Genomic DNA, 57671 nt, shown 5'->3' with positions numbered 1-57671 from the left:
TACACTATATTTGGCACGAAACTTGCAATACATTAAATGGATGCTCTTCGTTAAAAAGGGAGTGCATTTAGATTTTTAAGATAGACAAAAACGGAATCACACATTAAATCTGCCTAGACATTTGACTGTCTATTTTAAACAAAATATTTCACTTAGGAGGTAAAAGAATGGTAGGAATTATCCTTGCAACCCATGGAGAGTTTGCTTCTGGCGTCTTGCAATCTGGTACGATGATTTTTGGAGAGCAAGAAAATGTTCAAGCGATTACGCTGATGCCAAATGAAGGCCCTGACGATGTAAGAGCAAAGATGGAAGCTGCGATTGCAACGTTTGATAACCAAGATCAAGTATTGATTTTAGTTGATCTTTGGGGAGGCACTCCGTTTAATCAAGCGAACAACTTGTTTGAAGCGCATGCTGATTCGTGGGCAATTGTAGCCGGTCTTAACTTACCAATGCTCATCGAAGCCTTTGCATCACGCTTCACTATGGAATCTGCGCAAGAAATTGCGGCGCATATTATTGGGAGCGGCAAAGAAGGAATTCGAGTGAAACCGGAAGAACTAGAACCAGCAGAAGCTGCACCTGTAGCAGCGGAACAAGCAGCAGGCCCGATGGCACCGGGAACTGTTGTTGGAGATGGGAAAATAAAATTTGTTTTAGCACGTGTTGACTCTCGTTTGTTACACGGACAAGTGGCAACAGCTTGGACAAAATCAACGCAACCGAATCGCATCATTGTTGTATCGGATGCTGTTTCGAAAGATGATTTGCGTAAGAAGTTAATTGAACAAGCAGCACCACCAGGCGTTAAAGCAAATGTTATTCCAGTTGACAAAATGATTGAAATCTCAAAAGATACACGTTTTGGGAATACAAAAGCACTTTTATTATTTGAAAATCCAGAAGATGTGTTAAGAGCTGTTGAAGGTGGCGTAGACATTAAGGAAGTAAATGTTGGCTCTATGGCACATTCTGTCGGCAAAGTGGTAGTAAGCAAAGTACTTTCAATGGGACCAGAAGATGTGGCAGCTTTCGATAAGCTAAAAGAAAAAGGTATTAAATTCGATGTTCGTAAAGTTCCAAACGATTCTAGCGCGAACATGGAGGACATCATCAAAAAAGCAAAAGCAGAATTAAAAGGGTAAGCGAATAAATTCAAAAATAGGAGGTACATTATGACTATTATATCAATGATTTTAGTAATAATCGTTGCATTTATAGCGGGTATTGAAGGGATTCTGGATGAATTTCAATTCCATCAACCTTTAGTAGCATGTACATTAATTGGTTTAGTAACAGGGAACTTAACTGCCTGTATCATCCTCGGTGGTACGCTTCAAATGATCGCACTTGGATGGGCAAATATCGGAGCAGCGGTTGCACCGGATGCGGCACTGGCGTCAGTAGCATCAGCAATTATTTTAGTTTTAGGTGGACAAGGTGTAGCAGGTATTCCGTCCGCAATCGCAATTGCAATTCCACTTGCAGTAGCAGGTCTTTTCTTAACAATGATCGTTCGTACTTTAGCCGTTCCAATCGTTCATATGATGGATAGAGCAGCTGAAAAAGGGCATATGCGAGAAGTTGAATGGTTACACATTTCAGCAATCTGTATGCAAGGTTTACGTATCGCAATTCCAGCAGCGGCGCTATTATTTATCCCAGCAGCCACTGTACAAAATTTCCTAGAATCAATGCCAGCATGGTTAACAGATGGTATGGCAATCGGTGGGGGAATGGTAGTAGCCGTTGGTTATGCACTTGTAATCAACATGATGGCGACAAAAGAAGTATGGCCTTTCTTCGTTATTGGTTTTGTTGTAGCAGCAATTTCCGAGTTAACATTAATCGCACTAGGTGCATTAGGTGTTGCATTAGCGCTTATTTACTTACAACTTTCTAAAATGAGCGGTGGAAACTCTAACGGCGGTGGAAAAGGTAACTCAAGTGATCCGCTCGGGGATATATTAAACGACTATTAAGCCTAAAAAAGGAGGAGAATAAAAATGGCAGAAAAAGTTGAATTAACGAAACGAGACCGCCTGAAAGTAGCATGGCGCTCTACGTTTATTCAAGGTTCTTGGAACTATGAACGTATGCAAAATGGTGGCTGGGTATTCTCAATGCTTCCAGCGATTAAAAAATTATATAAATCTAAAGATGACCGTTCTGAAGCGATGAAACGTCACTTGGAATTCTTTAACACGCACCCCTACATTGCCTCACCAATTCTCGGTGTAACGCTTGCGCTAGAAGAAGAACGCGCAAACGGAGCAGAAGTTGATGATGTTGCAATTCAAGGGGTAAAAGTTGGTATGATGGGACCGCTTGCTGGCGTTGGGGATCCGGTATTCTGGTTCACACTACGTCCAATGTTAGGCGCTTTAGGTGCTTCTCTTGCTCTTAGCGGAAACATTCTTGGCCCAATTATCTTTTTCGTTGCTTGGAATATTATTCGTTGGGGCTTCATGTGGTACACACAAGAGTTTGCTTACAAAGCAGGTTCTAAAATTACTGATGACCTTTCTGGTGGACTTCTTCAAGACATTACAAAAGGTGCTTCGATACTCGGTATGTTCGTGCTCGCCGCCCTGGTACAAAGGTGGGTAAACATTCAGTTCGCGCCAATCATCTCTAAAGTTAAACTTGATGAAGGAGCTTATATTGATTGGAACCACTTGCCAGCAGGCGCTCAAGGGATTAAAACAGCTCTTGAACAACAAAATGCCGGCTTAGCACTTTCTGAAATAAAAGTTACGACGTTACAAAATAACTTAGATAGTTTAATTCCAGGACTTGCTGCCTTAGCACTTACATTCTTATGTATGTGGTTGCTTAAGAAAAAAATCAGTCCAATTATTATCATTCTTGGCTTATTCGTAGTAGGTGTAGTTGGACACGTTATCGGACTCTTCTAAAAAGGAAACAGTTAAAGTGGTTGGTTCCCGCCAACCACTTTCTGCTTAATTTTTTGGTATAATGAATGTCAAAGTAAAAAGAAATGGAGCGGATATATTTGGTTCAGTCGATAAATACGAAGGTAGATTTAACAATAGATGCTACTGCTTTTACGGGGCTCACGGATTACGGAAAAATCATGATAGGCGATAAGGGTTTTGAATTTTTTAATTCAAGAGACGTGCGCAAGTTTATTCAAATTCCGTGGGAAGAAGTCGACCAAGTCATTGTTTCAGTTATGCTAAAAGGGAAGTGGATTCCCCGCTATGCTATTAAAACGAAGCAAAATGGCACGTACACTTTTTCTTCTAAAAAGCCAAAAGACGCCTTACGAGCAATACGCGTATACGTCGATCCGGCCAATATGACGCCCTCTATCAGCTTCTTTGATGTTGTAAAAAGTGCTTCTAAAAACATATTTCGTAAGTTTAAGAAAAAGTAATTTGAAAAAGGAGCTTGGATACCCAAGCTCCTTTTTCATGTATCAAACTGACGTTTAATTTCTGCAATCAATTGATTCGCCCCGTCTTTACTTAACGTTAGCTTGCCGTCCAAAAAATGCTTATTCTCCGAAGAAATCGTCCCCGTTACATCGCATTCAAGTCCAGCAATATACTTTTTGAAAATGATGGCATTATCATCAATAAAAATCTCCATCGGATCATGGACATTTATATTAAGTGTGCGCCTAATTTCAATTGGAATAACAACACGCCCTAAATCATCAATTTTTCGAACAATTCCAGTGGACTTCATTGGATTACACCTTCCTTTTATTCCAAATATTCTTCTAGACTTTACCCCTCTTTAAGTAAAAGTATACCTAGTGGGGCAATTTGAATAAAAATACTTGACTTTCCAAAACGACAAATGTATTATAAAGAAAAACGACAATTGTAGAAAGAGGTGCACACATGAAAAAATTGCCAGATTCTGAATTTGAAGTTATGCAAGCTGTATGGAAACTAGCAGGGGCGGTTTCAACGAACGAAATCATCGCTGAACTAGCCGACGACAAGGACTGGAAGCCACAAACCGTGTTAACTTTATTAACGCGTTTAGTGGAAAAGGAGTTTTTAGAAAGCAGCAAAAATGGGCGTGAACGTCGCTTTTCGCCGATCGTTTCGGAAGAAGAATATTTGCAAGTCGAAACGAAAAATTTTATGAAGAAACACTACAATAACTCTATCACACAGTTAGTTAATACATTATATGATGGAAAAGATTTGACACATGATGATATTAATGAATTAAAAGACTGGCTAAACAAGGAAGGATAAACAGCATGGAAAAATTTTTATCACAGCTTTTTGAGATTTCACTTGCCATGTCCCTTATAATTCTCGCTTTTATTGCCTTTAATTATTTTTTCGCAAAAAAATATGCAGCAAAGTGGCGTTATGTTATTTGGATAATCATTTTAATAGGACTTCTCATCCCTTTTCGACCAACATTCGATTTTTCACTGACGAATAATAATCCGCCGCTTGAACGTATTGAAACTGCTCAAGAAGCTTCTGTGTTAGAATCAGAAACTTCCGCGGATAATACGGTTGTAGTTCAAAGCGATGCGGAACGAAATAGCGTACTGGATATTTCAATGATTTTATTTGTTATCTGGTTAACTGGTGCGCTGCTATTTCTAGCCTACACACTCTGGAGCCACATTAAATTTTCCAGATTGGTTAAAAGATGGAGCAGTCCCGTAAGAGATGCAGCAATACTTACTGTTTTAGAACAAGAAAAAGAACGTTTGAATCTGTTACATAAAAAAGTCGCAGTTTATACGTGCAAAATGGAAATTAGTCCCATGTTCATTCATTTGCTGCGCCCAACGATTTTAATACCAAATAAAACAATTTCGGAAGATGAACTCGCTTTTATTTTCCGACATGAGCTCGTCCATTTTAAACGAAAAGATCTTTGGGTGAGATACGCGATGCTTATGATAAATGCGATTTATTGGTTTAATCCGGTGATTTATTTTATGGCGAAAGCACTTCAAAATGATTGCGAAGAATCGTGTGATGAAAAAGTAGTCCGCGGGCTTGATCGCTCCGGCAGAATAGAATATGGTGAAACGATTATTGGCGTCATTGGAAGAGGAAAAACACTGAATACTAAACTATCAACGAACTTTTATGGAGGAAAAAAAACAATGAAAAAAAGACTAACAACGATTATGGATACGAGTAAGAAAAAAGTAGGAGTAGCACTATTAGTATCGGTTCTTACCATTAGTGGAATTGCAGTTTCAGGAAGCATTTGGTTAAACGGAAGTGATTCACATGCGGAAGCAGCCGCGGATATTACGGCGAGTCAAGCTAAAAAAATTGCGCTTAAGGAAACTGGCGGCGGTAAAGTCGTGAAGTATAACCTTGATACTGAAAATGGTAGAAAAGTTTATGAAATTGAAATTGTTAAAGGAAATACGAAATATAGTATAGACATCGGTGCAGCCGATTCACGCATTTATAGTTATGAAGAAAAACAAATCAATTCTGGAACGACTTCAACAAATAAAAAAGAAATTACAGCAGCAGAGGCTGAACAAATTGCCCTCAAGAAAGCTGGTGGCGGCAAAGTTACATCTTCTAAAGTAGCTGATGAAAACAATAAAAAAGTTTATGAAATTGAGATTTTAAATGGCAATGTCAAACATGATGTTGAAGTTGGCGCGCTTGATTCTAAAATTTACAAGTATGAAAAAGAAACGGTTAACACGTCTGGACAAGCAAGTCCCAAAACAGGTTCAGAAAACAATACGACAAATAAATCTACATCAGGAACAACTGGCATTTCGCTTGCACAAGCCCAACAAATCGCGCTTGCTAAAACGGGCGGTGGCCGAGTAGTTAACGCTTATACGGATTACGATGATGGACGTAAAGAGTACGATTTTAAAATTGTTAATGGCAACACGGAATATGAAGTTGAAATCGGTGCAGCTGATTCGAAAGTTTACAAGTTCGAAAAAGAAACTATCCGCACTTCAGGCAGTGGCAGTCAGGCGCAAACGAAGTCAAATGGAACGCCAAGCCAAACGGCAGAAATTTCTCTTTCTAAAGCCCAACAAATCGCGCTCGGCAGAACGGGCGGCGGGCGTGTAATCACGAGTGAGGTAGACTACGAGAATGGCCGTAAAGAATATGAATTTGAAATTGTTAAAGGAAACATGGAATATGATGTAACAGTTGGTGCGGCAGACTCTAAAATTTATAACTTTGATCAAGAGACCGTAGACGGCGACGATGACTAATCGTTAAATAGGACAGAAACCAGAAATTCTTCCGAGAAGAATCTCTGGTTTTTTTGTTGCGTGCTATCATTCGAAATAAGTATCCGTTATAATAAGAAGAAGTACAAAATTCGGGTTAAAAGGGGGAGCAAAAGTTTGAACATTTTGATTGCATTAATTCCAGCGGTTTTATGGGGGATTATGCCGCTTGTCATTACGAAGGTCGGGGGAACAGCACGCCAACAAACAATGGGAGTCACACTCGGTGCGTTCGTCTTTGCGTTAATTGTATTTGTATTCAGACAACCTGACTACACCGCTCAAACGCTTGTCGTAAGTTTTTTTACAGGGTGTTTATGGTCTGTTGGTCAAATGTTTCAGTTGCAGTCTTTTAAAGTTATCGGTGTTTCAAAGGCGATGCCGATCTCAACAGGCATGCAACTTGTAGGTACAACGCTTTGCGGCGTACTTTTATTTCATGAGTGGGACACGACGCTACGTCTCGTTCTAGGTTTTTCGGCGCTCGTTCTAATTGTTGGCGGAATTTATCTGACTTCTTATGCCGAGCATCAAACGGACGCGGATAAATCGGTTAGTCGCGGTTTAATGCTTCTAACAATTTCATCGCTTGGCTACATCGGTTATGTGGTTATCATTCAAGGGTTCCATATTAATGGTTTTGATGCAATTTTACCGCAGGCTGCTGGTATGGTGGTGTCTGCTTTTGTGATGACATACAATGGGAAAGAAAAGCGCTTCACGAAGCGGACGTGGCTTATTATGATTCCGGGCATGATTTGGGCGGGCGGAAATCTCGCAATGCTCTATGCAAACGGGCTTGTTGGCGTCGCAACTGGATTCTCTCTATCACAACTTGGCGTCGTAATCTCGACACTAGGCGGCATTTTACTTTTAGGAGAAAAGAAAACGAAAAAAGAAATGGCGTTCGTCATTGTCGGCGTAATACTCGTTGTAATCGGCGGCGTTCTAATTGGTGTCACAAAAGGTATCTAAAAATCTGCATCTGAATGTGCTATAATATAACGGAATCGTTTAGAATTTTAGGAGGGGAAAGGGTTGCCGAAAGAAAAAAATACATTTTATATTACAACGCCCATTTATTATCCAAGTGGAAAAGCGCACATCGGGCATGCGTACACAACCGTTGCAGGAGATGCGATGGCGCGTTATAAACGCTTAAAAGGATTTGACGTTTTTTACTTAACAGGCACAGACGAACACGGGCAAAAAATCCAAGCGAAAGCCGAAGAACAAGGGATTTCAGAACAAGCCTATGTGGATGAAATCGCCAGCGGTTTTAAAGGGCTGTGGGAAAAACTAGAAATTACCAATACGGATTTTATTCGCACCACTGAATCGCGCCACAAAATGGGCGTGGAGAAAATCTTCCAAAAATTAGTAGATCAAGGCGACATCTATTTAGGCGAATATGAAGGTTGGTATTCCGTATCTGATGAAGAATATTTCACAGAAACCCAGCTTGAAGAAGTTTACCGTGATGAAAACGGAAAAGTCATTGGCGGAAAAGCCCCAAGCGGGAATGAAGTGGAGCTCGTTAAAGAAGAATCCTATTTCTTCCGCATGAGCAAATACGCGGACCGTTTAGTGGACTACTACAATTCGCATCCTGAATTCATTTTGCCAGAATCACGTAAAAATGAAATGCTTAAAAATTTTATCGAACCAGGCCTTGAAGACTTAGCTGTTTCTCGCACGACGTTCGATTGGGGAATTAAAGTACCAGGGAATCCGAAACACGTGGTATACGTTTGGATTGACGCGCTTTCCAATTATATTACGGCACTCGGGTACGGCTCGAATGATGACGCGAAATTCCAGAAATACTGGCCAGCTGACGTACATATTGTCGGAAAAGAAATCGTGCGTTTCCATACAATTTACTGGCCAATCATTTTGATGGCGCTCGATTTACCGCTTCCAAAAATGATTTTCGGGCATGGCTGGATTTTGATGAAAGACGGCAAAATGTCCAAATCAAAAGGAAATGTCGTGGATCCATATATGCTCATTGACCGCTACGGACTAGATGCCGTGCGCTATTATTTGCTCCGTGAAGTCCCGTTCGGCTCAGACGGTTTATTCACCCCGGAAGATTTTGTCGACCGCATCAATTACGACCTCGCGAACGACTTGGGGAACCTTTTAAACCGCACGATTGCTATGATTAACAAATATTTTGATGGCGAAATTCCTAGCTATTCTGGGAAAATTACCGAGTTTGATGAACCGCTTCTTGCATTCAAGGACGCGGTCGTCAAAGAATATGAGGCAAACATGGACCACATGCAGTTTTCAGTTGCGCTGCGCGAACTTTGGTCTTATGTGTCACGAACGAATAAATATATCGATGAAACCGCGCCTTGGGTTTTAGCGAAAGACGAATCAAAACGGGCGGAACTAGGCAGCGTCATGGTGCATCTTGCGGAAAGCTTGCGCATCATTGCCGTATTATTAAAACCATTTTTAACAAAAGCGCCTGAATCCATCTTAGAACAACTCGGCTTAGACAAAAACCAGGATTTCGACTCACTTGTTGGCTTTGGCCACATTCCAGCCGGCACAAAAGTAGTCGCAAAAGGCACGCCAATCTTCCCACGCCTAGATGCAGCGGAAGAAGTAACATATATCCAAGAACAAATGAAAGCGACGCAACCAGTCACCGCCGCTGAAGAAAGAGAAGCCGAAATCACACCGTTTGAAACCCCAGAAATCGGCATCGAAGACTTCGACAAACTCGATTTACGCGTGGCTGAAGTGAAACAAGTGGAAAAAGTAAAAAAAGCCGACAAATTGTTGTGCTTTAAGCTTGATTTAGGCGAAGGCGAACTCCGCCAAGTACTATCCGGCATTGCCCAGTTTTATGCACCAGAAGACTTAATCGGTAAAAAAGTCATTGTCGTAGCCAACCTTAAGCCAGTTAAACTCCGCGGCCTAATGAGCGAAGGCATGATCTTATCCGGCGAGTCAGGCGGCAAACTAAGCGTCATTGAAGCCCCAAGCGGCCTACCAAACGGCGCGAAAGTGAAGTAAACAGTAAAACCCCCGAGTTCAAACTGAACTCGGGGTTTTTTTTATCATTTATTCGGCGGCGCAATCCCTTTCACAAGAAGCTCCGTCCATTCCTCCGTATAAGGCAAAATACGCTCATAAATTGCTGGGCTCGAAATGCCTTCGACGAGTGCCTGAAAATAAAGAATTAAGAACTCATCTGAATATTTCAAGTCCACTTTTCCCTCTTTCCGCCCACGGTGAAATAAATCCAGCATCATATTAAAACTTTGCTTCGTGTACTCCTCCATAATGCGCGTCATGCCGTCGTCCTCTTTTTCAGTGAAATACACCATTAAATCCAAATAAAATTGCTTATTTACTTTGTCTAAAAAACGGATTTTATTTTGACTCATTGCAATGATGGTTTCTTCGAATGGTTTATTCTCCGCCATAATCGCCTTTGCCGATTCGCCCATTTCGTTTAAAAACTTATAGAACACCTCGTGGATGATATTTTCCTTGCTACCAAAATATTTAAAAATGGTCGTTTTGCCGACGTTTGCTGATTTTACGATGTCATCGACAGTTAAGTTTTTAACGCCAGCTTCTGTATTCATTAATTTGAAAGCCGCTTCCAAAACGCTTTTTTTCTTTTCTTCCGTGCGTTTTTCGAAACCATTCATGATAATCCCTACTTTCTCAAAAGTCTAAAGTCTATTTTAAAGTTCATAATTATTTTCTCTTCTATTATATATAAACCTTGTAGAAACTTCAATAAAAAAATAGTTCATAAAATTATTGACTTATCCATGAAATGGGTCTATTATAGGACTCATAAATCTTATTTAGTTTTAAATGAAGTTAAATATCTTTAGTTAAGAACGATATTATAATTTATAGTTCTTAATTAAAAAGTTTTAAACTCTAGTTTAAAAGGGAATGAGAACATTAATAAAACGCGTCAAAAAAGGAGTCTAGTGTTATGACTGAAATTATGAAAGTGCGAGGATTGCAAAAAAAATTCGGAAAATTCCAAGCGTTAGAAGATGTTACATTTACTGTTGGCGCTGGTGAGGTCGTTGGTTTTATCGGACCAAATGGTGCTGGGAAGTCGACAACAATTCGCACAATACTTGGAATCATTAAACGGGATGCAGGTGATGTTACCGTTTTTGATTTAGATGTTTGGAAGGATAGTCTTGAAATTCATAAGCGTATTTCATACGTACCAGGCGATGTAGCGCTTTGGGGCAGCTTGACGGGCGGAGAGATTATTGATTTGTTTATGAAACTTCACGGCGGCGGCGATAAAGCGAAACGTGATCATTTAATCAAACGTTTTGAACTTGACCCTAAGAAAAAAGCGAAGAGCTATTCGAAGGGAAATCGTCAAAAAGTTGGCTTGATTGCTGCGCTTTCGGTTGAGTCCGATTTGTATATTTTTGATGAGCCAACTTCTGGACTGGATCCGCTCATGGAGTCGGTTTTCCAAGATGAAGTGGAAAAAATTAAGCATGCAGGAAAAGCGATTCTGCTTTCCTCTCATATTTTGAGCGAGGTAGAACGTTTAGCTGATAAAGTCGTAATTATTCGGCAAGGGAATATTGTGGAAACTGGTACGCTTGATGAATTACGTCATTTAACGCGTTCAACGATTACGGTTGTAACAGAAGGCGACGCAGGCGAACTTGCGAATGTGGAAGGCGTACATGATTTTGCGCAACACGAAAATAAAGCCACATTTTCTGCCGACAACCAACATATTAATACGATTTTATTAGCGGCTTCTAAGCTCGGTGTCAAAAAATTTGAATCCGTACCTCCTACGCTTGAAGATCTATTCATGCGTCACTATGAAGGTTAGGCGATGGGACTGGAGGGGAATCTAATGAAAGAAAAATTTGCTCGCTGGCATATTTTATTTCTACAATATGCCAAACGCGATTATAAGAAAATTATATTTTGGGTAGTAGGTCTAGGCGCTTTTTCTGGGGCTTACGTTCCAGCGTTTGAAGAAATCGCAAAAGGATCAGGCTTAATTGGTATGTATGAAACGATGCAAAATCCGGCGATGATCTCGATGGTCGGACCAACACCTGTTTCCAGTGCGGCCGATTATACGCTTGGTGCGATGTACTCGAATGAAATGCTCCTTTTCTGTGGCTTATTTGCAATGATCGTTTCGGCGCTGCACGTTGTTGGGCACACGAGAAAAGAAGAAGATTTAGGTTTAACTGAACTTGTGCGCTCGTTCCAAGTTGGTCGTCAATCCAATTCGCTTGCGGTCATTCTGGAAACGATGGTAATCAATGTCCTACTAGGCGCGTTTATCGCCATCATGATGGCAAGTTTTGGCGCAACAAGTATTACGCTGGGCGGTTCGATGCTATTTGGGGCATCAATTGCTGCGGCTGGCTTAATCGGGGCAGTTATCGCCTTGGTGATGGCGCAAATTATGCCGAATTCATCAAGCGCGACAGGCGCTTCGCTCGGAATTGTAGGTCTGTTGTATATTTTGCGTGCTGGAACGGATGTCGCCAATGTCGATTTGTCCATGCTAAATCCAATGGGGTGGACATACTTAACCTACCCTTTTACCGAAAATAATGTTTTGCCGCTTTTATATGCTTTGATTTTCAGTGTGGTGATGATTGTCATCGCGTTTGCGCTTGAACAAAAGCGCGATATGGGTGCAGGTTATTTGCCAGAGCGGGAAGGACGCGCTACGGCGAAAAAATCTTTGCTTTCTGTACCAGGATTGTTTTTCAAAATTAATAAAGGCGTGATTATCGGCTGGCTGATTGCATTTGCTGTTATGGGCGCAGCGTACGGCTCGATTTACGGCGATATGCAGTCGTTCCTTGAAAGTAACGACGTGTTGAAACAAATGTTTACGCAAACGGGCGTTTCGATTGAAGAATCTTTCACGGCAACGATTATGATGGTGTTAGTGAGCCTCGTTGCGATTCTGCCGATTGCGATTATTAATAAACTTTTTGTGGAAGAAAGCCGGCTTCGCTTAAGTCAACTTTATTCGACGAAGGTAACCCGCAGTAAATTGTACTGGACATCGGTTTCGCTGGCCATCTTGTCGGCGGTAGCCGGAATTTTACTCGCCGTTAGCAGCCTAGGGGGTACAGCCATTTCTGTGATGAAAAATAATTCAACAATGGATATGGGTGACTTTTTAGCAAGCGGCTTTAATTTCTTGCCTGCCGTACTATTTTTCATCGGTCTTGCTGCATTTGTATTCGGCTTTGCGCCTAAACTTGGCAAACTGGTCTATGTTTACCTTGGCTATTCATTTGCGCTCAACTATTTCAGCGGAATTTTAGACTTGCCAGACTGGTTTTTAAAGACGGCGATTCAAAGTTTTATCCCACAAATGCCTATGGAAAGTTTCGACGCCCCAACGTTTGTGACCATAACAATCATCGGTTGCGCGTTAATTATCCTTGGCTACTTCGGCTATAAGAAACGCGATTTAATTGAAGGTGCCTAAAAGAAGGTGAGCTAGCTCACCTTCTTTTTTTATATTATAATAGAAGAAAGATGAATTTTGGAGGAGTAAAAATGCTTTTTGATACGCATGTACATTTAAATGATGACGCGTTTAATGATGATTTAGAAGAAGTGATTAAACGTGCGAAGGAAAATGATGTTACGAAGATGGCGGTTGTCGGTTTTAATCGCAAAACAATTGAACGCGCGCTTGAACTGGCGGATAAATATGAGTTTATTTATTTGATTTTAGGGTGGCACCCTACAGATGCAATTGATTTCACAGATGCGGATTTAGATTGGCTGCGGGAACTTACGAAGCATCCTAAGATGGTGGCGCTAGGCGAAATGGGGCTTGATTATCATTGGGACACGTCGCCGAAGGAAGTTCAATTTGAGGTTTTTCGCAAACAAATTCGGTTGGCGAGGGAAGTCAAGATGCCCATCGTCATTCATAACCGCGAAGCAACGGATGACATTATCCAAATTTTAAAAGAAGAAAAAGCAGAAGAAGTCGGCGGCATTATGCATTGCTTCGGTGAAACGGTGGAGGTCATGGAGGCGTGCCTTGCGATGAATTTTTATATTTCTTTCGGTGGGACAGTCACTTTTAAAAATGCGAAGTTGCCAAAAATTGCGGCGGAAGCTATACCAATTGATCGGATTTTAATCGAAACTGATGCGCCTTATCTCGCTCCACACCCCAATCGAGGCAAAAGAAATGAACCCGCTTACGTCAAGTTAGTTGCCGAAAAAATCGCCGAATTGAAAGAAATGAAATATGAAGACATTGCTACGGCAACAACGAATAACGCCCAAAAGCTATTTCGAATAGACTTTTAATTGTTACATTCCTGTAATAAAAGCGGCTGTCTGTAATGCATTCTTAAGTTTGTTGGATACAAGGGGGATGGATTAGTCCAAACCCCCTGATTTTATGCCTAAGTCTTGAGTCGTAGTTTTTTGACATCTAATTGACATAAAGTCTAATTTTGTCAAAATGAACATTTTCAAGTGGCTTTATATCAATGTTTTTGATGATATATTGAGAAAATGTGAACAAAGAATTGGTAAAATTGACAGTTCTTTCCTCCCTTGTATATAATCACTAGCGAGTAGAAAGGGGAGAAATATATGACCATGGAAAACAGCAGTAACGTAGACCAACCATCAAAATGGAAATTACCTATTTTGATTGCAGGATTTGTTATTGTAGTAGCACTGGTTTTTTATTTCGTTTTCGAAGGAACAAAAAACGATATCACCATTTTAAATGCAGGTGAAAAAATTGAAGCAAAGACACATGCAGCTACAGTTGGTGAAGCTTTAGATGAATCAGGAATTAAATTAGGTGCACACGACGAAGTGTCACCATCTAAAAATACAAAAATTAAAGATGGCATGGAAATTAAGTTTTCTAACGCTAATCAAGTGAATATTACTGATAACGGTAATGAAACAAAAGTGTGGAGTACAAAGGCGACTGTAGAAGAGTTGCTTAAGGATGAAAATATCACAACTCGTCCTCATGATGTTGTTAATGTGGCACTTGATACGAAATTGAAAGACGGTTTAAACATAAAAATCGACCGTGCGATTAATTTGGTATTACAAAATGGTGCTCAAAAAGAACAAGTTTGGTCCACAAAAGCAAATGTTGGTGACCTTTTAGAAGAGAAGAACATTAAGCTTCAAAAAGATGACCGCGTTTCGCCAGCTAAACATACAGCTTTAAAAGAAAATATGGCAATTTTGGTTACATACGTAGATAAAAAGGCAGAAGAAAAGACCGAAAAAATTAATTTTGATACAGTATATCAAAACGATGCTAGTCTTGAAAAAGGTGAAACAAAGGTTGTTTCTGCCGGTAAACAAGGCTCTAAAAAAGTAAAATATGAAGTTGTTTTAGAAAATGGTAAAGAAAAAGCACGTAAACGCATCAGTGAATCAGTTGTTACAAAAAGTGAAAATCAAGTTGTTGCACGTGGAACAAAAGCCGTCCAAACGGTTTCTGTAAGTCATTCAAGCAAGTCGAAAGCGTCGAACGTGAATCGTTCTTCTCAGGCGTCTGCTCCAAGTGGCGGTAAAACTTTCACAATGCAATCAACAGCTTATACAGGTGGCGGAAGAACTGCGACAGGTATTAATTTAAGTGCGAACCCGGGCTTAAAAGTTGTTGCGGTTGATCCAAGCGTCATTCCACTAGGCTCAAAAGTTTGGGTTGAAGGATACGGCGTTGCGATTGCTGGGGACACAGGTGGAGCAATTAAAGGGAATATCGTTGACGTTTATTTCCCAGACCATGGCTCTTGTGTAAACTGGGGACGCAGAACTGTTACTGTACGTGTTTTATAATTAAGTATATCGAGCGAAGCCTAGCGAAATAGGCTTCGCTTTTTTTGTGGGCTGTGGTATGATAACTTTATTGATTTGAAAAAGGACGTTAAAAATGGAGAAACCAATTATTCAAGAAATTATCGTTGTGGAAGGCCGGGACGACACGTCGGCGCTTGGTCGGGCAGTCATTGCCGACACCATTGAAACAGGCGGTTCAGCAATTAATCAAAGCATCTTAGAGGAGATTAAACACGCCAAAGAAAAACGCGGTGTCATTATTTTTACAGATCCTGATTTTCCGGGAGAAAAAATTAGAAAAACCATTGAGGCGTATGTTCCGGGATGCAAACACGCGTTTATTGCGCGCAAGGATGCACTGCCGAAATATGGCCGGGGACTTGGCGTGGAGCACGCCAGTGTTGAAGTTATTCAAAACGCGCTTTTAAGCTATCACTCGCGTGCGGAAATTGCGGCTGAAACGCTAGTGCCACGCGAAAAAATTATCGCCTCAGGGCTCTTATTTGGCGCCGGTGCGAAACAGCGTCGCACGAAATTAGGGGACATTTTGCGAATTGGTTATACGAACGGCAAACAACTTGAGGTGCGTCTAAAAATGTTCGGCATCACAGAACTGGAATTCGATGAAGCACTAGAAGCCGTTTTACAGGAGGAAAAGAATGAGTAAAGATATTGCAACGCCTATTCGGACGACTGAAATTTTAAAAAAATACGGTTTTTTGTTCAAGAAAAGTCTCGGGCAAAATTTCTTGATTGACCCGAATATTTTGCGGCGAATTGTTGGGACGGCTGATGTTACGAGTGAAACAAATGTCATCGAAATTGGCCCGGGCATTGGGGCTCTGACGGAACATTTGGCGCGTTCTGCGAAACAAGTAGTTGCTTTTGAAATTGACCAAAGGCTACTACCTATTCTTGCGGATACGCTTTCGCCGTATGAAAATATTAAAATTGTTCACTCTGATATTTTAAAAGCGGATGTGCTTAACGTAATGCGTGAGCAGTTTGAAAATCCAGATGCGCCACTCAGAATTGTTGCGAATCTCCCGTATTATGTGACCACGCCAATTATATTGCAGCTTTTGCATGAAAAAGTTCCTGCCAAATCAATGACGTTCATGCTACAAAAAGAGGTCGCGGAACGCATTAGCGCGAATCCAGGAACAAAAAGCTACGGCAGTTTATCGATTGCAATTCAGTTTTACATGGAAGCGGAACTGGCCTTCATTGTGCCGAAAACGGTCTTCATGCCGCAACCGAATGTGGATTCAGCAGTTATTCATTTGGTGAAGCGCGAAAAGCCGGCTGCTGAAGTGAACGATGAAATTTTCTTTTTTGAAGTGACTCGCGCGGCTTTTGCTCAAAGACGTAAAACGCTTTGGAATAATTTAGCGTCCAAATTTCCAAAATTAAAGGAACGAAAAGCTGAATTAGAAGCGCGATTTTCGGAAATAAATATCGATTTATCAAGACGCGGAGAAACATTCAGCATTGCTGAATTTGCTAAAATAAGTAATGAATTACAACTTTTCATAAAAAATGATTAATTTTTTATAAGAAAAGATATATTGTTGTTGACATTGTACCATTTCATTGATAAAATATTCTGTTATTGATTTTCCTCTTGCTTTATGCTATAATTTTATTTAGTGAGGTGGAAAATAATGCCAAAAACCATTGCAAGCATTAAAAAAAGCCTAGACGAGAGACTAGGTAAAGCTTTAACATTGAAAGCAAACGGAGGCCGTAAAAAAACGATTGAACGTTGCGGTGTTTTAGCAGAAACCTATCCATCCGTTTTCATTGTTGAACTAAATCAAGATGAAAACAACTTTGAAAGAGTGTCCTACAGCTACACAGACATTCTAACAGACGCAGTCGAACTTGAGTTCACAGACGACAAGACAGAAGTCGCATTATAATGAAGAGCAAGCCGAACCAGTGGTTCGGCTTTTTGCTTGGACTCTTAGGAAGCGTAGTTTGCTTCCTTAGAGTCCAAGTATGAACTTGGAGCGAAGCTCCGAGTTCGAGCCAAAAAACTCTCTTAGGAAGCGTAGTTTGCTTCCTTAGAGTCCAAGTATGAACTTGGAGCAAAGCTCCGAGTTCGAGCCAAAAAACTCTCTTAGGAAGCGTAGTTTGCTTCCTTAGAGTCCAAGTATGAACTTGGAGCGAAGCTCCGAGTTCGAGCCGAAAAGCTCTCTTAGGAAGCGTAGTTTGCTTCCTTAGAGTCCAAGTATGAACTTGGAGCGAAGCTCCGAGTTCGAGCCGAAAAGCTCTCTAAGGAAGCGCACCTTGCTTCCATAGAGTCCAAGTATGAACATAGTCATCCGAGCCAAAAAGCCCCCTTAATAATCAAATTAGCTTCCATAGCCCCTAACCCCAAGCATAAACCCTCCTCATTTCCTTCACCCTCTCCTCAATTCACCCAATCGCACAGCCATCTCACAATTCAAACTACATATTTTTCCGCGCATATGATAAAATAAACGGAGAGATTTTAGAAGGATGTACGGAGGCCGAAAAAATGAAAATAACGATAAAGGCGCCAGCGAAAATCAATTTATCACTCGATGCCCTATATAAACGCGAAGATGGTTATCACGAAGTGGAAATGGTTATGACGACGATTGATTTATCGGACAGTTTGCAGCTAGAACTTCTTTCCGAGGACCGAATTGAATTAGACGTAAAAGCGCACTTTATTCCTGACGACAAGCGTAACTTAGTGTATCAAGCGGTACAGCTTTTAAAAGATAGGTATCAAGTGGAACAGGGAGTTAGAATTACTCTCGATAAGCAGATCCCAGTTTCTGCAGGACTAGCAGGGGGGAGCACAGATGCGGCAGCTACCTTGAAAGGGTTAAACAAACTTTGGAACTTAGGGCTTTCTTTAGAAAAATTAGCCGATTTAAGTGCCGAGATTGGCTCGGACATTGCGTTTTGTCTTTACGGCGGGACAGCGCTTGCCACAGGGCGCGGTGAGCTAATTGAGCGGCTTAAGCGCATGCCCGGGTGCTGGATTATTTTGGCAAAACCGAATATTGGCGTTTCAACCCCGTCTGTTTACAAGGAACTACGGGTGCAGGAAGTGGCGCATCCCGATACGAAAAAAATGCTCGCGGCGATTGCGACGAGCGATTTAGATGGCATTTGTGCGGCCATGGGAAATGTGCTAGAAAGTGTCACGTTAGAAAAAAATAGTCAAGTGAAGCAATTGAAAGAAAAAATGCTTGAATTCGGTGCTGATGCAGCAATGATGAGCGGTAGCGGACCAACAGTGTTTGCGATTGTGAAGCAGCATTCACGCGCGAAACGAGTGTACAACGGATTAAGAGGCTTTTGCGATGAAGTATACATGGTTAGACCATGGTCATATGACGAATAAATATAGAGGAGGATAACGATGAAACTCATTTTTAATGCTGATGATTTCGGAATGACAAAAGGGGCTGTGTACGGCACGTTAGACGCCTATAAGAACGGTGTTGTGCGTTCGACAACAATGCTTGCAAACGGCCACGCGTTTGATCTTGCAGTTCAAATGGCGAAGGAAAACCCGGGGCTTGATATCGGGGTACATCTTGCGCTTACGTTCGGAAGTCCGGTTTTGAAGGATTTGAAGACGCTCGTAAATTATGAGGGCAAGTTTTATCGGAACATCGGTGAGCTGACACAAAACGCACCGGATTTTAGCCTAGAAGAAGTGGAACGCGAATTCACGGCGCAAATCGAAAAAATCAAGGCGGCGGGCATCCCGTTCACGCACTTTGACGTGCATCACCTGCTTGAACCGCATATTTACGAAGTAGAGCATCGTTTGGCAGAAAAATATGGGGTTAGCGTGCGTAGAAGCCTGCCAGACGTGGACTACAAACGATTGAAAACTCCAGACCTATTTTTAAATGATTTCTACGGCGAAGGAGTCACCATGACCACCATTCGCAAAATTGTTGAAGCTTACAAACATACCGACCAAGTCGTTGAAATCATGACGCACCCAGCGTTTATGGATGAGGAATTATTAGGACTATCATCGTATTCGGACATTCGCATGAAAGAAGTGACGCTACTTACATCAAAAGAACTGCAAAATTATTTAGCGCAAGAGAATGTTACGCTAGCTAGTTTTAGGGATTTGTAATAGCTCTTTTAAGTTGTCAAGAATTGCGAAGTCTTTTATAATAAAGAAAAATACGTACAAAGATTTTGATTTTTGATTTAATATACGGAGTTAAAAGGGAGAGAGATTATGAAAATTCGGCGTAGTGAACGTTTAATCGATATGACAGAGTTTCTATTATCGCATCCGCGCAAGTTAGTTCCACTTACGATGTTTGCTGAACGTTACAGCTCGGCGAAATCGTCTATTAGCGAGGACTTAGTTATTATTAAAAAGACGTTTGAAGACCGCGGAATTGGTACGCTTGAAACCGTTCCAGGAGCGGCAGGCGGCGTACGTTATATTTCTATTGCTGGAAATGCAGATGTGCTTGATTTTGTTCAAACGTTATGTAACCGCATTGCTGAGCCGAATCGCCTTTTGCCAGGCGGCTATTTATATTTATCGGATCTTTTAGGTGAACCAGTAACGCTAAAAGCAATTGGTAAAATTTTGGCGACTAAATTTAATGACCAACCGATCGATGCGATTATGACTGTTGCGACAAAAGGTATTCCAATTGCGCAGGCTGTTGCCGAACATTTAAGCGTACCGTTCGTTATCGTACGCCGTGATAGCAAGGTGACGGAAGGCTCAACGGTAAGCATCAATTATGTATCCGGCTCAACAAAACGAATTGAAAAAATGGAATTGTCAAAGCGCAGTCTTGCAGAAGGCTCAAACGTTTTAGTCGTAGATGATTTCATGAAAGCAGGCGGAACGGTTAACGGAATGAAAAACTTGCTTGAAGAATTCAATGCGAAATTGGTTGGTATCGCTGTTCTAGTTGAATCAGAATACGCAGAAGAACGCCTAATTGATGACTACGTATCGCTTGTTAAAATTAAAAATGTCAATGTAAAAGAAAAACAAATTGAAGTCGTGGAAGGCAATTATTTCACGGTTAAATAGATGAACTAGAGAAGTCTTATAGCAGGACTTCTTTTTTTGTGCCCGCACATTTTAACTTGAATGCTTCATAAAGCGCACGTTTTTTCCAGAAAGAAATCAGTCTGGGGCTGTACGTTGTTTGTGTGATTTTGTGGTAGAATGTATGAATATTGTAGAATTACATAGTTTGAAGAGGAGGAAAAAAATTGAAAAAATGGATTATCGCAATTATTGTCATCGTAGTGATTGGTGGTGGCGTAATTTGGTTTTTAAATAAAGGTGGCGAAAAGAAATCGGCTGATACGAGCGACTTTGTAACAACAAAAGTGAAGCAAGGTGACATGAAAATTAATGCAACCGGGACAGGTGCGATTGTGCCGCAAAATAAACAGTTCCCTGATTATGATGAACTAGAGTTTCAGGCGCAAATGGATGAACTCGATATCCCGAATATTAAAGTAGATCAGGCTGTTACGGTGAGCGTTACCGCACTTCCTGACAAAACTTTCAAAGGAAAAGTTAAAACGATTGCTGATCAGGGGCAAGCCCAAAACGGCGTATCCTCCTTCCCCGTTACGATTTCTTTAGAGAATACGGATGGGTTGAAATCAGGAATGACTGCAGACGCTTCGATTTTAGTGAACGAGAAGAAAGATGCACTCTACGTGCCAATTGAGGCCGTTCAAAAAGATGACGATAACCGTTATTATGTGATGGTACCGAAGAAAGAAAAAGAAGGACGCACGAAAAAAGAAAAACAATTTGTTGAAACAGGATTGCATAACGAAGATAATATCGAAATTACGAAAGGCCTGAAAAAAGGTGATACGGTTATCTTACCTTCCCAAAAATCCACGACAACAGAAGGCGGCTTTTAATCAAGCGGAAAAGGAGGGAACAAGACATGCATCCACTTATTGAGATGAAAAATATCACCAAAAGTTATACACTTGGTGGCGAAACCTTTAAAGCGCTTGATGATGTGACTTTATCCGTTGATGAAGGTGATTTTGTCACCATCGTAGGGCCGTCTGGTTCTGGGAAATCAACGCTTATGAATATGATTGGTTGTCTAGACGTGCCGGATTCCGGCAGCTACGAGCTCGACGGAGTTGATGTTTATCGTTTAAACGATAATAAACTTTCTGAAATACGCAATAAAAAAATCGGGTTTATTTTTCAGCAATTTAATTTACTGACAAAGCTTTCCGCGCTTGAGAATGTCGAGTTGCCACTTGTTTATGGCGGTTACGGATCTTCTACGCGGGAAAAAATGGCGATGGACTGCTTAAACCGAGTCGGCCTTGCTGACAAAAAACGCAACCTGCCAACGCAATTGTCTGGCGGACAACAACAACGGGTAGCAATTGCGCGCGCTTTAGCAACCGAACCGTCGATTCTACTCGCAGACGAACCTACCGGCGCGCTTGATTCCAAAACGGGCAAGGAAGTCATGGGCATCTTGCAATCCTTAAACGCAGCCGGAAACACCATTGTTATGATTACCCATGATTTAGAACTCGCAAAATACGGCACGAAAAGCATTCGCATTCAAGACGGCCGTCTGTATAAAGAGGAGGTAAGCAAATGACAATCCTCCAAAGTATGAAAATGGCATTCAAGCAACTTAAAACGAGCAAGCTACGCTCCTTTTTAACCATGCTAGGTATTATTATTGGGGTTGCATCAGTGATTCTGCTCGTTTCGCTTGGAAAAGGCGTCACGCAAGAGGTTAACAGCCAAATGGGTGACCTCGGCTCGAACTTAGTTACGGTCATGAACAATTCCATGAACCCGAACGATAAAATTTCCTATGATGATGCGATGAAATATCAAAGCATCGATGGGGTTAAAAGTGTATCACCTGAACTATCTGGTCAAGTTAATGCCGCTTATGATTACCAAAATAAAAATATAAAAGTTATCGGTACAAATGACCAATATAAGGGCGCACGTAGTTTAGAACTTGAAAGTGGCCGCTTTTTACTGCCGATTGATGTTGAATACGGCCAAAAAGTAGCAGTGTTAGGCCCAAGCGTGGCTAGCGATTTATTCGGCTTTTCTGACCCAGTTGGGAAAACAATCCGTTTAAATGGCCTGCCATATAAAGTGGTAGGCGTCTTAAAAGAAAAAGGTGCATCTATGATGGGCTCAAGTGATGATCAAGTCTTCATTCCTATTATGGCCGCACAACGAATGTTGAAAGATACGAATGTACGCACGATTTATGTGGAAACAGATTCCGCGGATTCCGTTGATTTCGTTGTGAACACACTTGAATCACGACTTTCTATCCAGCTGAACGATAATGCAGAGGATACCTCCTCGCAATTAGGACCGAAGTATCAAGTTATTAATCAACAAGAGATTTTAAATGCCTTTAATACGATTAGTAACACACTTACTACCGCTTTAGGTGCTATCGCCGCCATTTCGTTAGTAGTGGGTGGAATCGGTATTATGAACATTATGCTCGTTTCCGTTAGTGAACGAACGCGTGAAATTGGAATAAGAAAAGCTTTAGGAGCGAAAAAGCGCGCTATTTTAACACAGTTCTTAATCGAATCTGTTGTTATTAGTGTAGTGGGCGGTGTTATCGGGATAATAATTGGCGTCAGTGGCGCAGTCATTTTTGGCAGCGTGGCGAATATTCCTTCCGGTGTAACGGCTGGCACAATTATATTCTCCTTCGTATTCTCGCTTTGCATAGGCGTTATCTTTGGTATCGCGCCAGCAAATAAGGCTGCTAAACTTCGACCTATTGATGCGCTCAGATCAGAATAAATTAAAAAAACACTTGGCCGGTAATCTAAAACGATTATCGGTCAGGTGTTTTTTTGAAAGTTGTAAAAATACCTATCGAAAAAGTATAAAAATATACGAAATGCTGTCTTGTCATCTATTTTTAATATGTTTGTTACACAATGAAAGTAAATGAGGTCTTAAATACTAAGTGGAAAAGTGGGTATTAGTGTATAGCCCTTTGTTATCAATGGTTTCAAGGTTTCATTTTGTAGGGGGTTTGAATGAAAAATTATTTTATTTATGAATTTTTATAGAAATATTTTTGGTTTTAAATTGTGCACGAATTGATGGTGAGTTTTACTTTTAGAATATTTAAGAAATCGGAAACGCGGTTAAATTAGTGTGTCGCAACGATTTTGGTATACTTAATTAAAACTTTTTTAAAACAATTCGATTTGTCAATAACGATTAGTGAGATAGCTTGAATTTTTGAATCGAATTCACAAAGTTGTCAAATTTTCATTTTTTTATTATTATATGTATAGGGAAAATAGAGGTGCCTGGTGAAGAAGTGAAATCTCGATTTTCTTGGTTAGCTTTCCGTGAGACTTTAAGGCTTCGGAAAAAGTATGACAACTAGAATTAAGGTGGTGAAGAAAATGGAAATTACAGATGTGAGATTACGACGTGTTGAAACAGATGGAAGAATGAGAGCAATTTCTTCAATCACGATTGATGGTGAATTTGTTGTTCACGATATTCGTGTCATCGATGGCAACGATGGGCTTTTTGTCGCAATGCCAAGTAAGCGAACTCCAGATGGAGAGTTCCGGGATGTCGCGCATCCAATCAATTCAGATACACGTGCGAAAATACAGGAAGCTGTACTCGCTGCGTATGAAGTGGCTGATGAACCAGCTGTATCTGAAACAACTTCTGCTGATGCAGAATAACAAAAATCCCTGGAAATTAGGAGCTAGTGAGTGAAACGGACAGAGAGGGATACCTGAATCTGATACCGCAAGCGAACCATCCTTGTTGTAAAGGGGCAAATGGGATAAGGAGTGACGGAAATGCAAGTAACAGATGTGAGATTACGTCGAGTTGAAACTGATGGAAGAATGAGAGCAATTGCCTCAATCACTTTAGATGAGGAGTTCGTCGTACATGATATTCGTGTTATTGACGGAAACAATGGACTTTTTGTCGCAATGCCAAGTAAACGTGGTGTTGACGGAGAATTCCGTGACATTGCCCACCCAATCAACTCTGATACGCGTGGAAAAATTCAAGACGTTGTTCTAGCTGAATATGAACGCGTTGGTGAAGAAGAAGCGAGCGAAGTATCAGAAGAAACCGAATCAGTTTCTGCTGAATAAAATGAATTTAATCACCCGAGCTACTCGTTAAGAGTAGCTCTTTTTTGATTCGTAAAACTATGCTATACTAGTTTTAGACAACTTTTTGAAAAGGGGCTTTATAAAGTGAGTGATTTTACAAAGGTAGCACAACTGATAAGTTTACTTAAAAACAACTCATTTAAGGGACAAATCTCCCCTTTTTTAGAAATACTACTTTACCAGAAAAATGGTAAGGTTTTTTTGCGTCGCGTGTAACCTTGAAAAAAAGTAGGTTTTACGGTATCATTCAATATGGAAGAATAGTGGTAATTGGAGGTCTTTTTATATGACGAATCAATATGCAGTCGTGCTTGCAGCGGGACAAGGCACACGTATGAAATCTAAGCTTTATAAAGTGTTGCACCCAGTTTGTGGAAAGCCGATGGTTGAACATGTTGTGGATCAAATTGCGCAACTAGATATGAAAAAAATAGTTACAATTGTTGGGCACGGAGCAGAAGACGTTCGTGAACATTTAAAGGATAAAAGTGAATTTGTTAAGCAAGAAGAACAATTAGGAACAGCACATGCCGTTTTGCAAGCAAAGGATTTACTTGCCGATCTTGACGGTGTAACCATCGTTGTGTGCGGGGATACACCGCTTATTGAAAGTTCGACAATGGGGGCGCTTATCAAGTATCATTCGGAGAAACGTGCGAAAGCGACAATCTTAACAACGCGATTAGAAGATCCAACTGGTTATGGTCGCATTTTGCGTGATGATTTAGGAATTGTTGAACGCATTGTAGAACATAAAGACGCTACTGAAAAAGAACAACGCGTCCAAGAAATTAATACAGGAACATATTGTTTTGATAATCGCTCGCTTTTTGATGCGCTTTCTAAAGTTTCCAACCACAATGCGCAAGGTGAATACTACTTGCCAGATGTGATTAAGATTCTAAAAGATGCAGATGAAGTGGTGGCCGCTTATCGTATGGAAAACTTTGAAGAGTCACTCGGTGTAAACGACCGCGTCGCTTTGGCAGAGGCAAGTAGATTGATGAGAAATCGCATCAATGAACGACACATGCGTGCAGGCGTAACACTCGTTGATCCTTCCAGCACTTATATTGATGTAGATGTTGAAATTGGTCAAGACACAGTCATTGAAGCGAATGTTATGCTGCGTGGGAAAACAAAAATCGGCGAAGATTGCTTAATCTCGAGCGGTTGCGACTTTGACAATGCAACAATAGGAAATCGCACCGTTATTCGCTCTTCTGCCATTGAAGATAGCAAAGTTGGCGATGATGTTCAAATCGGGCCGTACGCGCATTTGCGCCCAGAAACAGACGTGCATAACAACGTCAAAATTGGCAACTACGTAGAAACTAAAAAAGCAACTGTTGGGGAAAATACGAAATTACCGCACTTCATTTATATGGGTGATGCCGAAATCGGCAAGAACGTTAATGTAGGCTGTGGTTCGATTTCCGTCAACTACGATGGCTTCAATAAATTTAAAACGAAAATTGGTGACAATGTATTTGTAGGTTGCAACTCCAATTTGATTGCGCCAATTACAGTCGGCGATGATGCTTATATTGCGGCGGGTTCAACACTGACTAGTGATGTACCAGATGGTTCACTTGCAGTCGGACGTGCACGCCAAGTAAATAAAGAAGGCTACGCTAAAAAAATCGTAGATAAGTTTAATAAATAATTTTTTCAACCTTTTTTGAAGAAATATCATTTATATAAAAATTTGTGGAGGCTGATTATGTCAAACGATTATTTTGATCCAAAGTTGAAAATTTTCTCGTTGAATTCAAACCGTGCACTAGCGGAAGAAATTGCGAAGGAAGTAGGAATTGAGCTAGGTAAATCGAGTGTAACTCATTTTAGTGATGGCGAAATTCAAATTAACATTGAAGAAAGTATTCGTGGTTGCCATGTGTATGTTGTTCAGTCGACAAGCTACCCAGTTAACCAGAATTTAATGGAACTTTTGATCATGATTGATGCGCTAAAACGAGCTTCAGCAGCTACAATTAATATTGTAATGCCGTACTATGGCTACGCGCGCCAAGATCGTAAAGCAAGAAGCCGTGAACCAATTACGGCGAAATTAGTTGCCAATTTAATTGAAACAGCGGGTGCAACACGAATGATTACGCTAGATATGCATGCACCGCAAATCCAAGGTTTCTTCGATATTCCAATCGACCATTTAAATGCCGTGCGCTTACTTAGCAACTATTTTAGTGAGCAAGGCTTGACAGGCGATGATATTGTTGTTGTTTCTCCTGACCACGGAGGTGTAACGCGTGCGCGTAAAATGGCAGATCGCCTAAAAGCGCCAATCGCAATTATTGATAAACGCCGTCCTCGCCCGAACGTTGCCGAAGTAATGAACATCGTCGGAAAAGTAGATGGCAAAGTATGTATTCTAATTGATGACATTATTGATACAGCAGGTACAATTACACTTGCTGCAAACGCACTTCGTGAAAACGGAGCAACACGCGTATTTGCAAGTTGTACGCACCCTGTTTTATCTGGCCCAGCAATGGACCGAATTCAAGATTCACCAATCGAGAAATTAGTCGTAACAAATTCTATCGATCTTGCAAAAGATAAATGGATTGATAAAATGGAGCAGTTATCTGTTGCAGCTCTTTTAGGCGAAGCAATCGTTCGTGTTCATGAAAACGAATCTGTAAGCTCGCTTTTTGAATAAAATGCAGTGAGAATGAGCAGAGTCTAATCTTTAGATTCTGCTCTACTGTTATCAGGAGTGTTTTTTTATGGCAGAAAAGCAAGTTTTAATTCCGCGGTGGCAAAAATTGCTTCAACAACTATACGCAAAAATGGATTTTATGAGCGGAGAAGAACTCGCTTCTAGCCTGCAGGTGAACTCGCGAACAATTCGGAGTGACGTTAAAACGATAAACGCCATTTTTTTAGTTGATGGAAACAAAATCGAGGCTGTGCGCGGAAAAGGGTATCGACTTGAACTTCAAGATGAAACCGCTTTCCTTGGTTGGCTTGCGCCGTTTAAAGAGGAACGTTTTAATTTGCACGTCATTCCGACGCTCGCCGAAGATCGAGTCGCCTACATCATTCGCTATTTGCTTCTCCAAAACGGCTTTACAAAGCTTGACACGCTCGCCGAAGAGTTGTACGTCAGCAAGTCGACCATTAATTCCGACATTTTGGACGTGAAGCGGAAGCTTGCGGAACATCATTTAACGCTTTCGAAAAGAGCCAGCTACGGGGTGAAAATTGAGGGTTCCGAGGTGAATATTCGATTTTGTTTCTCGAAATATCTGTTAAGTGATTCTGTAAGCCTACTTGTGAGCGAGGAGGAACAGACTTTCTTTGGTGAAATTGATCTGCGGAAAATCCAGACGATTATTTTGGCGAGCCTTGAACAATATAAAGTGCAAATGACCGATATGGCGATTAAAAATTTGATTATCCACGTCGCAATTGCTGTGCGCCGTATTAAAGGTGCGCAATATGTTCACCAAGGAGACCTTCAAGATTTGGAATTTAATATTCAAGAACTGCGCGCTTCGCAAAAAATCATTCGCGAAATTGAAACGCTTGAATCCATCAAGTTCCCAGAAAGCGAACTGACCTATATTTTGCTACATGTATGTTCGAAGCACGTTTTGCAAAGTTATAATGGTTACCGAGAAATCATCATCGTGAATAAAATGCTTGAGGAAATCAAACGCCAATACGGGTATGATTTTTCAGCGCATCAGCAATTTATAGCGAATTTAGCTTTGCACTTAAAGCCCGCAGTGAACCGGATTAAGTTTAATATGAATATTCATAATCCGTATCTTGAAAATATTAAAACGAATTACCCGCTCGCTTTTGAGTTAGGACTTGTCGCCCGAGAAGTTTTAGCACTCGAATTGGACCAGCCCATCAGCGAATCAGAAGTCGGCTATTTAGCGATTCATTTCCTATACGCGTTAAGCGATGCTTCGAAAGAACGAAAAAAACGCGTTTTACTCGTTTGCGCGTCCGGCATAGGCACAGCGAAATTATTAGAATCGAAAATCCAAAAAATATTTGCCGAAGAAATTGACATAATTGGCAGCTACTCACTGTACGAATATAAGACCGGCAACTGGCAAGCCGACTTTGTCATCTCGACCGTTCCGCTTGGCGACGCATTAGGCGAATACGTTCAGGTGACGCCGTTTTTATCCGAAATAGATATCCGCAACATTCAAAAGCGCCTCCCGAGTATAACTAGCAAAAATAACTTCGAGCAGTTCTTTTCCGCGAACTACTTTGAAATTTTGGAAGAAAAGTACAGTAAAGATCAGGTCCTAACATTGCTCGCGCAAAAATTCGAAGAGACGAGCAGCGACCAGAAAGCCTTCCTAGAGTCCGTCAAAGAACGTGAAGATATCGTGGCAACATACTTAGGAAATGGCCTAGCCGTACCGCATCCCATATTTGCCGAAGTAAGCGAAACTAAAATTGCCGTTTGTATCGCTAGAGAGCCCGTTGTGTGGAATGAAGATGGCGATGTGGCACAAATTATTTTCATGCTGGCGATTAAAAATAAGGAACAAGAACACCTTTCGCAAGTATACGAAATGATAAGCCAAGTCGTTGAAACGCCAAAGCTCGCGAAGGAAATAAAAAAAGCGACGAACTTCAATGAGTTTATCCAAATTTTAGCGCGACTGGAAACATGAGGGTGAAAAATGGCTCTCATGTTTTTTTGATTTCCGCTACTTGCCAGAGGTTGCGGAAAAAGACTGCATTTATTTCCAATAAAGAAAGCGCTATATTTAAGTTATAGGAGGGAATGCACATGAAAAAATTCATTGAAAAATTAACATGGCTATCACAAAAATTAGGCAATCAAATACACTTGAAATCAATGCGAGATGCTTTTGCCACAATTCTTCCATTTATTATGTTATCCGGTTTTATGGTTTTAATTAATAATGTCATCATTAAGCCAGACGGTTTTATGTCCAATATTATTAGTTCCGCCACCTTAACCAAATGGCAAGAGCTTGGGACGAGTATCGTGAACGGGACGCTAGGCATCATTACGTTACTTATCGGAGCTTCAGTTTCATACTTTTTGGCACAAAATCGGAAATTTGAAAATCCATTTGCGCCAGCGCTACAAACCATCGCTCTTATCGTTATTTTTATTCCACTCATGACTTCGGTTGTACCAGTTGGCGCAAAAGAAGCCGTTGAAGTTTCTGGCGTTATTCCGACAGCGCTTACAGGTTCTGCTGGCATGTTTGTTGGGATTGTCACGGCGCTACTCTCGACAGAAGTTTTTATTCGACTTTCAAAGAGCGAGAAAATGAAAATTCGCATTTCGGGGGAAAGCGTACCGCCAGCAGTTATTAAATCGTTTAACGTTTTAATTCCAACAATGCTTACAGTATTATTATTCGCATTTATTTCGTTCATCGTTAACTTAATCTTTAGCTTAGATTTATATTCCATTATTAGCGCTGTCATTCAACAACCACTCACGTTCTTAGTGACAAGCGTACCAGGTTTCCTTACTTTAATGCTGATTTCGCAAATGTTATATTCCATTGGGATTGCAGGAAGCGGTATACTAGGCCCCATTATGGACCCCGTTTTACTCGCGAATATGCAAGAAAATATGACGGCATTTGCAGACGGCACAACAATTCCGCATATCATCAATACAACTTTCCGTGATATTTTCGGCGTCATGGGTGGCGGTGGTAACACAATTGCGCTGCTTATCGCCATCTTCATTTGGAGCAAACGAAAAGATTACCGCGAAATTGCCGGATTATCCGCTGCACCGGGAATATTCAACATTAATGAACCAGTTGTTTTCGGTCTGCCGATAGTGTACAACCTGAGTTTGATGATTCCGTTTATCTTATCAACTCCGCTTTGTCTATTACTTGCTTACATCGCAACAAGTATCGGCATGATTTCCAAAGTCGTTGTACTCGTACCGTGGACGACACCGCCAGTCATATCTGGCTTTTTAGCAACAGGTGGCGACTGGCGAGCGGCTGTTTTTCAAGTCTTCCTAATAGGTGTCTGTATCTTGCTATACCTACCATTCCTAAAAGCAAATGATAATTTAAAAGCGTAGGAGCTGATTTTGATGAAAAAATTGATGTTAATGTGTAACGCTGGAATGTCTACGAGCGTTTTAGTTAAAAAAATGCAAAAAAGTGCTGCTGAGCAAGGTATTGAAATTGAGATTTGGGCGATTTCGGAAACGGATTTTGAAAAAAATTGGCGCCATGCAGATGCGATTTTGCTTGGCCCGCAAGTAAGCTATATGAAAGACAAAGTTGCTGAAACCGTGGGTGACAAACCAGTGGACGTCATCGCAATTGTCGACTACGGTCGAATGAATGGCGAAAAAGTTCTAGAACAAGGACTTGGACTGTTAGCAAAATAATGCCAGAAAGGAGTGTTTCATGTGGCGACACAACCGATTTCTGAACGAGTGGAAGAACTTTTGCAAAAAATGACATTACGAGAAAAATGCGGACAACTAAATCAGCGCTTATATGGCTGGGAAACTTTCGCTTGGAATGAAAACGCTGAACTTGAATTGACGGATAAGTTTAAAGACGAAGTTGAAAGATTTGGTGGCATAGGCGCGTTGTATGGCTTGTTTCGGGCAGATCCGTGGTCGAAAATGGACGAATCAACGGGGATTCCCCGCGCACAGTCTGCGAAGGCCGCAAATTTACTTCAAAAATATGTAATGGAAAACACGCGTCTTGGTATTCCAATGCTTCTTTCAGAAGAAGTGCCACATGGGCACCAGGCGGTCGAAAGTGAGTCGTATCCGGTCAATCTCGCGAAAGGGGCTTCATTTAATAAGGGGCTTCAAAAACGGACGGCGAGAGCCGTGGGGGAGGAAATTGCCTCGAAAGGCGTCCATCTAGCTTTAGCCTCAGCGCTTGATGTTTTACGTGACCCGAGATGGGGGCGTTCGGAGGAGTGTTTTGGCGAGGATCCGTATTTGGCGGGTGAGATGACGGAGGCGCTTGTTTCGGGCATGCAGGAAAATCAGCGAATTGCTGTCGTGCTGAAACACTTTGCGGCGCAAGGTGAGCCGGTTGGCGGGCACAATTCGGGGCCGGTTTCAATTGGGGAGCGCGAACTTAGAGAGATATTTTTACCGCCGATGGTTGCTGGGAAAGCGGCAAAGGGCGTCATGGCAGCGTACAATGAAATCGACGGCATCCCTTGTCATGCGAACGAGGCGCTCTTGACGGATATTTTGCGAACGGAAATTGGGTTTTCGGGTGTCGTTATGGCAGATGGCTGCGCACTCGACCGACTTTTGATGCTTGGTGGGACTGAAGAGGCGGCCGCTAAAATGGCGCTTTCAGCCGGGGTGGATTTAAGTTTGTGGGACGAAGTTTACCCGCACATTGAATCGGCTTTTCAACATGGTCTTTTGGAAGAAAAAATAATCGACCGAGCTGTGCGGCGGGTTCTCACCCTGAAATTTGAACTTGGCCTGTTTGACAATCCTTACGTAGATGAGGCAGTTCCGGAAGTTGATTTTCGGGAGATAAATTTGGAGGCAGCCAGAGAAAGTGTTTGCTTGCTGGAAAACCGAAATCAAACGCTGCCTTTTTCAAAAAAAGTAAAAAATATTGCGGTCATCGGCCCGAACGCGGATGCGCTTTACAATCAGCTTGGCGATTATACGGCGCCGCAAAAAGCTGGGCGCGGTGTGACCGTTCTAGCTGGCATGCGGCAGGTGGCGCCTGATGATGTGGTGATTACGCATGAAAAAGGTGCTGAAATTCGCGAACGACTTCCAGAGAGTTTAAACCGCGCGCAAGAAGCTGCGGCGAATGCCGATCACATTGTGCTTGTGCTGGGCGGTTCAAGCGCGCGAAATTTCGATATGGAATTTCTGAAAAACGGCGCGGTTAGCTCAAAGGGGCCGAACATGGACGCTGGCGAAAACGTCGATGTGGCAAGCCTGGAACTCCCGGAATGTCAGATGGAGCTGTACCGAAAGATGCGCGAACTACACATTCCACTCACCGTTGTCATCATTGCCGGTCGACCAAATGCAATCGCTGAAATCGCGGAAACTACAGACGCGCTACTTATGTCGTTTTATCCGGGCGCGCAAGGCGGCGAAGCAATTGCGGAAACGCTATTCGGACACAACAATCCGTCGGCAAAACTGCCTGTTAGCATTCCGCGCCAAACGGGGCAACTGCCCGTGTACTACAACCAAAAGGACGTCGTCTACCAAGAAAACTACTTTGACGGAAGCGGCGCCGCACTATACCCATTCGGCTACGGAAAAAGCTACAGCACGTTTGAATATCAGTCGTTAACCACTGAAAAATCAATTCTTTCTGTAGAAAAACTTGAACAAGGCGAGACTTTTATTTTGAAAGTAGGCGTAGCAAACGTTTCAGCGCGCACTGGAAAAGAAGTCATCCAACTATACGTGCATGGCAGGACTGGTAGTATCACAAGGCGCAAACGCGAATTGAAAGCCTTTTGCAAAATGGAACTAAAAGCTAATGAACATCAAACGATGTGCTTTAAAATTGGAAAAAAAGAACTTGAAGTTTGGTCTAGTCAGAAAAAATACCAACTTGAACCCGGGAAAGTCGATATTTTCATTGGAAACGGCCGGGAAACTTTTTTAGAAACAGTGATAGAGATTGAGGAGGCTTAACTCATGGAAGGGATGGAATTAGCGTCGTTTGAAATTATTAGTTCAGTCGGCGCAGCTAGAAGTTGTATTATTGAAGCCATGCAGCTAGCGAGGCAGGGGAAGTTTAAAATCGCCTACGGGAAAATCGATGAGGCGAATCGCTATTTAAGTGATGGGCACAAGAAGCATGTTGAACTCATTCAAAAAGAATCTGAAGGCGACGAAGTGCCTGTTTCCATTCTTTTTATGCATGCAGAAGACCAATTTATGACCACATACTCATTGCGCGATGTTGCGTATGAAATGATTGCAATATGGGAAGAACTCAAATCAGAAAAAGTTTAAGCTATAGTTAGATTTTATTCTGTAAAAATAAAGAAGCATACATCTAGTGATAATGCCATCTTGGATAATGGTTTTCATTAGATGTATGCTTGTTTTTACGCTTAATAATCTTGAACTTCAATCACAACCGCAGTGCCAGATGCTGTGACCATCAGCATACCATTGTCAGCGCCGAGTACCTCATAATCGATGTCTACGCCGATAATCGCATTCGCTCCAAGTTGTTCAGCGCGGTTTTCCATTTCGCGAATCGCTTCTTCACGCGCCGCAATTAATTCGTCCTCATAGCCTTGCGAACGACCGCCGAAGAAATTCCGCAAACCAGCACCGATATCTTTGACGAAATTCACGCCTGTAATGACTTCACCGAATACAATTTTCTTATACTCGACGATTTTTTGCCCTTCAATATTTGGAGATGTTGTTGTAATCATATGTCAGCCTCCTTTATTTTTCTTTAGTGTACCTCGTTTTAAAAAGAAAATCAAAGAAGCTAGGAAAGTGATTCCTAGCTTCTTTACGTGGGTGTTGTTCAATTAAATTTCTTTCATTGCGTCACTTAAAACTTTTTTAAGTGTTTCAGCTGAGTTGCGCATTTGTTCTTTTTCTACGTCATTTAGTTTCATTTCAACAATGTGGCGCACGCCTTGGCGGTTAACGACCGCTGGAGCACCAATGTAGATATCGTTTAAGCCGTAGTGGCCATCTAAATAGACAGAAAGTGGCAAAATTGCGTTTTCGTTGTTTAAAATCGCTTTGGAAATACGTGCTAGAGCTGCTGCAATACCATAGAAAGTTGCGCCTTTTTTATTGATAATTTCATAGGCTGCATCACGCACGCTGATGAAAATCGTATCCATCGCACCTTGTTCATTTTCTGAAATCCATTCTGTGATAGGAAGTCCGCCGACAGTTGTGTGGCTCCACGCTGGGAACTCTGTGTCACCATGTTCGCCTAAAATGTACCCGTGTACATTACGCGCATCTACTTTTAAATAATCAGCAATAGACATACGGAAACGAGCAGTATCAAGACTTGTGCCAGAACCGATGACGCGTTCTTTAGGAAGTCCAGAGAATTTCCAAGTCGCATAAGTAAGGATATCAACTGGATTTGAGGCAATTAAGAAAATCCCGTCAAAGCCACTTGCCATAACTTCATCGACAATCCCTTTCATAATTTTTATATTACGATTAACAAGATCAAGACGTGTTTCGCCTGGTTTTTGAGCTGTACCAGCTGTGACAACTACTAAATCTGCATCGTGGCAATCGCTATAATTAGCGGAATAGATTTTTTTAGGTGCGGAAAAAGGAACAGCATGACTTAAATCGATAGCATCTCCGATAGTTCTGTCCTTATCGATATCGATAATACCGAATTCTTGGCCGATATTTAAATTTACACAAGCAAATGCGTAACTTGAACCAACAGCTCCATCACCGACTAAAATTATTTTTTGGTGGTCTTTCATAATTAAATTTCCTCCTTAGCAAACTTTTTACTAATACAGTATAACACTTTATTACACATTGTGAAACCCTGAACGTCCTTAATTTGGAAATTTGTACTAATAAATTTATGAAAACGCTGTAATACAGTTTGAAAGCTCTTCCATTCCAAATATTTCTATAATTAACGCAGTAATTTTTTGAGAAATACATCGGATTGCGCTAAAATTGAAGTATGATAACTAAATTTCACGCTAGTTTCTGTTTACCTTTTATGAAAGAAAATAAACCTTGTTTGCCGAAAAACTTGGTTTAAGGCGACTTTCTAATTGTTTTAACTTTTACTACTAGGGTAAAGATAGTTATTGTAGAATACAAAATGAATGAGTGGAGTGAATTTTTTATGGCAACTAATTTAGAAGTTCAAAAAAGAGATACGAAACAACATTCGCAAGTGACAGAAATCCGTGTGGCAGGTCGTATTCCAGGTATTATTTACGGTTATCAATCTGAGAATATTACGATTTCAGTTGATTCCCTTGAGTTAATTAAAACGATTCGAGAACATGGGCGTAATGCAGTATTCTCAGTAACTATTGATGGAAAAAAATTAAATGTTCTTTTACACGAATACCAAATAGATCCACTAAAAGACGAACTAATCCATGTCGATTTCTTAGCCGTGAACATGAGCGAAGAAGTTGAAGCAGATGTGCGTATTGATTTAGTAGGAGAATCTTCTGGGGTTAAAGAAGGCGGCGTCTTGCAACAAGTCCTTTATGAAGTGACGGTTGCCGCAACGCCAGATAAGCTTCCAGAAGCAATTGAAGTAGATATTACAAAATTAGCGATTGGTGACTCACTTGCAGTGGGTGATATTCCTAAAAATACCGATTTTGAAATTAAAACAGACGTGGAAGAAGCTGTAGTAACTGTTGCTGCACCACGTACCGAAGTTGAAACAACAGCCGGTGAAGAAGTTGCCGAACCAGAAGCAGCTCACGGGTCAGCAGAAGAGCCAGTTGAATAAATAAGAAAAAGCGCAAGGTTTTTGTTTTGAAAACCTTGCGCTTCATTTTTGTTTACGGAAATGAAGTAAGGGTTTAGAATGCAAACAGCGAATAAGTAATTTAAATGGGGTAAAGCTCATCAATAGAAGAAAGTATAGAATCACCAGATGAATTCTTGCTTAAAGGCTGCTCAACTTAATTGTTGAGTTTTTTTATTTTATAGAAGTTAATATCAGGCATTGCAATGTCTATCTGCCCTTTTTTAGTTAACTGATATTTACATTCTGTTATATGAAAAACTTTCAAAACTCTAAATCGCATGTTATAATTTAGGCAATAACTTTCTAGTGAAACCAGTTCATTTATGAAGTGGTTTTCGTGTGCATAGGAGAATAAATGGATGAAGATGATTGTTGGACTGGGAAATCCAGGAAAAAAATATGAACGAACAAGGCACAATGTTGGGTTCATGGTAGTTGATGAACTTAGCTATCGTTTTAGTGCGCCTTGGAAAAGTTCGAAATTTAATGGCATGGTGAGTCAGCTCGTAATAAACGGCGAGAAAGTGTTGCTCGTAAAACCGCTGACGTTTATGAATGTATCTGGTGAGTGTGTTCGTCCGCTTATGGATTATTATCAAATTGATATAGAAGATTTAATCGTTGTATATGATGATTTGGATTTGCCAGTTGGGAAAATCAGGCTGCGGCAAAAAGGCAGTGCAGGTGGACATAACGGGATGCGTTCGTTGATTCAACATTTAAAAACACAAGATTTTAACCGAATTCGTGTAGGGATTGACCGACCGCCAAAAGGTGAAATCATTCATTACGTGCTCGGGGATTTTCAAAAAATAGAACAACCAGATATAATTGCGGCCATAAAAAAAAGCGCAGATGCCATTGAAGATGCGACTAAAATGTCGTTTCTAGATGTAATGAATCGCTATAACTAAGCGTGCTGAGCTAGTAAAAGTCTAGCTTATGCGTGCTTAGTTGCTCGTGTTGGGAAGAAGGAATTTTCTGACAAATAAGCAATTGAAGATGGGAAGAGGAGAGGTTGACTTTGAAAGGTTTAAAACAATTAATTTTTGAACAAAAAGAAATCCGCCAAATCATTAGTGCGGTTAACGATAAAAAAGAATCACAACTCGTAACAGGATTATCGGGCTCATCGCGCGCACTTTTTGCGAGCGTACTTGAAGGAGCGACACAAAAACAAACGTTGCTCGTCACACATAATTTGTATCACGCGCAAAAATTGTACGATGATTTGCTCACATTAATCGACTTCGACCGCCTATTTTTATACCCGGCAGACGAACTCATTTCCTCCGAACTAAGCGTATCAAGCCCCGAACTTCGCGGTCAGCGCGTAGAAGCACTCGACTTTCTTCTTTCGGAAAAACCGGGAATTTTAGTTGTCCCTGTAGCGGGGCTTCGAAAAATACTTCCGCCCGTTTCGTTATGGAAAAAATACAACCTGCAAATTGTTCAAGGTGAGGAAATTGATCCCGAACAGCTAAAAGAAAGCCTCGTGACAATGGGCTATACAATGAGTGGTATGGTCAATACGCCCGGAGAATTCAGCATTCGCGGTGGCATTATCGATGTCTATCCAATCACAGAAGAATTCCCCGTGCGCATTGAACTTTTTGATACAGAAATTGATTCGCTTCGCTATTTCGATGTTGAAACGCAGCGTTCGCATCAGAAACTTGCTGAATTTCGCATCTTGCCCGCAACGGAAATTTTGCTTGAGCAAGCTTATTTCCCAGATATTGTGACGCGCCTTGAAAAAGGTCTTGCTGCAACGTTAAAAAACATGAAAAACGAAGAAGACAAGCAAGGCTTAATGGAAAATATCGAAACGGATTTGGAACTGCTTCGTTCGGGAATAAAGCCGGATATGTTCTTTAAATATATTGGACTAGCCTACCCAGATCCCGCCTCGATCCTCGACTATGCCGCACAAGATATGCTTTTCGTTTTAGACGAGTATGGACGCATTCAAGAAACCGACGAACGTTTAGAAAAAGAAGAAGCAGAATGGCATACGGAAACGCTCAGCCGGCTAGAAACCGTGCGCGATGTCAAATTGGGCCACCATTTTAAAGAGCTTATGGAAAGCGTGCGGACGCCGAAAATTTATTTGACGTTATTCCAAAAAGCACATAGCGCCATGCGCGTTTCGCAAACAACCAATTTAGTTTATAAGCAAATGCAACAATTTCACGGACAAATGTCTGTTTTAAAAACGGAATTAGATAGCTGGCACAAAAATAATTATGCGGTCGTCATTTTGGCGCCTTCCGTAGAACGGGCAACTAAAATGCAACAGACTTTGGCAGATTATGACATGGAAAGTGTCATTTTAACGCGCGAAGAAGATGTGCCAAAATACGGCGCTGTCCAATTTGTCATCGGTACCTTCCAAAACGGCTTTGAATTACCGCTTGCAAAAGTGGTCATCATTAGCGAAACGGAACTTTTTAATAAAAAGACGAAAAAAGTTAAAAAACGCCAGAAACTTTCAAATGCTGAACGAATTCAAAGTTATTCGGAACTTAAAGTTGGCGATTATGTCGTTCACGTCAACCACGGTATCGCACGCTACGTCGGCATGGAAACCCTTGAAATTAGCGGCGTTCATAAGGATTATTTGCTACTGGTTTACCAAGGTGAAGACAAATTATTTATCCCTGTGGAACAGCTCGATTTAGTCCAAAAATATGTAGGGGCTGAGGGGAAAGCACCGAAATTAAATAAGCTTGGCGGTTCAGAGTGGAAGCGCGTCAAAACAAAAGTGAAGGCGTCTGTGCAAGATATTGCGGATGATTTGATTAAGCTTTACGCAGAACGTGAGGCGGAGAAAGGCTTTGCGTTTAGTCCGGATAGCGATATGCAGCGCGAATTTGAGGATTCATTCCCGTATCAACCAACTGAAGACCAAATTCGTTCGATTCGGGAAATTAAGCATGACATGGAACGCATTCGCCCGATGGACCGGCTTCTCGTTGGAGATGTTGGTTACGGGAAAACGGAAGTTGCGCTTCGTGCGGCGTTTAAGGCGGTCATGGACGGCAAGCAAGTCGCATTTTTAGTACCGACGACCATTTTGGCGCAGCAACATTTTGAAACGATGAAAGAACGCTTCCAAGGTTTTCCAATTAATATTGGGCTATTAAGCCGTTTTAGAACGCGGAAACAACAAAACGAAACAATTTCCGGCTTGGCGTCTGGAACGGTGGACATTGTCGTTGGGACGCATCGCCTTCTTTCGAAAGACGTAAAATATCGCGACCTCGGCTTCCTAATTGTCGACGAGGAACAACGCTTTGGTGTGACGCACAAGGAAAAAATCAAACAAATCCGGTCTAAAATTGATGTTTTAACCTTGACGGCGACGCCGATTCCGCGGACGTTACACATGTCCATGCTCGGCGTGCGTGATTTGTCTGTCATTGAAACGCCACCGGCAAATAGATTTCCTGTGCAAACGTATGTTACAGAACAAAATAACGTTTTAGTTCGCGAGGCAATTGAGCGGGAACTAGCACGTGAGGGACAAGTGTATTATTTATATAATCGAGTCGAATCGATTTTGCAAAAAGCAGATGAAATTTCCATGCTCGTTCCAGATGCGCGTGTGGCTGTAGCGCACGGTCAAATGACAGAATCCGAGTTAGAATCGGTCATCTTAAGCTTCCTTGAAGGGGAGTATGACGTGTTAGTGACGACGACGATTATTGAAACGGGCGTGGATATTCCAAACGTGAATACGCTGTTTGTTCAAAACGCCGATCATATGGGGCTCTCGCAGCTCTACCAATTACGTGGTCGGGTTGGGCGTTGGAACCGCATTGCCTATGCTTACTTTATGTATCAAAAGGATAAAATTCTACGTGAGGAAGCTGAAAAACGACTTCAAGCGATTAAGGAATTTACTGAACTAGGCTCTGGATTTAAAATTGCGATGCGCGATTTGTCTATCCGCGGCGCGGGTAATATACTAGGAGCACAGCAACATGGCTTTATTGATTCAGTCGGATTTGACCTTTATTCGCAAATGCTTAAAGAAGCGATTGAAGCGCGCCGGCCGAAGGAAGAACAAGAACCCGTTGCACCAGTTGAAATCGACATTCAAGTTGATGCTTACATTCCAGAATATTATATTACGGACAGCAGACAGAAAATCGAAATGTATAAACGCTTCCGAAATGTCCTAGATGTGGAAGAACTTGAATCGCTGAAAAGCGATATGATGGATCGTTTTGGGGAATATCCAGAAGAAGTGGAGTACTTATTTACGGTGACAGAACTTCGTGTGCATGCGCTTCTTGTTGGTGTAGAGCTAATCAAGGAAGAAGCGAAAAAAATCACGATTCTCTTCTCGGAAAAAGGAACGGGAAATATTCGCGGTGACAAAGTGATGGAAGTGATTTCGGAATACGGGAGAAATGTTGGTGTTGGCATGGAAGGGACTTGCCTAAAACTCACGATGAACGTGCAAAACAAGAGTTTGCAGGAATGGCTGTATGCGGTGAAAGCCATCATCGAAAACTTGAAAACCGCTTTAAAAGAGCCGAGTGAGGTTGAAAACTAAAGGGGAAATGTAGCAGAAAGGCGGCATAGTATGTCAGAACGCTCGATTAAAAACTTAATGCGCGGCGCAATGTGGCTCACAATTGCCTCGCTAATTTCCAAAATTCTAAGCGCCATTTATCGTGTACCGTTCCAAAACATGGTCGGCGATGTCGGTTTTTATATTTTTCAACAAGTTTATCCGTTTTACGGGATTGCGATGACTTTTGCGCTAGGCGGCTTCCCAGTTGTCATTTCGAAAATGATGGCCGAAGCTGAAGGAAACACGAGGCGCCAACAAATTATTTTGCAATCCATTTACCGGACACTCCGAGTAGTGAGCATCTTACTGTTTCTATTTCTATTTGCCTTCGCGTACAGCATTGCAAATATGATGGGCGACTTGCAACTTGCACCGCTCATTCAAACCGTAAGTTTTGTTTTCCTGCTCACACCGCAACTCGCTTTTTTGCGCGGCTATTTCCAAGGCCAAGATGACATGATACCAACCGCCGTTTCACAAACCATCGAACAGCTCATTCGCGTCGGCATCATCATCGTCGGCGCATGGCTCGCAGTTAAAAGCGGCCAAAGCCTCTACACAGCAGGCAGTATGGCCATGAGCGGCGCCTTTTTCGGCGGACTTGCTGCCGTCTTAATTTTAAGGCATTTTCATAAGAAAAGACTTTCCGAAGGTGGCTTAAAAGTTTGGGGAAGCTTCCCGAGCAAAACTGAAAAGCGAGGAATTGCTAAGGCGTTTCTCATTCAAAGTCTAGCCATTTGTACAGTTAGCGCCATGCTAATTATTTTCCAACTGCTCGATTCCTTTCAAGTCTATCGCCTAATGATTGAAGGTGGCATTCCAGATTTAGTAGCTAAATCGCTTAAAGGGGTATACGATAGAGGGCAGCCCATTTTACAGCTCGGTCTAGTCCTTTCAACCGGCCTTGCGCTTGCGCTTGTACCAATGATTACCGCGGCACGAGTGAGCGGCGAACGCAAAAAATTGGAACGCTCCGTGCTTCTCGGCATGAAACTCACACTCATTTTATCCGCCGCAGAAACAGTCGGACTTATCGTCATCATGCGCCCGCTAAACCAGATGCTCTTTGAAACGAGCGACGGCACGCTAGTCTTGCAGCTTTTTATGCCCGCCGTCTTTTTGAGCTCGCTTATCATTATGACAAGCAGCATTTTGCAAGGCTTCGGCAAGATTTCCGTTCCCGCAGTGGCCGTTTTAATTGGGGCAATAACAAAATGTGCAGCGAACGCATTTCTTGTCCCCCGTTACGCCACGCTCGGCGCGTCTTTAGCCACGTGTATCGGTCTCTTTGTTATTTTAGTGGTTTGTTATTTTGCACTAAAGCAGAATGCCGACGTGCCATTTTTCGAACGGCAGACCATCTTCAATTTATGCGGCGCCCTTCTTGTGATGTGTGTGTTCCCAGTGTTGTGGGAGTGGCTTGCGCCCGCCGTAACAAGAACAGGCAGCGCCGTACAAGCAGTCCTAAGTGTAGCACTTGGCGGCGGCGTATTCTTAATCTTCGCGCTCCGCTACAAACTGCTCACTGCTCGTGATTTCACATACCTACCATTTGGCGCCAGATTATTATGGCTCAGTCAAAAGGTAGTAAAAAATAAATAAAGAGGTGTAAAAAAATGCGTTTAGATAAATTTTTAAAAGTTTCTAGATTAATAAAACGCCGTACAGTTGCAAAAGAAGTAGCTGAAAAAGGGCGAATTGCAATTAACGGAGTTGTTGCCAAACCAGGTACAAATGTAAAAGTAGGTGACGAGCTTGTTATTCGCTTTGGTCCAAAAACGGTGACAGCGAAAATCGACCGTTTAGAAGAAAATGCCAGAAAAGAAGCAGCTGCAGAAATGTATACGATTATAAGCGAAACGCGAAATGATGCTGAATAAAAAAAGCCCAAACCAAGTCGTTAATTGGTTTGGGCTTCTTTTTGTTTTGTAAAAGATGAGCGGACGTTTGTTATTGAAGAAAAGTCTTCATCTTCTTGCTCATATATAAGTGTATCGTTTAATAATTTGAACGTCGCTGAAATGTTTTCTTTTGTAAACTCGATATAATATTTATCATTTTTTTCGGTTTCTTTTATTTGACTTATATTTTTATTTTTTTTAAGACTATTTAAATGAGTAGGGATGCTCCCTCTGTCGGAAGCGGTTTTATATGAATAGATTTTAAGTACTTTTACTTCGCCTGTTAACTCATATCCCTCTTTATCTTGGCGAGGTTTCGTCTGATACTTCGTGATAGTTGTTTCAACCATATTCTTAACCGTATGCTTCACTTCCCCGTTGTAAGAAATTTCGATATGTGTTTTGACATGGCTACCTTTCGCATCATAAGTCATAGGCTCCTCGTCGTCAAGAGTTACGGTCGATTCTTCAATATTCCAAGTCCCTACATACTGTTTGTCGATTTTGCTCCCACAACCACTGAGAAGTGCAAGGATTAAAATAAATAGAGTGCTAAAAATAAATTTTTTCATATAGTAATTCTCCTAAGTTAGTAAAGTTATTTTGTGAAAATGGAGGTACTTTTTGCATTTCCGTAATTTTTATTGAATTGAGTTTGGACAAGGGTCTTGTTTTTAAATTTTAAATTAATTCGGATGCCCGTAGAAAATTTTTGGGTATATTCGATACGGTACTCGCCATTTTTTTCTTTCCCCGAAACATCGCTAAGCTCTTCTGATGATTTCAAATCGGCAAGTGTACTTTTCGCAAATTCTTTATCTAAATCCGTTTTGTAAGGTAGGGTAATACTTTTTTTATAATCGCCCGTTAACCGATATTTTCCTTTTTCGTCCACAGGCTCAAGCTTATAGTCAGCTGTTGATTTGACATCACCATTGATGGTTTTTTCTTCGACTTTACCATTAGCGGAAATTTTTATATGGCCAACGGGTGTAATACTTCCTTTCCTTTCTTTACCATCGATAAGCAGAGTGAAATTTTTTAGCGACCACTTGCCAGCGTGTGCATCATCAACTACGTTACCGCAACCTCCGAGTAAAGTTAAAGGTAAAACAATTAACAAGCTAAAAATCATTTTTTTCATGTTGTATACTCCTTTTTATGTTTTGACAATTATCGTTTTAGTTTAACATAAAAAATTAACCAATGGGAAAAGAATTTTAAGCCTACGTAGTCATTGTTTTTTCAACGGTTTTTATTTTTGTAAAAAAATAGTCGATTTCACGGATACCAATAGACAAACAGAAAAAAAATTGTTATTATTTTAGATAGGAGAATCTTTTTACTTGACTAGGAGGTGCGATAGATGAAGAATGAAAAAAATGTGACGCGTATGCAGAATCGCTATATTAAAGACACGCAAACGTTGAAGAAAATTAAAAATCGTCGTCGCGTTGCCTTAGCTAGAAGGCTTACAGGCCTTGTAGTTGTTTTAGTCATTGTTTTCGGTGCGTTATTTTTCACTTATACAAAACAAGCATTATTGTTACAAGAGAAAAAAACTGAAAAAGTAAAAACAGAGCAAAAGCTCGCTGATTCAAAAAAGGAAGAAAAAGCTTTGAAGAGTCAAATCAATAAATTGCATGATGATGATTATATTGCGAAACTAGCTAGAAGCGAGTATTATCTTTCGAAGGAAGGCGAGATTATTTTTAATACGCCAACTGGAGATGATGAGAAAAAAACATCGTCAAATTAGTAGAGCAAACTATTTTGACATGGCTTTAAATAACGTTATAATAAATGTTGTAAAGAGTGATTTTTAAGGAGGAAGCTTTTTTTTATGTCGATCGAAGTAGGCAACAAGTTGCAAGGGAAAGTTACTGGGATTACTAATTTTGGAGCGTTTGTGGAGCTTGAAGGTGGCAAAACAGGTCTGGTCCATATTAGTGAGGTTGCAGATAATTATGTGAAAGATATTAATGATATTTTGACTGTTGGGGATGAAGTTACCGTTAAAATTATGAATGTTTCTGATGACGGGAAAATTGGTCTTTCAATTCGTAAAGCTGTAGATCGTCCAGAGCGTCCAGAACGCAATTACGATAAGAAGCCTAAATTCAATAAGAAGCCGGTAAGAAGTGCGAAGCCAGCGGAGAATTTTGAAGATATCATGGCTCAATTTTTAAAAGATAGTGAAGATCGTCTATCGACAATTAAACGTCAAACAGAATCAAAACGTGGTGGTCGTGGCGCTCGTCGCGGCTAAACCGATTATAGAAATAAATTAGGATGGGTGAAGCCCATCCTTGTTTTCTCATATAAAGATGGAAGAAAGGTCTTTTTTCATGGATGATTTTTTAAGACGTGTTGAAAATGAAATAGTGAAATATGACCTAATCCGGCCAAATGAAAAGTTGCTTGTCGCAGTTTCAGGTGGTCCGGATTCTTTGGCGTTGCTGCATTTCCTAATGAATCGCCAAGGCGCAAACAATCTAGTTGTTCTCCACGTGAATCATTTGCTTCGCGCTGAGTCAGACGAGGAAGCGGATTTCGTTCGCAGCTTTGCGGAGAGGCACAATCTTGCTTTTATCCAAAAGAAAGTAGACGTTCAGAGCTTGGCGGTTTCTGAAAAAAGAGGGATTGAAGAGACGGCGCGTCTTGTGAGGTATCGTTTTTTTGAGGAGTCGATGCTGGAGTCGGGGATTCAGAAAATTGCGCTTGCGCACCATGCTGATGATCAAATTGAAACGATTTTGATGCGTCTTGTTCGCGGAAGTTCAGGTACGGGGCTTTCTGGAATCCGTCCTATGCGTATGCTGGGTGAAGGTCATGTTATTCGTCCGTTTCTTTCCGTTTCGAAAAAAGATATTTTAGCCTATACGTCGGAACATAAGCTTCCATTTGTTGTCGATGCATCTAATGAAATGGATAATTTTACGCGGAATCGTTTTAGAAAACATATTGTTCCGCTACTTGAAAAGGAAAACGTTGGCATTGCTGAGCATTTTAAAAATTTTTCGGATGAAACGTGGGAGGATTTTCACTTTTTAGATGAAATGGCACTGTCCGAATTTGAGAAAATTGCTGTAAAAGAAGAGGGCTTTGTTAAAATAGAGCGAAATGCAGTAGAAAATATGGCGAATCCTTTACAACGGCGCATAATTCATTTACTATTAAAATATCTGTATAATAATGATATTCAAGATATTTCAAAGCGTCATATAGAAGCAATTTATGGTGTTATTCATGGAAATAATCCTTCTGCCACACTCAATTTGCCAAAAAACGTCATCTTTAGGCGTACATATGACCAACTAGAAGCATTTTTCTATAAAGAAGAGGTAAAGAAGGAATTTTATTATCAGATAGCTCCGAATGATCGGATTGAAATGTTAGACGGTTCTGTTTTTAAAATGCGACAAAAAAGCTCTGTCGTTCAAACAGCAGGCCTAAATGGCATTATTATAGATGCTGAGGCCGTTTCCTTACCCCTTGTTATTCGTAATCGCCTTCCGGGTGACAGAATGACACTCAAAGGGACTGGCGGGACGAAAAAATTAAAAGACATTTTTATCGATGCTAAAATCCCTAAATTCTTACGAGATACGATTCCTGTTGTAACAGATGATAATGGGAAAGTTTTGTGGGTGCCAGGTGTTAAGGAATCCTGTTATGTTGTAAAACCAAGTCGCGAAAAAAAGCAATTTATTATGAGGTATAGCAAGAATTTAGGAGGAAAGAAAAGCATGCATAACGATATTCAAAAGGTGCTAATTAGTGAAGAGGAAATTCAAAAGAAGATTCGTGAGCTTGGTGTTGAGTTAACGACAGAATATGAGGGACGTAATCCGCTAGTTATTGGCGTGTTAAAAGGTGCAACGCCGTTTATGACAGATTTAATTAAACGAGTCGACACCTACTTAGAAATGGATTTCATGGACGTTTCAAGTTACGGAAATGGCATGGTTTCGTCTGGTGAAGTCAAAATCATTAAAGATTTAAATACATCTGTTGAAGGACGAGATGTTTTAATTGTAGAAGATATTATTGATAGCGGACGTACACTTAGTTATTTAGTAGACTTGATTAAGTATCGAAAAGCAAAATCGGTGAAGCTCGTAACGTTACTCGATAAACCAGAAGGCCGAAATGTTGATATTGATGCCGACTATGTTGGGTTTATTGTCCCAAATGAATTTGTCGTTGGGTACGGACTTGATTTTGCTGAAAGATATCGTAACTTACCGTATATTGGTGTTTTAAAACCGGAAATTTATTCGGAGTGATAAAATTTCACTTTTGCCACGCTTTTTTGCTAAAATGTAAAGTATAAGTAAAAAGGTTGATAAAGTAAGTAGAAATTTTGCGAAACATGCAAATTAGTAGGCAACACGCCAGCGTTATGCTATTATTAATCTTAGTTTTTTAGCTCATAATACCTATTGGGGAATGACTTTACTAATAAATGAATCTTCGTGAGAGAAATTGAATTTCGGATGTGTTTTTTCGGAAAAATAGGGAAAAGTTTGTTGTTTCCTTGAAGCCAATTTTAAAAGTATAATCCAGGCTCTTACGTGGGAGGAGGTACGGAATGAACAGATTTTTTAGAAATGCAATATTTTATGTCATAATATTCCTAGTCATCATTGGAATTGTAGCTTCCTTTAACAATAATAAAGAGGCAGCCAAGGATATTAGTTATTCAGAGTTTATGACGAAACTGGAGGACGGGGATGTAAAATCATTTACTATCCAACCTGATCGCAGTGTTTATACAATTGAAGGTGAATTTAAATCTTCAGATAAATCATCAGAGGATGATAAGAAAGTATTAGGCCAAAATAAAAGTGATACGGCCTTCACAACTTATGCGCTTAGTAGTGATACGCTATTAACGGATATGCAAAAAGAAGCAGATAGCAATAAAACTAAATGGGAAGTTGTCCCAGCTAAACAAAATAATGGATGGGTTACCTTCCTTTCTTCCATTATTCCGTTCCTAATTATCATTATCCTGTTCTTCTTCTTAATGAGCCAGTCACAAGGTGGCGGCGGTGGTAAAGTAATGAGCTTTGGTAAGAGCAAAGCAAAACTTTACAATGACGATAAGAAGAAAGTGCGATTTACAAATGTTGCAGGAGCAGATGAGGAGAAACAAGAACTTGTTGAAGTGGTTGAGTTCTTGAAAGATCCGCGTAAATTTGCTGATTTAGGTGCACGTATTCCAAAAGGTGTGCTTTTAGTCGGACCACCGGGAACAGGTAAAACGTTACTTGCCCGTGCTGTAGCAGGAGAAGCGGGTGTGCCATTCTTCTCAATCAGTGGTTCTGACTTTGTAGAAATGTTTGTTGGTGTCGGTGCGAGCCGTGTTCGTGATTTGTTCGAAAATGCGAAGAAAAATGCGCCATGTATTATCTTTATCGATGAAATTGATGCTGTAGGTCGTCAGCGTGGTGCTGGCATGGGCGGTGGTCACGATGAACGTGAACAAACGCTTAACCAATTGCTCGTTGAAATGGATGGTTTCGGTGGTAATGAAGGTATTATCATTATCGCAGCAACGAACCGTGCAGATGTACTTGACCCAGCCCTTCTTCGTCCAGGCCGTTTCGACCGTCAAATTATGGTTGACCGCCCAGACGTAAAAGGCCGTGAAGCAGTATTACGCGTACACGCTAGAAACAAACCTTTAGCCAAAAGTGTTGATTTAAAAGCGATTGCGCAACGTACGCCTGGTTTCTCCGGGGCAGACCTAGAAAACTTACTAAATGAAGCGGCATTAGTTGCTGCTCGTGCTGATAAAAAGCAAATTGATATGAGTGATTTAGACGAAGCGAGCGACCGCGTTATTGCTGGTCCTGCTAAGAAAAATCGCGTTATTTCTAAAAAAGAACGCCGCACAGTTGCTTACCACGAAAGTGGACATACAGTTGTCGGTATGGTGCTTGATGAAGCCGAAACAGTTCATAAAGTAACCATTGTTCCACGTGGACAAGCCGGCGGTTACGCTGTCATGCTTCCGAAAGAAGACCGCTTCTTAATGACGAAAGCAGAACTTCTTGACCGAATTACGGGCTTGCTTGGTGGACGTGTTGCTGAAGAAATTACGTTCGGTGAAGTTACAACAGGCGCAAGTAATGACTTTGAACGCGCAACAGAAATTGCACGCCGCATGGTAACAGAATGGGGTATGAGTGATAAAATTGGACCGCTTCAATTCACATCAGGAAACGGTCAAGTGTTCATGGGTCGCGACTTCGGGAGCGATAAAGGATTCTCTGATAAGATTGCTTATGAAATTGACACAGAAGTTCAAAGCCTTATTCGCTACTGTTACGACCGCGCCAAAAATATTCTTTTAGAACATAAAGAGCAACATGTTCTAATCGCGGAAACACTTCTTGAAGTGGAAACGCTAGATGCTCGCCAAATTCGTTCGCTATTTGATGACGGTGTAATGCCTCCAGATGCGGATACATTAACGGTTGAAGAATATCCTTCCGAAAAAGATGATGAAGAACCAAAATCTTTTGATGAAGAAAAAGCGGAATTGAAGCACGAAGAAGCAACTGAAGAGAAAACGCAAGAAACGACATCAGAAGAAGCTGAAAGTGCAGAAGAAAAACCACAAGATAAAAAAGACAACGAATAATAATAGAAAGGACTAAGCATACGTGCTTAGTCCTTTCTTAGAACAAAAACGAGGTGTGAAGGCAATGATTTTAGTCATCGACGTAGGAAATACAAATTGCACGTTTGGGGTTTATGACGGTGAGGAGTTGAAGCGGACTTTTCGGATTGCGACAGATAAGGCGAGGACGGCAGATGAATTAGGGATGCTCGTATTAAGCTTTTTAAACCATGAAAAAATATTACCAGAACAAGTGACGGATGTTGTGATTTGTTCGGTAGTGCCACCCGTTATGCATGCTGTTCAAACGATGAGCACACGCTATTTCCAAGTTGAACCGCTCGTTGTCGGGCCAGGGATTAAAACGGGTTTGAATTTAAAAGTGGAAAATCCGCGGGAACTGGGCGCCGACAGAATTGTGAATGCGGTCGCGGCTCTTGAAGAATACAAAAGCCCGATTATTATTGTTGATTTTGGCACAGCCACAACATTTTGCTACATTGACGAAAAAGGCACCTATCAAGGCGGAGCGATTGCACCAGGCATCATGACGGCGACGGAAGCACTTTACAATCACGCCGCAAAACTACCTCGGGTGGATATAAAAGCTTCGCAAAACGTAATTGGCAAGACGACAGTGACCTCTATGCAGGCCGGCATTTTTTATGGCTTCATCGGCCAATGTGAAGGGATTATTTCGGTGATGAAAAAAGAAGCCGGAACAAACCCAATTGTTGTCGCGACTGGTGGTTTGGCGCGTCTGATTACTGAGAAATCGACACTTGTCGATGTGGTGGATCCCTTTTTAACCTTAAAAGGATTGTACGTATTATATAAGCGAAATAAAGGAGAAAAGAAATGAACGATTATTTAGTGAAAGCTTTAGCATATGATGGTCGCGTGCGAATTTATGCAGCGATTACAACAGAAACAGTTAGCGAAGGGCAAAGGCGCCATGATACGTGGCCGGTAGCTTCCGCTGCGCTTGGCCGTACGATGACAGCGACGCTCTTTTTAGGTGCGATGCAAAAAGAAAATCAGAAAATCACAGCAAAAATTGAAGGAAATGGCCCAATCGGCGCAATTATTGCGGATAGTAATACGCAAGGTGGGGTCCGCGGTTACGTCACTAATCCGCACGTCAATTTTGCGGATTTAAATGAAGCCGGGAAACTAGATGTGCGCCGCGGCGTTGGGACAGAAGGAACGCTTTCTATTGTAAAAGATTTAGGTTTTGGCGAAAATTTTACTGGCCAAATTCCAATTGTATCAGGGGAAATTGCTGAGGACTTCACGTATTATTTGGCAAACTCCGAACAAATCAACTCATCTGTAGGTGTAGGCGTCCTTGTTAATCCTGATACGACAATCAAAGCGGCCGGCGGTTTTATGCTGCAACTTCTGCCAGGTGCTGATGACGCGCTAATTACCGAAATCGAAAAGAATTTGGCGAAATGCCCAACTGTTTCGCGCATGATTGATAGCGGGGAAACGCCAGAAAGTATCATCGCGCTTCTTGCGGGTGGTGCTGAAAAAGTAAAAATTTTAGAAACGATTCCTGTCCGTTTTGAATGCAACTGTTCAAAAGAGCGCTTTAAAACAGCGATTATTTCATTAGGCAAAGACGAAATTCGTGCAATGATTGATGAAGAACACGGGGCGGAAACGGAATGCCATTTTTGCCGAAACCATTACCATTTTTCGGAAGAAGAGTTGGAAAGTTTATATGAAGAAGCGAAATAAAAAATCATCCGCGTTATGCGGATGATTTTTTATTTAATCACTCGTCGCCACCATTCTTACCATAAAAATACATTAGAAAGCTGTTTCAAACGATAAAGATTCCCAATCGATTTTTAAAATTGACAAAACAACTCGGAATTAGGTAAAGTAAAAGAAAAGCTATTTGGAGGAGTGTTGAAATGAAAATTGCGAATTCAATTACAGAATTAATTGGAAATACCCCTATTGTAAAGTTAAATCGCTTACCGGAAAAAGGTAGTGCGGACGTTTATGTGAAGTTAGAATTTCAAAATCCAGGTGGGAGCGTGAAAGATCGCATTGCAAATGCTATGATTGAAGCAGCTGAAAAAGAAGGTGTCTTGAAGCCTGGTGATACAATCATTGAGCCGACAAGTGGAAACACAGGAATTGGTCTTGCGATGGTAGCAGCTGCAAAAGGGTACCATGCAATTTTCGTTATGCCAGATACAATGAGCCTTGAAAGACGTAAACTTCTTCAAGCATACGGTGCAGAACTTGTGCTCACAAAAGGTGCAGACGGTATGAAAGGGGCCATTCAAAAAGCAGATGAACTTGCTAAAGAACATGGTTATTTTATCCCGCAACAATTTCACAACCCTGCAAACCCACAGGTTCATGAAAAAACGACTGGTCCAGAGATTGTCGAAGCTTTCGGTAAAGATGGGCTTGACGCGTTCATTTCCGGCGTAGGAACTGGTGGTACTGTTACTGGTGCAGGACACGTGTTACGAAAAAATTATCCGGATATTAAAATCTATGCTTTAGAACCAGAAGAATCGCCTGTATTAAGTGGTGGTGCTCCTTCGCCGCATAAAATCCAAGGCATTGGGGCTGGATTTGTTCCAGATACACTGGATACAAAAGTATATGATGGTGTCCTTAAAGTGGCTAGTGAAGATGCTCTAGTTACCGCGCGTGAAGTTGCGAAAAAAGAAGGGATTTTAGTTGGGATTTCTTCTGGAGCGACAATTAAAGCTGCTTTAGACCTTGCTAAGGAGCTTGGCGAAGGAAAAAAAGTGCTTGCAGTTGTGGCGAGCAACGGTGAACGCTATTTAAGCACTGCGTTATATAATTTTGATGAGTAATAGATAATAGAAGGAGATGAGTGTCGTCACTCATCTCTTTTTATGTATAGAAATAAAATTCTAATCTTTTTCTAATCTTCTACACAGTAGAAACACTTTTTTTGCGCGTATGATGCATTTATAAGCTAACAACAAACAAAACATTTTCATTTCTTTCCCTTTTTAGAATGAAAATCCAAAACTCCCTTTTGGACCAATGCGGTTTACTCCCTTTTTTCCGCATTGGTTTTTGTTTGCGTAAAATGAAAAAAAGAAAATGAAACTCTTAACAAACTTTCATTTTCCTCACAGAAGATTTTAGGGAAATCTGTTTATTATATAGTTATAAGCTAACAACAAACAAAACATTTTCATTTTCCCCTTTTAAATGAAAATCCCAAAACTCCCTTTTTTAGCCAGTGTGGTTACTCCCTTTTCCACACTGGTTTTTTATGTCTAAAAGAAAACGTATATTCGCAAAGATTTTGAAATCTGTTAAAATATAGTTGTATAAGAATTGTCATTGTGACACCCAAATACCCTAACTGGTCAGAGCTAGGGTATTTTTTATGGGTTCAGAAGTTTGTTGTCGTCTAATTTCCATTACGCCGACCTTCTAATATGTGTTTGAAAAGCGTAATTACGCAACCAACTACAATCGGCGCAATTAAACTGGTATATAGAATTGCCATGTGTGCACCTGCCCTCTAACGAAATTCGTCAAAGGTAGACAATCATTTTATTATACCTTTTCATTCAAGAGGTGGCTATAGAATCACTGATAAAGCTAGATTTGGCGAAGTTTTACTATCTTTATGGAATAAAAAATAGAATGAGAAGAAAAAAATTAATTTCTTAATGAACTTTCATTTTTCTCACAGTAGATTTTAGGGAAATCTGTTTATTATATAGTCATAAGCTAACAACAACAAAACATTTTCATTTCTCCCCTTTAAATGAAAATCCCAAAACTCCCTTTTTGACCAACGTGGTTTACTCCCTTTTCCACGTTGGTTTTTTATGTGCTTTAAAACAAAAGAGGCTGCTATGAGCTATTTTGATGCTATAATAATGAAGAGAGGTGAGGCTATTGGTTAAAAAATGGGAGAAGTCACAAACCAGTCTAGTGATGGGGATTTTAAATATTACACCAGATTCATTTTCAGATGGTGGCGCATATATGGACGTGCAGGAAGCTGTTTTACATGCTGAAAAGATGGTGCTAGATGGTGCTAGTATTATTGATGTTGGTGGTGTTTCCACTCGCCCGGGACATTCGGAGGTTTCGATTCATGAGGAAATAAACCGTGTTATTCCTGTTATCAAAGCTCTACGCAAGGCGCTACCAAATACATATTTATCCATTGATACATGGCGCAGTGAGGTGGCGGAAGCAGCAGTGCTCGCTGGTGCCGATCTGTTAAATGATCAATGGGGCGCGAAAAAAGATTCTAAAATGGCGGCAATTGCTGCTAAATATGATATTCCGATTTGTTTGATGCATAACCGAATGGACCGGGATTATGAAAATTTTATGGAAGAAGTGAAGGCTGACTTAGAAGAAAGTGTTGCAATTTGTCGGCGGGCTGGCGTTAAAGATGAACATATTATTTTAGATCCGGGATTTGGATTTGCAAAATCGGTTGAGCAAAATTTGGAAGTCCTACGCCGCATTGACGAAATTGTCGCGCTAGGCTTTGAAGTTTTACTTGGAACGAGCCGTAAGTCAACAATCGGTCAAGTTTTAAACCTAGAAACAAACGATCGTATTGAAGGCACGGGAGCAACCGTCGTGTACGGTCTGGCGAAAGGCTGTCGTATTGTTCGTGTTCACGATGTGCTTGAAATAGCAAGAATGGTTAGAATGACAGATGCTATTATGGGACATATTGCTTTAAAAAACGAAAAAGGGTGAGAAAATGGATAAAATCTACTTAAATGAACTAAATTTCTATGGTTATCATGGTGTTTTGCCGCAAGAAAACCAGTTGGGGCAAGTTTTTCAAGTGTCTCTGGTGCTTCATTTATCGACGAAAGAAGCAGGGCGGACGGATAGTGTTGAGGATACGGTAAGTTATGCGGACGTTTACGAAACGGTGAAGGAAATTACTGAGGCGCGCGAGTTCAAATTGATTGAAGCACTTGCGGAAACAATTGCTACGGAAGTTTTGCGAGATTATGCAAAGCTTGAAGCCGTCACAGTGAAAGTCATTAAACCGAATCCGCCAATTCCGGGCCATTATCATTCTGTTGCGGTTGAAATTTATCGTGAGCGGAGTGTGGACTAAATGGCGCAAGCATTTTTATCTCTCGGTTCTAACATTGGTGAAAAGCTGGAAAATCTCACGCAAGCGGTTAAATTGCTGGCAGAAAATCCGAACATCACTGTTGAAAAAGTTTCCAGTGTTTACCAAACGGAGCCAGTTGGTTATGAGGATCAGGATATATTTTTTAACATTGCCGTTCAAATCGAGACAAGCCTCGCGCCAGAAGCGCTTCTCGATACATGTTTAAATGTTGAAAAGGAACTCGGTCGCGTGCGCTTGTTTAAATGGGGACCGCGGCTCATCGATGTAGATGTTTTGCTCTATGATGACATTCAAATCGATACCGAAAAACTCAAAATTCCACACCCTTTTATGCAGGAAAGAGCCTTTGTGATGTTGCCTCTTTCAGAAATTGCGGAGGAAGTCGCCAAAACTTACTTAGTTGAAAAATTAATCGAAAATCAAGGGATAAAACGGACAAATTTTCATCTAAAGTGGTAAAAAAAGCACTTGCGAAACTTTTAAACTGTGTTAACATAACACTAGCGTATGAAAAAGGAAAGAGGAAGGGGCTTTAAAAGCATGTTTCAAATTGGTGATGTGGAGATTAAAAACCGTGTAGTCGTTGCTCCGATGGCCGGAATATCAAACTCCGCTTTTAGACTTACAGTGAAAGAATTTGGTGCTGGCCTAGTGTGCTGCGAAATGATTAGCGGCAAAGGCATTGAGTACCGCAACCAAAAAACGATTGATATGCTCTATATAGATGAAAAAGAAAAGCCGTTAAGCTTACAAATTTTTGGCGGTGAGAAGGAAACGCTTGTGGAAGCTGCGAAATTTGTTGCAGAAAATACGACGGCGGACATTATCGACATTAACATGGGTTGTCCAGTTAATAAAATTATTAAATGTGAAGCGGGCGCCAAATGGTTGCTTGACCCGAACAAAGTGCACGATATGGTAAAAGCAGTCGTGGCGGCAATTGACAAGCCAGTTACCGTGAAAATGCGTATTGGCTGGGATGATGAGCATGTTTTTGCTGTAGAAAATGCCTTGGCTGCTGAAAGCGCTGGTGCCGCAGCAATTGCGATGCACGGGCGGACGCGTGTACAAATGTACGAAGGTGTCGCAAATTGGGATATCTTGCGCGATGTAAAAAAGGCTATCAAAATTCCGTTTATGGGAAACGGCGATGTGAAAACGCCAGAAGATGCCAAACGAATGCTTGAAGAAACGGGTGCTGACGGTGTCATGATTGGTCGTGCTGCACTTGGGAACCCGTGGATGATTTATCGTACGGTGAAATATTTGGAGACGGGCGAACTTATGCCAGAACCAGAACCGCGCGAAAAAATTGAAACGGCCTTGCTCCACTTAGACCGCTTAATCGCACTTAAAGGTGAAAATATTGCGGTTCGTGAGTTTCGTCAACATGCCGCTTACTATTTAAAAGGCGCGCGTGGGAGCACTCGAGCAAAAGTTGCGGTGAATCAAGCGACTGAAAAGGCAGAAATGGAAAAAATTCTACTTGATTTCGTTAATCAATATGAAGAGAAAAACCTGATTAAACCGTCTTAAATTCACTTTTAAAAGTTGGCACGCAAATTTGTGTCAACTTTTTCTATAATTAGGGTGGAAAAATAGTATATAAAAAGCGTATAATGAAATCATCTGTTTATAATGAAAAGAATAGGAGTGTCATGATATGACTCACGAAAACCACGAAGAATTAAATGATCAGTTAATCGTTCGCCGTGAAAAAGTTGATACTTTGCGGAATATCGGTGTGGATCCCTTTGGTGAAAAATTTGTCCGTTCCATTAGCCCGGAAGAAATGGAAGTAAAATACAAGGACAAATCAAAGGAAGACTTAGAAGAAGCAAATATCGAAGTTTCTGTCGCGGGACGAATCATGACAAAACGCGTAAAAGGGAAAGTTGGTTTCACGCACATTCAGGATCGTTTCCACCAAGTTCAAATATACATCCGCAAAGATAATATCGGTGAGGAAAAATACGATGTCTTTAAACTAGCGGATCTAGGCGATATCATTGGCATTAAAGGAACTGTTTTCCGCACAAACACTGGGGAACTTTCGGTTAAAGCAACGGATTTTATGATGCTGACAAAAGCGCTTCGCCCGCTTCCAGATAAATACCACGGCTTAAAAGATGTGGAGCAAAGATACCGTCAACGTTATTTAGATCTCATTACCAACGAAGAAAGCCAAAAGCGTTTTGTTATGCGTAGCAAAATCTTAAAATATACACGCGACTATTTAGATGATAACGGTTATTTAGAAGTCGAGACGCCGGTGTTGCACACTGTTGCCGGCGGAGCAGCCGCAAAACCATTTACAACGCACCACAACGCGCTTGACATGGACTTGTATTTGCGTATCGCACTAGAACTCCATTTAAAACGCCTTATCGTAGGAGGTATGGACAAAGTCTACGAAATCGGCCGAGTTTTCCGCAACGAAGGAATTTCAACTCGCCATAACCCAGAATTCACAATGCTTGAATCCTATGCTGCATATGAGGATTTTGAAGATGTGATGGACTTAGTCGAAGGGCTCGTATCCTACGTAGCGGAAAAAACTACAGGTGGAACAACGGTAACTTACGGCGAACACGAAGTAAAACTAGCACCAGGCTGGACGCGAATCCACATGGCAGACGCTGTCAAAGAATATGCAGGTGTTGATTTATGGAATGTCACAACTGAAGAAGCTCGCGAACTTGCGAAAAAACACAATGTCGAAATCACAGAACACATGACATATGGCCATATTCTAAACGAATTTTTCGAGACTTTCGTCGAAGAAAAGCTCATTCAACCAACATTCGTATACGGACACCCAGTTGAAATCTCTCCTCTGGCTAAAATGAGTAAAACTGACAGTCGTTTCACCGACCGTTTTGAACTCTTCATTGTTGGACGCGAACACGCAAATGCCTTTTCGGAGCTAAACGACCCAATTGACCAACGCTCCCGTTTTGAATCCCAACTAATCGAACGCGAACAAGGAAATGACGAAGCCCACGAAATGGACGACGACTTCCTAGTAGCGCTTGAACAAGGCTTGCCCCCAACCGGCGGCTTAGGGATAGGCATGGACCGTTTGATTATGCTGCTTACAAATGCGCCATCAATTAGAGATGTATTGCTGTTCCCTACGATGAAACATAGAGACTAATAAAAAGCGTGTAGCATTTATAAATTGCTACACGCTTTTTTAAAAGTTAAACGGAGGATAATTTTCTGTAAAAAAACAATTTTTCCTAAGAGAAAAAACTTTTGTAAATATGCTTGCAAAGCCTTTTGAAACATGGTATATTTATAAACGTTCCAGCCAAATGTGTGGAGGTTGAAAAAGTTTTTTAGAAATAAAAAAAGTATTGACTTTACATACTGACTGGTGTAAGATATAAGAGTTGCTGAAAGAAGCAATGTGACCTTTGAAAACTGAACAAAACGAAGATGAAAAAGCGATGAAACAGATGTTTCACCAATCAATTCATAGGACAGGAAACAAAAAGATGTTTCCAAAAAAAGTAAGAAACAAGCTAGCAAAGTCAATTTGTGACGCTAAGGAAACTTATTCACGGTGTTGAATAAGTATTCAAATTCGATTTATTTTAAAGAGAGTTTGATCCTGGCTCAGGACGAACGCTG

54 protein-coding genes are annotated in these 57671 nt (G+C 41.1%); 47 read left to right on the top strand and 7 right to left on the bottom strand.

Going from position 1 to position 57671, the window contains the following annotated elements; genetic code table 11:
* Nucleotides 1-167 precede the first annotated feature (167 nt).
* The 4 genes from CFS04_RS11260 to CFS04_RS11245 all read left to right on the top strand — a co-directional run bounded on the left by CFS04_RS11260 (nucleotide 168) and on the right by CFS04_RS11245 (nucleotide 3403).
* Nucleotides 168-1148: a mannose/fructose/sorbose PTS transporter subunit IIA gene (locus CFS04_RS11260; protein ID WP_088810786.1), complete on the top strand. Its 981-nt coding sequence runs from the start codon at nucleotides 168-170 to the stop codon at nucleotides 1146-1148.
* 30 nt (nucleotides 1149-1178) lie between these two features.
* Entirely contained in the window at nucleotides 1179-1985 is an 807-nt protein-coding gene (locus CFS04_RS11255; RefSeq protein ID WP_088810785.1) for a PTS mannose/fructose/sorbose transporter subunit IIC, read from the top strand.
* A gap of 24 nt (nucleotides 1986-2009) precedes the next feature.
* Nucleotides 2010-2921, top strand: a complete 912-nt coding sequence (locus CFS04_RS11250) for a PTS system mannose/fructose/sorbose family transporter subunit IID (RefSeq protein WP_088810784.1) — start codon at nucleotides 2010-2012, stop codon at nucleotides 2919-2921.
* Between the two features lie 98 nt (nucleotides 2922-3019).
* Nucleotides 3020-3403 (top strand): DUF956 family protein, encoded by a 384-nt coding sequence (locus tag CFS04_RS11245; protein WP_088810783.1) that lies wholly within the window; start codon nucleotides 3020-3022, stop codon nucleotides 3401-3403.
* 35 nt (nucleotides 3404-3438) lie between these two features.
* Here CFS04_RS11245 and CFS04_RS11240 read toward each other — a convergent pair whose 3' ends face one another.
* A complete protein-coding gene (locus tag CFS04_RS11240) occupies nucleotides 3439-3717 on the bottom strand; it encodes an AbrB/MazE/SpoVT family DNA-binding domain-containing protein (RefSeq protein ID WP_088810782.1) in 279 nt (92 codons plus the stop codon).
* A 158-nt stretch (nucleotides 3718-3875) separates the two neighbouring features.
* On the opposite strand from CFS04_RS11240, the gene CFS04_RS11235 reads away from it, so the two are divergent.
* The 4 genes from CFS04_RS11235 to metG all read left to right on the top strand — a co-directional run bounded on the left by CFS04_RS11235 (nucleotide 3876) and on the right by metG (nucleotide 9271).
* Nucleotides 3876-4241 carry a BlaI/MecI/CopY family transcriptional regulator gene (locus tag CFS04_RS11235; RefSeq protein WP_088810781.1) on the top strand — a complete coding sequence of 122 codons (366 nt, stop codon included), beginning with the start codon at nucleotides 3876-3878 and terminating at the stop codon, nucleotides 4239-4241.
* A 5-nt stretch (nucleotides 4242-4246) separates the two neighbouring features.
* On the top strand, nucleotides 4247-6220 hold the full coding sequence (locus CFS04_RS11230; RefSeq protein WP_088810780.1) for a M56 family metallopeptidase: 1974 nt from the start codon (nucleotides 4247-4249) through the stop codon (nucleotides 6218-6220).
* Nucleotides 6221-6355: 135 nt separating this feature from the next.
* The gene (locus tag CFS04_RS11225) at nucleotides 6356-7213 is read left to right on the top strand and encodes a GRP family sugar transporter (protein WP_088810779.1); all 858 of its coding nucleotides are present in this window, start codon (nucleotides 6356-6358) and stop codon (nucleotides 7211-7213) included.
* Between the two features lie 63 nt (nucleotides 7214-7276).
* Nucleotides 7277-9271 carry a methionine--tRNA ligase gene (gene metG / locus CFS04_RS11220; RefSeq protein WP_088810778.1) on the top strand — a complete coding sequence of 665 codons (1995 nt, stop codon included), beginning with the start codon at nucleotides 7277-7279 and terminating at the stop codon, nucleotides 9269-9271.
* Between the two features lie 44 nt (nucleotides 9272-9315).
* Here metG and CFS04_RS11215 read toward each other — a convergent pair whose 3' ends face one another.
* Nucleotides 9316-9915 (bottom strand): TetR/AcrR family transcriptional regulator, encoded by a 600-nt coding sequence (locus tag CFS04_RS11215; protein ID WP_088810777.1) that lies wholly within the window; start codon nucleotides 9913-9915, stop codon nucleotides 9316-9318.
* Between the two features lie 299 nt (nucleotides 9916-10214).
* Here CFS04_RS11215 and CFS04_RS11210 point away from each other — a divergent pair, with 299 nt between their 5' ends.
* From CFS04_RS11210 to CFS04_RS11105, 22 genes are all read left to right on the top strand, one after another.
* Nucleotides 10215-11096 carry an ABC transporter ATP-binding protein gene (locus CFS04_RS11210; RefSeq protein WP_088810776.1) on the top strand — a complete coding sequence of 294 codons (882 nt, stop codon included), beginning with the start codon at nucleotides 10215-10217 and terminating at the stop codon, nucleotides 11094-11096.
* 24 nt (nucleotides 11097-11120) lie between these two features.
* The gene (locus tag CFS04_RS11205; protein ID WP_088810775.1) at nucleotides 11121-12734 is read left to right on the top strand and encodes an ABC transporter permease; all 1614 of its coding nucleotides are present in this window, start codon (nucleotides 11121-11123) and stop codon (nucleotides 12732-12734) included.
* Between the two features lie 71 nt (nucleotides 12735-12805).
* Nucleotides 12806-13576 carry a TatD family hydrolase gene (locus CFS04_RS11200; protein ID WP_088810774.1) on the top strand — a complete coding sequence of 257 codons (771 nt, stop codon included), beginning with the start codon at nucleotides 12806-12808 and terminating at the stop codon, nucleotides 13574-13576.
* Between the two features lie 291 nt (nucleotides 13577-13867).
* Nucleotides 13868-15088, top strand: coding sequence for a G5 and 3D domain-containing protein (locus CFS04_RS11195; protein ID WP_088810773.1), 1221 nt, complete (start codon nucleotides 13868-13870; stop codon nucleotides 15086-15088).
* A gap of 94 nt (nucleotides 15089-15182) precedes the next feature.
* Nucleotides 15183-15755 (top strand): ribonuclease M5, encoded by a 573-nt coding sequence (gene rnmV / locus CFS04_RS11190; protein ID WP_088810772.1) that lies wholly within the window; start codon nucleotides 15183-15185, stop codon nucleotides 15753-15755.
* Nucleotides 15748-16635, top strand: coding sequence for a 16S rRNA (adenine(1518)-N(6)/adenine(1519)-N(6))-dimethyltransferase RsmA (gene rsmA, locus CFS04_RS11185; protein ID WP_088810771.1), 888 nt, complete (start codon nucleotides 15748-15750; stop codon nucleotides 16633-16635). Before rnmV ends, rsmA begins: the two co-directional genes overlap by 8 nt.
* Before the next feature lie 117 nt (nucleotides 16636-16752).
* Complete coding sequence (gene veg / locus CFS04_RS11180; protein ID WP_088810770.1) at nucleotides 16753-17010, top strand: biofilm formation stimulator Veg; 258 nt, start codon at nucleotides 16753-16755, stop codon at nucleotides 17008-17010.
* 602 nt (nucleotides 17011-17612) lie between these two features.
* Nucleotides 17613-18473 carry a 4-(cytidine 5'-diphospho)-2-C-methyl-D-erythritol kinase gene (gene ispE / locus CFS04_RS11175; RefSeq protein WP_088810769.1) on the top strand — a complete coding sequence of 287 codons (861 nt, stop codon included), beginning with the start codon at nucleotides 17613-17615 and terminating at the stop codon, nucleotides 18471-18473.
* 18 nt (nucleotides 18474-18491) lie between these two features.
* Entirely contained in the window at nucleotides 18492-19229 is a 738-nt protein-coding gene (chbG, locus tag CFS04_RS11170) for a chitin disaccharide deacetylase (RefSeq protein WP_088810768.1), read from the top strand.
* 108 nt (nucleotides 19230-19337) lie between these two features.
* Nucleotides 19338-20159, top strand: a complete 822-nt coding sequence (purR, locus tag CFS04_RS11165) for a pur operon repressor (protein ID WP_088810767.1) — start codon at nucleotides 19338-19340, stop codon at nucleotides 20157-20159.
* Nucleotides 20160-20344: 185 nt separating this feature from the next.
* Entirely contained in the window at nucleotides 20345-21016 is a 672-nt protein-coding gene (locus CFS04_RS11160; RefSeq protein ID WP_088810766.1) for an efflux RND transporter periplasmic adaptor subunit, read from the top strand.
* 26 nt (nucleotides 21017-21042) lie between these two features.
* A complete protein-coding gene (locus CFS04_RS11155) occupies nucleotides 21043-21729 on the top strand; it encodes an ABC transporter ATP-binding protein (protein WP_088810765.1) in 687 nt (228 codons plus the stop codon).
* On the top strand, nucleotides 21726-22922 hold the full coding sequence (locus CFS04_RS11150) for an ABC transporter permease (protein WP_088810764.1): 1197 nt from the start codon (nucleotides 21726-21728) through the stop codon (nucleotides 22920-22922). Before CFS04_RS11155 ends, CFS04_RS11150 begins: the two co-directional genes overlap by 4 nt.
* A 620-nt stretch (nucleotides 22923-23542) precedes the next feature.
* Nucleotides 23543-23836: a septation regulator SpoVG gene (gene spoVG, locus CFS04_RS11145; protein ID WP_088810763.1), complete on the top strand. Its 294-nt coding sequence runs from the start codon at nucleotides 23543-23545 to the stop codon at nucleotides 23834-23836.
* A gap of 120 nt (nucleotides 23837-23956) precedes the next feature.
* Nucleotides 23957-24262, top strand: coding sequence for a septation regulator SpoVG (spoVG, locus tag CFS04_RS11140; RefSeq protein ID WP_088810762.1), 306 nt, complete (start codon nucleotides 23957-23959; stop codon nucleotides 24260-24262).
* 307 nt (nucleotides 24263-24569) lie between these two features.
* A complete protein-coding gene (gene glmU, locus CFS04_RS11135; protein ID WP_088810761.1) occupies nucleotides 24570-25949 on the top strand; it encodes a bifunctional UDP-N-acetylglucosamine diphosphorylase/glucosamine-1-phosphate N-acetyltransferase GlmU in 1380 nt (459 codons plus the stop codon).
* Nucleotides 25950-26006: 57 nt separating this feature from the next.
* On the top strand, nucleotides 26007-26966 hold the full coding sequence (locus tag CFS04_RS11130; RefSeq protein ID WP_088810760.1) for a ribose-phosphate diphosphokinase: 960 nt from the start codon (nucleotides 26007-26009) through the stop codon (nucleotides 26964-26966).
* Nucleotides 26967-27033: 67 nt separating this feature from the next.
* Nucleotides 27034-28953 carry a transcription antiterminator gene (locus tag CFS04_RS11125; protein ID WP_088810759.1) on the top strand — a complete coding sequence of 640 codons (1920 nt, stop codon included), beginning with the start codon at nucleotides 27034-27036 and terminating at the stop codon, nucleotides 28951-28953.
* Between the two features lie 119 nt (nucleotides 28954-29072).
* Nucleotides 29073-30368, top strand: a complete 1296-nt coding sequence (locus tag CFS04_RS11120; RefSeq protein WP_088810758.1) for a PTS sugar transporter subunit IIC — start codon at nucleotides 29073-29075, stop codon at nucleotides 30366-30368.
* 12 nt (nucleotides 30369-30380) lie between these two features.
* Nucleotides 30381-30683 (top strand): PTS sugar transporter subunit IIB, encoded by a 303-nt coding sequence (locus CFS04_RS11115; RefSeq protein WP_088810757.1) that lies wholly within the window; start codon nucleotides 30381-30383, stop codon nucleotides 30681-30683.
* 69 nt (nucleotides 30684-30752) lie between these two features.
* Nucleotides 30753-32951 carry a glycoside hydrolase family 3 N-terminal domain-containing protein gene (locus CFS04_RS11110; RefSeq protein ID WP_088810839.1) on the top strand — a complete coding sequence of 733 codons (2199 nt, stop codon included), beginning with the start codon at nucleotides 30753-30755 and terminating at the stop codon, nucleotides 32949-32951.
* A 3-nt stretch (nucleotides 32952-32954) separates the two neighbouring features.
* Nucleotides 32955-33275 (top strand): PTS lactose/cellobiose transporter subunit IIA, encoded by a 321-nt coding sequence (locus CFS04_RS11105; protein ID WP_088810756.1) that lies wholly within the window; start codon nucleotides 32955-32957, stop codon nucleotides 33273-33275.
* A 101-nt stretch (nucleotides 33276-33376) separates the two neighbouring features.
* On the opposite strand, the gene CFS04_RS11100 is transcribed toward CFS04_RS11105, so the two are convergent.
* The gene (locus CFS04_RS11100; protein ID WP_088810755.1) at nucleotides 33377-33709 is read right to left on the bottom strand and encodes a putative heavy metal-binding protein; all 333 of its coding nucleotides are present in this window, start codon (nucleotides 33707-33709) and stop codon (nucleotides 33377-33379) included.
* A gap of 102 nt (nucleotides 33710-33811) precedes the next feature.
* A complete protein-coding gene (locus CFS04_RS11095; RefSeq protein WP_088810754.1) occupies nucleotides 33812-34750 on the bottom strand; it encodes an L-lactate dehydrogenase in 939 nt (312 codons plus the stop codon).
* A gap of 380 nt (nucleotides 34751-35130) precedes the next feature.
* Here CFS04_RS11095 and CFS04_RS11090 point away from each other — a divergent pair, with 380 nt between their 5' ends.
* The 5 genes from CFS04_RS11090 (at nucleotide 35131) to CFS04_RS11070 (ending at nucleotide 42243) form a co-directional block, all read left to right on the top strand.
* Nucleotides 35131-35757 carry a 50S ribosomal protein L25/general stress protein Ctc gene (locus CFS04_RS11090; protein WP_088810753.1) on the top strand — a complete coding sequence of 209 codons (627 nt, stop codon included), beginning with the start codon at nucleotides 35131-35133 and terminating at the stop codon, nucleotides 35755-35757.
* A 380-nt stretch (nucleotides 35758-36137) separates the two neighbouring features.
* Entirely contained in the window at nucleotides 36138-36692 is a 555-nt protein-coding gene (pth, locus tag CFS04_RS11085; RefSeq protein WP_088810752.1) for an aminoacyl-tRNA hydrolase, read from the top strand.
* Nucleotides 36693-36802: 110 nt separating this feature from the next.
* Nucleotides 36803-40342: a transcription-repair coupling factor gene (gene mfd / locus CFS04_RS11080; protein ID WP_088810751.1), complete on the top strand. Its 3540-nt coding sequence runs from the start codon at nucleotides 36803-36805 to the stop codon at nucleotides 40340-40342.
* Nucleotides 40343-40372: 30 nt separating this feature from the next.
* Nucleotides 40373-41965 (top strand): polysaccharide biosynthesis protein, encoded by a 1593-nt coding sequence (locus CFS04_RS11075; RefSeq protein ID WP_088810750.1) that lies wholly within the window; start codon nucleotides 40373-40375, stop codon nucleotides 41963-41965.
* Nucleotides 41966-41979: 14 nt separating this feature from the next.
* Complete coding sequence (locus CFS04_RS11070; RefSeq protein ID WP_088810749.1) at nucleotides 41980-42243, top strand: RNA-binding S4 domain-containing protein; 264 nt, start codon at nucleotides 41980-41982, stop codon at nucleotides 42241-42243.
* Between the two features lie 20 nt (nucleotides 42244-42263).
* Here the strand turns inward: CFS04_RS11070 and CFS04_RS11065 are convergent, their stop codons facing one another.
* Complete coding sequence (locus CFS04_RS11065; RefSeq protein WP_088810748.1) at nucleotides 42264-42836, bottom strand: lipoprotein; 573 nt, start codon at nucleotides 42834-42836, stop codon at nucleotides 42264-42266.
* 26 nt (nucleotides 42837-42862) lie between these two features.
* Nucleotides 42863-43408: a hypothetical protein gene (locus CFS04_RS11060; RefSeq protein WP_088810747.1), complete on the bottom strand. Its 546-nt coding sequence runs from the start codon at nucleotides 43406-43408 to the stop codon at nucleotides 42863-42865.
* Between the two features lie 222 nt (nucleotides 43409-43630).
* On the opposite strand from CFS04_RS11060, the gene CFS04_RS11055 reads away from it, so the two are divergent.
* From CFS04_RS11055 to cysK, 7 genes are all read left to right on the top strand, one after another.
* Nucleotides 43631-44023 (top strand): septum formation initiator family protein, encoded by a 393-nt coding sequence (locus CFS04_RS11055; protein WP_088810746.1) that lies wholly within the window; start codon nucleotides 43631-43633, stop codon nucleotides 44021-44023.
* An 84-nt stretch (nucleotides 44024-44107) separates the two neighbouring features.
* Nucleotides 44108-44533 (top strand): S1 domain-containing RNA-binding protein, encoded by a 426-nt coding sequence (locus CFS04_RS11050; RefSeq protein WP_088810745.1) that lies wholly within the window; start codon nucleotides 44108-44110, stop codon nucleotides 44531-44533.
* A gap of 79 nt (nucleotides 44534-44612) precedes the next feature.
* Nucleotides 44613-46553: a hypoxanthine phosphoribosyltransferase gene (gene hpt / locus CFS04_RS11045; protein ID WP_088810838.1), complete on the top strand. Its 1941-nt coding sequence runs from the start codon at nucleotides 44613-44615 to the stop codon at nucleotides 46551-46553.
* Between the two features lie 305 nt (nucleotides 46554-46858).
* Entirely contained in the window at nucleotides 46859-48919 is a 2061-nt protein-coding gene (ftsH, locus tag CFS04_RS11040) for an ATP-dependent zinc metalloprotease FtsH (RefSeq protein ID WP_088810744.1), read from the top strand.
* Between the two features lie 64 nt (nucleotides 48920-48983).
* Complete coding sequence (locus CFS04_RS11035) at nucleotides 48984-49760, top strand: type III pantothenate kinase (protein WP_088810743.1); 777 nt, start codon at nucleotides 48984-48986, stop codon at nucleotides 49758-49760.
* Nucleotides 49757-50641: an Hsp33 family molecular chaperone HslO gene (hslO, locus tag CFS04_RS11030; protein WP_088810742.1), complete on the top strand. Its 885-nt coding sequence runs from the start codon at nucleotides 49757-49759 to the stop codon at nucleotides 50639-50641. Before CFS04_RS11035 ends, hslO begins: the two co-directional genes overlap by 4 nt.
* 179 nt (nucleotides 50642-50820) lie before the next feature.
* Complete coding sequence (cysK, locus tag CFS04_RS11025; RefSeq protein WP_088810741.1) at nucleotides 50821-51747, top strand: cysteine synthase A; 927 nt, start codon at nucleotides 50821-50823, stop codon at nucleotides 51745-51747.
* Nucleotides 51748-52319: 572 nt separating this feature from the next.
* Here the strand turns inward: cysK and CFS04_RS12930 are convergent.
* Nucleotides 52320-52418 carry a type I toxin-antitoxin system Fst family toxin gene (locus tag CFS04_RS12930; protein WP_117584604.1) on the bottom strand — a complete coding sequence of 33 codons (99 nt, stop codon included), beginning with the start codon at nucleotides 52416-52418 and terminating at the stop codon, nucleotides 52320-52322.
* Nucleotides 52419-52855: 437 nt separating this feature from the next.
* On the opposite strand from CFS04_RS12930, the gene folP reads away from it, so the two are divergent.
* The 5 genes from folP to lysS all read left to right on the top strand — a co-directional run bounded on the left by folP (nucleotide 52856) and on the right by lysS (nucleotide 57192).
* Nucleotides 52856-53641: a dihydropteroate synthase gene (gene folP / locus CFS04_RS11020; RefSeq protein WP_088810837.1), complete on the top strand. Its 786-nt coding sequence runs from the start codon at nucleotides 52856-52858 to the stop codon at nucleotides 53639-53641.
* Between the two features lie 4 nt (nucleotides 53642-53645).
* Nucleotides 53646-54014: a dihydroneopterin aldolase gene (gene folB, locus CFS04_RS11015; RefSeq protein ID WP_088810740.1), complete on the top strand. Its 369-nt coding sequence runs from the start codon at nucleotides 53646-53648 to the stop codon at nucleotides 54012-54014.
* Nucleotides 54015-54494, top strand: coding sequence for a 2-amino-4-hydroxy-6-hydroxymethyldihydropteridine diphosphokinase (gene folK / locus CFS04_RS11010; protein ID WP_088810739.1), 480 nt, complete (start codon nucleotides 54015-54017; stop codon nucleotides 54492-54494). It abuts the gene before it with no gap.
* 81 nt (nucleotides 54495-54575) lie between these two features.
* Nucleotides 54576-55571 carry a tRNA dihydrouridine synthase DusB gene (gene dusB / locus CFS04_RS11005; protein ID WP_088810738.1) on the top strand — a complete coding sequence of 332 codons (996 nt, stop codon included), beginning with the start codon at nucleotides 54576-54578 and terminating at the stop codon, nucleotides 55569-55571.
* A gap of 127 nt (nucleotides 55572-55698) precedes the next feature.
* Nucleotides 55699-57192 (top strand): lysine--tRNA ligase, encoded by a 1494-nt coding sequence (gene lysS, locus CFS04_RS11000; protein WP_088810737.1) that lies wholly within the window; start codon nucleotides 55699-55701, stop codon nucleotides 57190-57192.
* Nucleotides 57193-57671 lie beyond the last annotated feature (479 nt).

Origin of the sequence: Listeria sp. ILCC796 (assembly GCF_900186175.1) — a bacterium.
Classification (GTDB): Bacteria; Bacillota; Bacilli; order Lactobacillales; family Listeriaceae; genus Listeria; species Listeria goaensis.
Note: the sequence above shows the minus strand (reverse complement) of the source record. Positions and strands in the feature narration are given on the sequence as shown.

What these genes read in the sequence shown, in the direction of transcription:
- CFS04_RS11255 (WP_088810785.1), top strand. Translation starts at nt 1,179, where the DNA reads ATGACTATTATATCAATGATTTTAGTAATAATCGTTGCATTTATAGCG.
- CFS04_RS11210 (WP_088810776.1), top strand. Translation starts at nt 10,215, where the DNA reads ATGACTGAAATTATGAAAGTGCGAGGATTGCAAAAAAAATTCGGAAAA.
- dusB (WP_088810738.1), top strand. Translation starts at nt 54,576, where the DNA reads ATGTTTCAAATTGGTGATGTGGAGATTAAAAACCGTGTAGTCGTTGCT.
- CFS04_RS11125 (WP_088810759.1), top strand. Translation starts at nt 27,034, where the DNA reads ATGGCAGAAAAGCAAGTTTTAATTCCGCGGTGGCAAAAATTGCTTCAA.
- CFS04_RS11055 (WP_088810746.1), top strand. Translation starts at nt 43,631, where the DNA reads ATGAAGAATGAAAAAAATGTGACGCGTATGCAGAATCGCTATATTAAA.
- purR (WP_088810767.1), top strand. Translation starts at nt 19,338, where the DNA reads ATGAAAATTCGGCGTAGTGAACGTTTAATCGATATGACAGAGTTTCTA.
- ispE (WP_088810769.1), top strand. Translation starts at nt 17,613, where the DNA reads ATGAAAATAACGATAAAGGCGCCAGCGAAAATCAATTTATCACTCGAT.
- folP (WP_088810837.1), top strand. Translation starts at nt 52,856, where the DNA reads ATGGGGATTTTAAATATTACACCAGATTCATTTTCAGATGGTGGCGCA.
- spoVG (WP_088810762.1), top strand. Translation starts at nt 23,957, where the DNA reads ATGCAAGTAACAGATGTGAGATTACGTCGAGTTGAAACTGATGGAAGA.
- CFS04_RS11060 (WP_088810747.1), bottom strand. Translation starts at nt 43,408, where the DNA reads ATGAAAAAAATGATTTTTAGCTTGTTAATTGTTTTACCTTTAACTTTA.
- cysK (WP_088810741.1), top strand. Translation starts at nt 50,821, where the DNA reads ATGAAAATTGCGAATTCAATTACAGAATTAATTGGAAATACCCCTATT.
- veg (WP_088810770.1), top strand. Translation starts at nt 16,753, where the DNA reads ATGCCAAAAACCATTGCAAGCATTAAAAAAAGCCTAGACGAGAGACTA.
- CFS04_RS11235 (WP_088810781.1), top strand. Translation starts at nt 3,876, where the DNA reads ATGAAAAAATTGCCAGATTCTGAATTTGAAGTTATGCAAGCTGTATGG.
- ftsH (WP_088810744.1), top strand. Translation starts at nt 46,859, where the DNA reads ATGAACAGATTTTTTAGAAATGCAATATTTTATGTCATAATATTCCTA.
- CFS04_RS11095 (WP_088810754.1), bottom strand. Translation starts at nt 34,750, where the DNA reads ATGAAAGACCACCAAAAAATAATTTTAGTCGGTGATGGAGCTGTTGGT.
- CFS04_RS11115 (WP_088810757.1), top strand. Translation starts at nt 30,381, where the DNA reads ATGAAAAAATTGATGTTAATGTGTAACGCTGGAATGTCTACGAGCGTT.
- CFS04_RS11120 (WP_088810758.1), top strand. Translation starts at nt 29,073, where the DNA reads ATGAAAAAATTCATTGAAAAATTAACATGGCTATCACAAAAATTAGGC.
- folB (WP_088810740.1), top strand. Translation starts at nt 53,646, where the DNA reads ATGGATAAAATCTACTTAAATGAACTAAATTTCTATGGTTATCATGGT.
- CFS04_RS11230 (WP_088810780.1), top strand. Translation starts at nt 4,247, where the DNA reads ATGGAAAAATTTTTATCACAGCTTTTTGAGATTTCACTTGCCATGTCC.
- CFS04_RS11195 (WP_088810773.1), top strand. Translation starts at nt 13,868, where the DNA reads ATGACCATGGAAAACAGCAGTAACGTAGACCAACCATCAAAATGGAAA.
- CFS04_RS11070 (WP_088810749.1), top strand. Translation starts at nt 41,980, where the DNA reads ATGCGTTTAGATAAATTTTTAAAAGTTTCTAGATTAATAAAACGCCGT.
- CFS04_RS11050 (WP_088810745.1), top strand. Translation starts at nt 44,108, where the DNA reads ATGTCGATCGAAGTAGGCAACAAGTTGCAAGGGAAAGTTACTGGGATT.
- CFS04_RS11250 (WP_088810784.1), top strand. Translation starts at nt 2,010, where the DNA reads ATGGCAGAAAAAGTTGAATTAACGAAACGAGACCGCCTGAAAGTAGCA.
- rsmA (WP_088810771.1), top strand. Translation starts at nt 15,748, where the DNA reads ATGAGTAAAGATATTGCAACGCCTATTCGGACGACTGAAATTTTAAAA.
- CFS04_RS11105 (WP_088810756.1), top strand. Translation starts at nt 32,955, where the DNA reads ATGGAAGGGATGGAATTAGCGTCGTTTGAAATTATTAGTTCAGTCGGC.
- CFS04_RS11215 (WP_088810777.1), bottom strand. Translation starts at nt 9,915, where the DNA reads ATGAATGGTTTCGAAAAACGCACGGAAGAAAAGAAAAAAAGCGTTTTG.
- CFS04_RS11200 (WP_088810774.1), top strand. Translation starts at nt 12,806, where the DNA reads ATGCTTTTTGATACGCATGTACATTTAAATGATGACGCGTTTAATGAT.
- glmU (WP_088810761.1), top strand. Translation starts at nt 24,570, where the DNA reads ATGACGAATCAATATGCAGTCGTGCTTGCAGCGGGACAAGGCACACGT.
- pth (WP_088810752.1), top strand. Translation starts at nt 36,138, where the DNA reads ATGAAGATGATTGTTGGACTGGGAAATCCAGGAAAAAAATATGAACGA.
- spoVG (WP_088810763.1), top strand. Translation starts at nt 23,543, where the DNA reads ATGGAAATTACAGATGTGAGATTACGACGTGTTGAAACAGATGGAAGA.
- CFS04_RS11090 (WP_088810753.1), top strand. Translation starts at nt 35,131, where the DNA reads ATGGCAACTAATTTAGAAGTTCAAAAAAGAGATACGAAACAACATTCG.
- CFS04_RS11110 (WP_088810839.1), top strand. Translation starts at nt 30,753, where the DNA reads ATGACATTACGAGAAAAATGCGGACAACTAAATCAGCGCTTATATGGC.
- CFS04_RS11260 (WP_088810786.1), top strand. Translation starts at nt 168, where the DNA reads ATGGTAGGAATTATCCTTGCAACCCATGGAGAGTTTGCTTCTGGCGTC.
- rnmV (WP_088810772.1), top strand. Translation starts at nt 15,183, where the DNA reads ATGGAGAAACCAATTATTCAAGAAATTATCGTTGTGGAAGGCCGGGAC.
- CFS04_RS11150 (WP_088810764.1), top strand. Translation starts at nt 21,726, where the DNA reads ATGACAATCCTCCAAAGTATGAAAATGGCATTCAAGCAACTTAAAACG.
- hslO (WP_088810742.1), top strand. Translation starts at nt 49,757, where the DNA reads ATGAACGATTATTTAGTGAAAGCTTTAGCATATGATGGTCGCGTGCGA.
- hpt (WP_088810838.1), top strand. Translation starts at nt 44,613, where the DNA reads ATGGATGATTTTTTAAGACGTGTTGAAAATGAAATAGTGAAATATGAC.
- CFS04_RS11035 (WP_088810743.1), top strand. Translation starts at nt 48,984, where the DNA reads ATGATTTTAGTCATCGACGTAGGAAATACAAATTGCACGTTTGGGGTT.
- CFS04_RS11155 (WP_088810765.1), top strand. Translation starts at nt 21,043, where the DNA reads ATGCATCCACTTATTGAGATGAAAAATATCACCAAAAGTTATACACTT.
- CFS04_RS11205 (WP_088810775.1), top strand. Translation starts at nt 11,121, where the DNA reads ATGAAAGAAAAATTTGCTCGCTGGCATATTTTATTTCTACAATATGCC.
- CFS04_RS11065 (WP_088810748.1), bottom strand. Translation starts at nt 42,836, where the DNA reads ATGAAAAAATTTATTTTTAGCACTCTATTTATTTTAATCCTTGCACTT.
- CFS04_RS11130 (WP_088810760.1), top strand. Translation starts at nt 26,007, where the DNA reads ATGTCAAACGATTATTTTGATCCAAAGTTGAAAATTTTCTCGTTGAAT.
- CFS04_RS11100 (WP_088810755.1), bottom strand. Translation starts at nt 33,709, where the DNA reads ATGATTACAACAACATCTCCAAATATTGAAGGGCAAAAAATCGTCGAG.
- folK (WP_088810739.1), top strand. Translation starts at nt 54,015, where the DNA reads ATGGCGCAAGCATTTTTATCTCTCGGTTCTAACATTGGTGAAAAGCTG.
- CFS04_RS12930 (WP_117584604.1), bottom strand. Translation starts at nt 52,418, where the DNA reads ATGGCAATTCTATATACCAGTTTAATTGCGCCGATTGTAGTTGGTTGC.
- CFS04_RS11240 (WP_088810782.1), bottom strand. Translation starts at nt 3,717, where the DNA reads ATGAAGTCCACTGGAATTGTTCGAAAAATTGATGATTTAGGGCGTGTT.
- lysS (WP_088810737.1), top strand. Translation starts at nt 55,699, where the DNA reads ATGACTCACGAAAACCACGAAGAATTAAATGATCAGTTAATCGTTCGC.
- chbG (WP_088810768.1), top strand. Translation starts at nt 18,492, where the DNA reads ATGAAACTCATTTTTAATGCTGATGATTTCGGAATGACAAAAGGGGCT.
- CFS04_RS11075 (WP_088810750.1), top strand. Translation starts at nt 40,373, where the DNA reads ATGTCAGAACGCTCGATTAAAAACTTAATGCGCGGCGCAATGTGGCTC.